43 protein-coding genes and 1 riboswitch (1 of these 44 running past the window's edge) are annotated in these 57,671 nt (G+C 51.6%); of the genes, 16 read left to right on the top strand and 27 right to left on the bottom strand.

What is annotated here, in order from left to right; genetic code table 11:
- Positions 1–272 carry the 3' end of an alkaline phosphatase family protein gene (locus OO017_RS13815; RefSeq protein ID WP_266053118.1) on the top strand. The gene continues 1,126 nt to the left of window position 1, outside the view, so only the last 272 of its 1,398 coding nucleotides appear in the window; its start codon lies off the left edge, out of view; the stop codon is at positions 270–272.
- 77 nt (positions 273–349) lie between these two features.
- Here OO017_RS13815 and OO017_RS13810 read toward each other — a convergent pair whose 3' ends face one another.
- The 7 genes from OO017_RS13810 to OO017_RS13780 form a co-directional block, all read right to left on the bottom strand.
- Positions 350–1,534 (bottom strand): DUF3570 domain-containing protein, encoded by a 1,185-nt coding sequence (locus OO017_RS13810; protein ID WP_266053117.1) that lies wholly within the window; start codon positions 1,532–1,534, stop codon positions 350–352.
- A 20-nt stretch (positions 1,535–1,554) separates the two neighbouring features.
- Complete coding sequence (locus OO017_RS13805; protein ID WP_266053116.1) at positions 1,555–1,773, bottom strand: DUF4266 domain-containing protein; 219 nt, start codon at positions 1,771–1,773, stop codon at positions 1,555–1,557.
- Positions 1,774–1,781: 8 nt separating this feature from the next.
- On the bottom strand, positions 1,782–2,837 hold the full coding sequence (locus tag OO017_RS13800) for an FAD:protein FMN transferase (protein WP_266053115.1): 1,056 nt from the start codon (positions 2,835–2,837) through the stop codon (positions 1,782–1,784).
- Between the two features lie 58 nt (positions 2,838–2,895).
- Positions 2,896–3,360, bottom strand: a complete 465-nt coding sequence (locus tag OO017_RS13795; protein ID WP_266053114.1) for a thioredoxin family protein — start codon at positions 3,358–3,360, stop codon at positions 2,896–2,898.
- A 297-nt stretch (positions 3,361–3,657) separates the two neighbouring features.
- Complete coding sequence (locus tag OO017_RS13790) at positions 3,658–4,455, bottom strand: carboxylesterase family protein (protein WP_266053113.1); 798 nt, start codon at positions 4,453–4,455, stop codon at positions 3,658–3,660.
- 37 nt (positions 4,456–4,492) lie between these two features.
- The gene (locus tag OO017_RS13785; RefSeq protein WP_266053112.1) at positions 4,493–6,259 is read right to left on the bottom strand and encodes a family 43 glycosylhydrolase; all 1,767 of its coding nucleotides are present in this window, start codon (positions 6,257–6,259) and stop codon (positions 4,493–4,495) included.
- A gap of 4 nt (positions 6,260–6,263) precedes the next feature.
- Positions 6,264–7,187, bottom strand: a complete 924-nt coding sequence (locus OO017_RS13780) for a formylglycine-generating enzyme family protein (protein ID WP_266053111.1) — start codon at positions 7,185–7,187, stop codon at positions 6,264–6,266.
- Between OO017_RS13780 and OO017_RS13775 the strand changes: the two genes are divergently transcribed.
- Positions 7,186–7,398 carry a hypothetical protein gene (locus tag OO017_RS13775; RefSeq protein ID WP_266053110.1) on the top strand — a complete coding sequence of 71 codons (213 nt, stop codon included), beginning with the start codon at positions 7,186–7,188 and terminating at the stop codon, positions 7,396–7,398. The two genes, OO017_RS13780 and OO017_RS13775, sit on opposite strands and share 2 nt — an antisense overlap.
- A gap of 18 nt (positions 7,399–7,416) precedes the next feature.
- On the opposite strand, the gene OO017_RS13770 is transcribed toward OO017_RS13775, so the two are convergent.
- The 10 genes from OO017_RS13770 to OO017_RS13725 all read right to left on the bottom strand — a co-directional run bounded on the left by OO017_RS13770 (position 7,417) and on the right by OO017_RS13725 (position 27,072).
- Positions 7,417–8,937, bottom strand: coding sequence for a sulfatase family protein (locus OO017_RS13770; RefSeq protein WP_266053109.1), 1,521 nt, complete (start codon positions 8,935–8,937; stop codon positions 7,417–7,419).
- An 82-nt stretch (positions 8,938–9,019) separates the two neighbouring features.
- The gene (bglX, locus tag OO017_RS13765; protein WP_266053108.1) at positions 9,020–11,371 is read right to left on the bottom strand and encodes a beta-glucosidase BglX; all 2,352 of its coding nucleotides are present in this window, start codon (positions 11,369–11,371) and stop codon (positions 9,020–9,022) included.
- 16 nt (positions 11,372–11,387) lie between these two features.
- On the bottom strand, positions 11,388–12,062 hold the full coding sequence (locus tag OO017_RS13760; protein WP_266053107.1) for an SGNH/GDSL hydrolase family protein: 675 nt from the start codon (positions 12,060–12,062) through the stop codon (positions 11,388–11,390).
- Positions 12,059–14,221 carry a glucoamylase family protein gene (locus tag OO017_RS13755; protein ID WP_266053106.1) on the bottom strand — a complete coding sequence of 721 codons (2,163 nt, stop codon included), beginning with the start codon at positions 14,219–14,221 and terminating at the stop codon, positions 12,059–12,061. Before OO017_RS13755 ends, OO017_RS13760 begins: the two co-directional genes overlap by 4 nt.
- 54 nt (positions 14,222–14,275) lie before the next feature.
- Positions 14,276–16,006, bottom strand: a complete 1,731-nt coding sequence (locus OO017_RS13750; protein WP_266053105.1) for a family 43 glycosylhydrolase — start codon at positions 16,004–16,006, stop codon at positions 14,276–14,278.
- A 262-nt stretch (positions 16,007–16,268) separates the two neighbouring features.
- Positions 16,269–17,660 carry a glucoamylase family protein gene (locus OO017_RS13745; protein WP_266053104.1) on the bottom strand — a complete coding sequence of 464 codons (1,392 nt, stop codon included), beginning with the start codon at positions 17,658–17,660 and terminating at the stop codon, positions 16,269–16,271.
- Positions 17,661–17,715: 55 nt separating this feature from the next.
- Positions 17,716–19,311: a glucoamylase family protein gene (locus OO017_RS13740; protein WP_266053103.1), complete on the bottom strand. Its 1,596-nt coding sequence runs from the start codon at positions 19,309–19,311 to the stop codon at positions 17,716–17,718.
- 132 nt (positions 19,312–19,443) lie between these two features.
- On the bottom strand, positions 19,444–20,922 hold the full coding sequence (locus OO017_RS13735) for a RagB/SusD family nutrient uptake outer membrane protein (protein WP_266053102.1): 1,479 nt from the start codon (positions 20,920–20,922) through the stop codon (positions 19,444–19,446).
- Between the two features lie 14 nt (positions 20,923–20,936).
- Entirely contained in the window at positions 20,937–23,918 is a 2,982-nt protein-coding gene (locus tag OO017_RS13730) for a SusC/RagA family TonB-linked outer membrane protein (RefSeq protein ID WP_266053101.1), read from the bottom strand.
- Between the two features lie 274 nt (positions 23,919–24,192).
- Positions 24,193–27,072, bottom strand: coding sequence for a triple tyrosine motif-containing protein (locus tag OO017_RS13725; RefSeq protein ID WP_266053100.1), 2,880 nt, complete (start codon positions 27,070–27,072; stop codon positions 24,193–24,195).
- Positions 27,073–27,348: 276 nt separating this feature from the next.
- Here OO017_RS13725 and OO017_RS13720 point away from each other — a divergent pair, with 276 nt between their 5' ends.
- The 10 genes from OO017_RS13720 (at position 27,349) to lysA (ending at position 42,918) form a co-directional block, all read left to right on the top strand.
- Positions 27,349–27,984, top strand: a complete 636-nt coding sequence (locus OO017_RS13720) for a hypothetical protein (protein WP_266053099.1) — start codon at positions 27,349–27,351, stop codon at positions 27,982–27,984.
- Positions 27,985–28,151: 167 nt separating this feature from the next.
- Positions 28,152–28,937: a DUF4349 domain-containing protein gene (locus tag OO017_RS13715; RefSeq protein ID WP_266053098.1), complete on the top strand. Its 786-nt coding sequence runs from the start codon at positions 28,152–28,154 to the stop codon at positions 28,935–28,937.
- Positions 28,938–29,174: 237 nt separating this feature from the next.
- The gene (gene bioB, locus OO017_RS13710) at positions 29,175–30,176 is read left to right on the top strand and encodes a biotin synthase BioB (RefSeq protein ID WP_266053097.1); all 1,002 of its coding nucleotides are present in this window, start codon (positions 29,175–29,177) and stop codon (positions 30,174–30,176) included.
- Positions 30,177–30,359: 183 nt separating this feature from the next.
- Positions 30,360–31,496 carry an aminotransferase class I/II-fold pyridoxal phosphate-dependent enzyme gene (locus OO017_RS13705; RefSeq protein ID WP_266053095.1) on the top strand — a complete coding sequence of 379 codons (1,137 nt, stop codon included), beginning with the start codon at positions 30,360–30,362 and terminating at the stop codon, positions 31,494–31,496.
- A complete protein-coding gene (gene bioD, locus OO017_RS13700) occupies positions 31,493–32,107 on the top strand; it encodes a dethiobiotin synthase (protein ID WP_266053094.1) in 615 nt (204 codons plus the stop codon). The genes OO017_RS13705 and bioD overlap by 4 nt, the downstream gene beginning before the upstream one ends.
- A gap of 59 nt (positions 32,108–32,166) precedes the next feature.
- The gene (gene bioA / locus OO017_RS13695) at positions 32,167–33,483 is read left to right on the top strand and encodes an adenosylmethionine--8-amino-7-oxononanoate transaminase (protein WP_266053093.1); all 1,317 of its coding nucleotides are present in this window, start codon (positions 32,167–32,169) and stop codon (positions 33,481–33,483) included.
- 783 nt (positions 33,484–34,266) lie between these two features.
- Positions 34,267–35,463 carry a beta-ketoacyl synthase N-terminal-like domain-containing protein gene (locus OO017_RS13690; protein WP_266053092.1) on the top strand — a complete coding sequence of 399 codons (1,197 nt, stop codon included), beginning with the start codon at positions 34,267–34,269 and terminating at the stop codon, positions 35,461–35,463.
- 509 nt (positions 35,464–35,972) lie between these two features.
- On the top strand, positions 35,973–40,295 hold the full coding sequence (locus OO017_RS13685; protein ID WP_266053090.1) for a T9SS type A sorting domain-containing protein: 4,323 nt from the start codon (positions 35,973–35,975) through the stop codon (positions 40,293–40,295).
- Between the two features lie 156 nt (positions 40,296–40,451).
- Entirely contained in the window at positions 40,452–41,783 is a 1,332-nt protein-coding gene (locus OO017_RS13680) for an aspartate kinase (RefSeq protein WP_266053089.1), read from the top strand.
- On the top strand, positions 41,749–42,918 hold the full coding sequence (gene lysA, locus OO017_RS13675; protein WP_266053087.1) for a diaminopimelate decarboxylase: 1,170 nt from the start codon (positions 41,749–41,751) through the stop codon (positions 42,916–42,918). Before OO017_RS13680 ends, lysA begins: the two co-directional genes overlap by 35 nt.
- 71 nt (positions 42,919–42,989) lie before the next feature.
- Here the strand turns inward: lysA and OO017_RS13670 are convergent, their stop codons facing one another.
- The 4 genes from OO017_RS13670 to OO017_RS13655 form a co-directional block, all read right to left on the bottom strand.
- Positions 42,990–43,706, bottom strand: coding sequence for a hypothetical protein (locus OO017_RS13670; protein WP_266053085.1), 717 nt, complete (start codon positions 43,704–43,706; stop codon positions 42,990–42,992).
- Positions 43,707–43,880: 174 nt separating this feature from the next.
- Positions 43,881–45,140 (bottom strand): homoserine dehydrogenase, encoded by a 1,260-nt coding sequence (locus OO017_RS13665; RefSeq protein ID WP_266053084.1) that lies wholly within the window; start codon positions 45,138–45,140, stop codon positions 43,881–43,883.
- Positions 45,121–46,185, bottom strand: a complete 1,065-nt coding sequence (locus OO017_RS13660) for a homoserine O-acetyltransferase family protein (protein WP_266053083.1) — start codon at positions 46,183–46,185, stop codon at positions 45,121–45,123. Before OO017_RS13660 ends, OO017_RS13665 begins: the two co-directional genes overlap by 20 nt.
- Before the next feature lie 7 nt (positions 46,186–46,192).
- Positions 46,193–47,515, bottom strand: a complete 1,323-nt coding sequence (locus OO017_RS13655; protein WP_266053082.1) for an O-acetylhomoserine aminocarboxypropyltransferase/cysteine synthase family protein — start codon at positions 47,513–47,515, stop codon at positions 46,193–46,195.
- Between the two features lie 298 nt (positions 47,516–47,813).
- A riboswitch (SAM riboswitch) is annotated at positions 47,814–47,923 on the bottom strand.
- A 1,012-nt stretch (positions 47,924–48,935) separates the two neighbouring features.
- Here OO017_RS13655 and xseA point away from each other — a divergent pair.
- Positions 48,936–50,492: an exodeoxyribonuclease VII large subunit gene (gene xseA, locus OO017_RS13650; protein ID WP_266053081.1), complete on the top strand. Its 1,557-nt coding sequence runs from the start codon at positions 48,936–48,938 to the stop codon at positions 50,490–50,492.
- Complete coding sequence (gene xseB, locus OO017_RS13645; protein ID WP_266053080.1) at positions 50,485–50,742, top strand: exodeoxyribonuclease VII small subunit; 258 nt, start codon at positions 50,485–50,487, stop codon at positions 50,740–50,742. The genes xseA and xseB overlap by 8 nt, the downstream gene beginning before the upstream one ends.
- Before the next feature lie 853 nt (positions 50,743–51,595).
- On the opposite strand, the gene OO017_RS13640 is transcribed toward xseB, so the two are convergent.
- A complete protein-coding gene (locus OO017_RS13640; protein WP_266053079.1) occupies positions 51,596–52,651 on the bottom strand; it encodes a DUF6687 family protein in 1,056 nt (351 codons plus the stop codon).
- 146 nt (positions 52,652–52,797) lie between these two features.
- Between OO017_RS13640 and OO017_RS13635 the strand changes: the two genes are divergently transcribed.
- A complete protein-coding gene (locus OO017_RS13635; RefSeq protein WP_266053077.1) occupies positions 52,798–54,258 on the top strand; it encodes a nicotinate phosphoribosyltransferase in 1,461 nt (486 codons plus the stop codon).
- Positions 54,259–54,307: 49 nt separating this feature from the next.
- Here the strand turns inward: OO017_RS13635 and OO017_RS13630 are convergent, their stop codons facing one another.
- From OO017_RS13630 to OO017_RS13610, 5 genes are all read right to left on the bottom strand, one after another.
- Entirely contained in the window at positions 54,308–54,598 is a 291-nt protein-coding gene (locus OO017_RS13630) for an HNH endonuclease (RefSeq protein WP_266053076.1), read from the bottom strand.
- A gap of 148 nt (positions 54,599–54,746) precedes the next feature.
- Positions 54,747–55,163 (bottom strand): response regulator, encoded by a 417-nt coding sequence (locus OO017_RS13625; protein ID WP_266053075.1) that lies wholly within the window; start codon positions 55,161–55,163, stop codon positions 54,747–54,749.
- Positions 55,164–55,177: 14 nt separating this feature from the next.
- Positions 55,178–56,002 (bottom strand): sensor histidine kinase, encoded by an 825-nt coding sequence (locus OO017_RS13620; RefSeq protein WP_266053074.1) that lies wholly within the window; start codon positions 56,000–56,002, stop codon positions 55,178–55,180.
- Between the two features lies 1 nt (position 56,003).
- Entirely contained in the window at positions 56,004–56,660 is a 657-nt protein-coding gene (locus tag OO017_RS13615; protein ID WP_266053073.1) for a hypothetical protein, read from the bottom strand.
- Complete coding sequence (locus OO017_RS13610; RefSeq protein ID WP_266053071.1) at positions 56,660–56,989, bottom strand: hypothetical protein; 330 nt, start codon at positions 56,987–56,989, stop codon at positions 56,660–56,662. The genes OO017_RS13615 and OO017_RS13610 overlap by 1 nt, the downstream gene beginning before the upstream one ends.
- A 209-nt stretch (positions 56,990–57,198) precedes the next feature.
- On the opposite strand from OO017_RS13610, the gene trxA reads away from it, so the two are divergent.
- Positions 57,199–57,504 carry a thioredoxin gene (gene trxA / locus OO017_RS13605; protein ID WP_266053070.1) on the top strand — a complete coding sequence of 102 codons (306 nt, stop codon included), beginning with the start codon at positions 57,199–57,201 and terminating at the stop codon, positions 57,502–57,504.
- The last annotated feature ends 167 nt before the right edge of the window (positions 57,505–57,671 follow it).

Genomic DNA, 57,671 nt, shown 5'->3' with positions numbered 1-57,671 from the left:
TCGACCCTAAAATTAAATTCCCACTGCCGCTGGTGGCCGGTAAGCTGCTTCGTAAAAAGCTGGGCTTCCGTACCGTGCTCGATATTATTCCGCTGGATGCCACACTGGTGAAAGGCTCGCATGGCCGCATTCCGGAAGATAAGAATGAGTGGCCACTGCTGCTCACAAAGTATAAAAAGGATATGCCACAGGAAGTACAGGCCGTGGATGTGTTCGACTTGATACTTGACCACCTGCAGGTGCCAAAGCCCGAGCCGGTGTTTATTGCATAGACGTAACGCAAATGAAAGTATAAAAAGAGCGAGTCCACTGCAAAACAGTGGACTCGCTCTTTTTATATGTTATGCTTTTATTCCGAAGGGATGGTAAAGCCAAGGTCCGTGCTGATCAGGAACGCCTTCAGGCCATCGCTGCGCCAGTATTGGGAGGCACGCAGTTCGATACTTTTCAGTTTCGTGTCGTTGCGGGTGAAGGGCAAGCCGAACTTAGCGACGCCAAACAAAGGCGAGTAGCGCACCCCGATGCCAACTTTATGGCTACTCAGGTCAGACAGGTCGTAGTCTGACGTATAAAACTCCTGGCTAAGCGCGTGTTCTTTATATGGAGCGAAGTAGTCTGCTGCCGTTTGGGTATGGAAGCGGTAGAACGGGTAGATGGAGAAAAACGGTCCCATCTTAAACGGCGTCTCCACCTCTAGGGTGTTGCCTACCATGCCCCAGTCATCCACATAAAACCTGTAAAACATACGCGCCGTCAGCAGGTCGCTGAGGTAGTAATTGGCGCGCAGGCCGACCGGGAACTTAAGGCGGCTGTCGGGCAACTGCTCCACCAGCGCCTCTTCTTGCTCCTGCACATACACCCGGTGGAACGGCGTGGAGAGCAGTCCCGTCTGGTACACCGCATCTGCCGTAAGCGATACCTGTAACCGTTTGTTGATCACCTGCGAAACGGTGGCTGACAGGTTAAAGGACTGGCGTTTGTTTGTATCTACCCAAGGGCCATTGCCCCGTAGTTCCTGCGGGTAAATCAGCGTCCAGGTATCATAGAAAACCTGCCCCGCAAAGCTCACTTCCCGGTTGCCGTCCCGCGACTCCTTCGCCCAGCTACCCGCCAGGGAAACCGACTGGTAATCATACTCAGTGGAACCCCCGATGGTAATGCTTTTGGTAACACGGCTCAGGCTATTGCGGCGGCTCAGGCCCACGTTTATGTGCGCGCGCATATCTGAGCTGGAGGCCGACGATACGTTAAAGTCTATCTTATCGGTTGAAGCTGAGGAGTAAAAATCCATGCCGAAATTCACCAGCAGGTTGGTAACCGTATCCAGGGGCACGTTCACGATAACGGTTGGGGTTACATCTGTCAGTTCCTCCGTGCCGACTCCGCCTGTTACCGGGGAGTGGTCGCCTGTCTGGCTGTAGTAGCTGGCCAGGATATTCACATCGGCTGGGGGAAGTTCCTGCACGCGTCTTCCGGATCGTGGGGCGGCATTCTGTGCGAAACCGCTTACGGAGGCCATGGCGAAGGCTGCCATAAATCCTAAGAATTTATACCCTAATTGCATCCGCAACCTCCTCCCACTTTTCCTCCGTTGGCCCCGGAGGCACCCTCGCGGTACGACTCAAAATTAACCTCAAAGCTCTCCAGTTTACGGGCACTCAGCTTCATTTCCTCTTCATTCAGGTAGGTTTTCTGATAGGGCTTTACCACCTCACAGCTGCTCATAAATGCCATGAGACAGCAGCCGGCCAGTAAGATTCTATACTTCTTCATAGTCTGATTTATTTATTTGTAGCTGTCTGGGCAGCTGCAGTTTTTTTCTTGTTCTGGTAATAATGAAGGCTCAGGCTTTCTGACGTCACGATCTCATCCTCGTCGGTTATCAGCAGGCACTCTACCCCTTTTAGCTGGTTCACCAGGTACAGCCCCTCCTCTTTGCCCAGCACCGACACGGTTGTTGCCAGGGCATCGGCCAGCTCACCGTTCGGGCAAACGATCGTCACGCTTTTCAGTCCTTTGGCAGGGTAACCGGTGCGCGGGTCGATGATGTGCGAGTAGCGTTGGCCACCCACCTCCGCAAATTTCTCGTAATTGCCCGAAGTCACCACGGCCGTGTTATCAGCCGTAAGCCACGAGAAAACCTTGTCCTTCTCCTCCGGGTCGGCAATGCCTACGTACCATGGCTGCCCATCAGGCTGTTTGCCCCAGGTTACCAGGTCGCCGGCAGCGTTCACTACGCCACCCTCAATACCCATTTCGCGCATCACGTCGCGGGCGCGGTTGGCGGCATAGCCTTTACCTATGGCCCCAAAGCCGATCTTCATCCCAGGTTCTTTCAGAAAGACGCTGTGGTTTTCGGGGTTCAGAATGATGTTCTTATAGTTGATTTTGGAAACGGATGCCTTGATCTGATCTGGTGTCGGGAGCGCTTTCATGCTACCGTCATACTTCCATACTTTGTCTATGGAGGCGAAAGAGATATCAAATGCGCCGCCTGTCATGCTGGAGATGCGGTTGCTGCGGCTGATGAGGTCGTAGAGTTCCTGGTTTACCACTACCGGTTTGATGCCGGCGTTGCGGTTTATCTCGCTGGTCTGGGAGGTTGGCTGCCATTCCGAGATCAGGGCCTCGATGCGCTGAATCTCTTTGATGCCGGCATCGATGGCTTCCCATGCTTTCTGCTCGTCCCGCGTAACGGCTGCCAACTCAAACCGCGTCCCCATCAGCAACTGTACTTTTTTATGGGTTTGAGGCTCCTTGGTTGGCAAGCGTTGTGCCTGCGCCTGCACCAGGGCCGTACAGCACAAGAGCAAGAGAATAAATAGGCGTTGCAGCATCGTTTTAAATTTGTTTGGATAAAGAAAAACCCACTCCTGGGCAGAGTGGGCGTGGTTCTTAATTCTTCTGAAGTTCTTTCAGGTGCTCGATGTATTTGGCAGGGCCTCCGGCTTTGTAGCCTGTCTTGGCGATTACGTTACCTTCTTCATCGGTTAACACCACCAGCGGGAACATGCCGTCTTTGTTATACTTGGCCGCCAGTTCCTCGTTTTGCTTTGTCTGGTCTGCGGGGAGCTGGTTCTTTTTCATTCTCGGGAAATCCAGTTCCAGCAGCACCAGGTTGTCTTTGGCATACTGCTTAAACTCCTCTGACTCCCATACTTCCTTGCTCAGCATGATACACGGTTTGCACCAGTCAGACCCGGCAAACACCATCAGGATCGGTTTATGTTCTGCCTTTGCTTCCGCAACGGCAGCCTCATACTTCACTTTCCATTCTTCGCTGGCAGTACTTTGGGCGAAGGCGGCATTCAGGCTCAGGGCCATTCCAAAAACTAAGGAAAAAAGGATTCGCTTCATCATAGGTTCAAATTTGTAAGGTTCTTCTGCAGCTGCAGCTATATCTCTTAAAAGAAAATATAGTGCCAATAAGTTTCACCAAAGAAGGTAAATATAGCTTAACGTCAAGGTTTTAAACAGCACAAATCATGGTTTTAACCGCACAAATGCAGCATCACCTCTTGCACTAAAAACCTATGTATAAAACGTGGCTGCTGCAGCTGCTGTTGTAGCTAAGGGTATAAAAAAAGGCGGAAGAAACTTCCACCTCTTTTCCGGAGATAAATCCTATGCTCACTGGGAGCACGCTAAAATGATTTCTTATTTCTCGTGTGAGAACAGCCACTGCAGCAGCTCCGGCTCTTTAAAGGCATAGTCCCAGCTGTTGTGGTTCACGCCCGGGTACACCGTCAGCTTCACGTTGCCTCCGGCCTTCTCTATCGCGCCGGCCATTATCCTGGAATGCTCTACCGGCACTACACTATCTTCCTCCCCATGGAAAACCCAGATGCTCTCTACCTTTCTGGCATACTTACGGGCTGTCTCGGGTGCCCCGCCACCACAGATCGGAAAAGCTGCGGCAAACACCCTGGGCTTGCGGCGCAGCAGTTCAAAGGTGCCCATCCCTCCCATCGAAAGGCCGCCCAGGTATACCCGGTCTTTGTCTACGTTGCCGCTTTTGCGCAGCTGCTTCAGCAGGCCCATCAGTGAGGCCATGGCTGCTGTCGGCTCCCCATTCTCCCGAAAGTTAAAGGTGCGCTTGCCGTTTTCATCTTTCTCAATATTCACGTTAGACCAATAACTGTCCTGGGGGCACTGCGGAAACACTACAATGGCCGGGTACTGCTCCTGCTCATCCAGAAAGCGTTTGGCCCCATACACCAACTGCGCCTCGTTGTTATCGCCGCGCTCGCCGGCGCCGTGCAGCACCAGCACCAGCGGGTATTTTTCGTCCGGGTTAAAATTTCTGGGGTAAAGTATGCGGTAGGGCAGCGTATCGTTACCCTGCACGTACATTTTGCGCTCGTAAGCGTCTAGTTCGCCTTGTGCCTGCGCGGTTATACTTGCCAGCAGCAACAGCAGCAGCAGCGCTAGTAAAGGGTGTTTATACTTTCTCATGTGGGTGATGTTATACTTTATACTTAGTATGCGGTGTTTACTCAGCTTTTAACACTTTTGATCTTTTGCTGATGCCGTTCTCGTTAAAAGCCTCTACCTGAAAATAGTAAGCAGGATCAACATTGAGCGCATTTAACTGATAGCTATTGTCTTTGTAGAGCATCACCGAATTGTAAAGCTTATCCGGCGCAATGCCAAAGTATAGCATATAACCCTGCGCTCCCTTTACAGGCTGCCACTCCAGCTTTGCCTGTCGTCTGTCGGTAGCTCTCTCGGCCTTAAACTTAGCCGGAGTTGCGGGCTTTTTACCAGGGCCATTGCCAAATACCCGCAGTCCTGAAATCGCCAGGTTAGGCGTAGGAACATACTTATTGGTAAAGCGGATATAGCGGGCTTTCTGCGGTTGAGGAAGCTCTACGTAATCGTGTGGCACATCATCCTTATTTTGTCGTTTATCCACCAGAACCTCCCACTTTTGCCCGTCCAGGGAATGCTCCAGCAAATACTGGTGATAAAGCGTGTCCGGTTTTCCGAAGATGTTGGACTTATGGTCGTGATAGTTCAGTTGTACGGCTCTTACTTCGCTTACCTGCTCCAGATCAACCTGCAACCACTCTTTGGGTCCGTTTGTTTTAGCCACCCAGAAAGATTTTATACTTTCATCCACCACGTTTTCGGGCTTGAACTCCTCTTGTGCCGAGGAGGCTTTCACGGGTTTGTTATAAGATAAGAGCATCCAGCCGGTGAATAAACTTTTGCGGTTTTTATTTTCCGGTGATGGTAAATAGTGCGGGTAGTCGCCGTAAGCAGTATTGGTGTAGAGTTGCCCGTCCTTATCAAAGCCGGCTGGAAACTGCCCGAGGCGCCGCTCAAAGTTAAAGTTTATACCTATCACCATCGTCCCGAAATGCCACCAGTTCTGCCAGGGGTCCTGTACGGTGCTGCCATGTCCTGCTCCTCTTATAAAGCCACCGGGCTTGTAAGAAAAGGGGCTGTATTCGGCATAAGTGAACGGCCCAAGCGGCGAATCAGAAGTATAAACTCCGTCGGCGTATACATTCCACTGCGTGCCAGGTGCGGCATACTGCAGGTAGTATTTGCCATTGTGCTTCGTCATCCAGGCTCCTTCCAGGTAACCGGCAGCTGTGTCCGTGTGGTTTTCCCCGAACCGTTCCCAGCCATGCTTCTCCGGGTGCAGCGTAATGAGCTTTTTATTCTCGCCGACAGGCAAAAAGTAATGCTTCGGGTTGAGTTGTATCCCCTGTAGCGGGTGTACATTTGACGACTCATGGTACAGATATACTTTGCCATTGTCATCCACAAAAAGGGCCGGGTCGTGCAGCGTGATCGGCAGAACTGAAGGAGCGCCCCGCCAGCTGCCAAGTTTCGGGTTATCAGTGTAAATAACGGATTGTGCGGCAGCCGGATTTCCCAGAGCGATCAGAACAGAATCTTTCATGGGCCAGGCCCCTGGCGCGTTGGAGGACTCGAAATACCAGCTTTGCGGCCTGATAAACTGCCATTTGCGCATGTCTTTGGAATGCCAGTAGCCCTGCGAGCGTGTCACGAACATGTAATACTCGCCCCGGAAAGGTACCACAGCAGGATCGGCACCGGAACGGAATGACCAGCCACGGCTGGCGTGCACCACACTGTAGGTATAATCTATGTTGATCGGGTTGCAATAAGTCTGCTGCTGCGCATTGCAGTGTAAAGGATTTGACCAAAGTATAAGGCAGGCAAGTATAGTATGCATCCATACTTTAATTTTTATACTTCTGATGCTGTTAGGGCTATACTTCATACATTTATTTTGATGACACACACCTGAATCCTGTGTTCTCCAGCCCTGTGTCTGCCGACGCCTTCATGCGCGAAGTGACGCGGTAGCCTTTGCAGTAGCTGCTATGGCACATGAACGAACCACCACGAACCACGCGTTTGGGTACCGATGGCTCCTGCGGATCTATACTTCTGGATGGCCCGGCAGGGTTATCAGAAACGCGTCCGCCTACAGTGCTGTAATAGTCAGCGGCATACCAGTCGGAGCACCACTCCCATACATTGCCGGCCATATCGTAGAGGCCATACTTGTTTGGGGCAAACCGTTTAACAGGTGCCAGCCCGCTATACTTATCCCAACCGGTATTCTTGTTAGGGAAGGTTCCCTGCCAGGTATTCGCTTTTGGCTTGCCTGCCTCCACATCCTCGTTGCCCCAGGGGTATAGCTGGTTATCTGCTCCCCCGCGCGCAGCATATTCCCACTCTGCTTCGGTTGGCAGGCGCTTGCCTACCCACTTTGCATAGGCGGCTGCGTCATCCCACGATACCTGCACCACTGGGTAATTCCCTTTGCCTTTGATGCTGCTGCCCGGCCCCTGCGGTTGTCGCCAGTTGGCTCCTTTTTTCCAGCTCCACCATTGCCCCGGATTGTGCAGGGAGATTTGCTGAACCGGGGGCGTAAATACCAGTGAGGCTGCTACCAACAAGCTGTCGTGTGGCTTTGGGGTGCCAGATGGCAACTGCTTTTTTAGTTCTTCCCAATCAGGGGCACGCTCGGCGGTAGTAACGTAGCCGGTAGCTTCTACAAATTCGGCAAACTGGTCGTTCGTCACTTCAGTGGCATCCATCCAGAAACCATCCACTTTTACCCGGTGCTGCGGATATTCGTCCGGTCTTCCCTCCTTGTCTTCAGCACCCATGGCAAAGGTGCCGCCTCCGATCCATACCATGCCCTCATGCGATACCTTCCTGCTCTCGTATGTAACATCGGAAGATGTGCTGGTAAAGCGTGCCGGCAAACCATCGCTGCATGTGGCTACAGTGGCTGTGTCAGTGGCGGCCTGCTCTATAGCCACTGTATCTGGTGTACCCGTGTTGCAGGCTGACAAGGCAAGTATGGCTGCCAATACAGCGTATGGTCCGGTATATCGCAAAGTATAAATAGTTACTTTTTTATGTTTAATAGGTACTCTTATACGGAAGGTCTATGCGTTTGTAAGGCACATTCTTGAGTGGTATCTGCAAGCCATTTGTAGACTCCAGCCAGTTCCACATGTCTGCCTTCAACTCTCCCGCAATCTTTTCATATTCAGGGTTTCGGATCAGGTTATTCATCTCCTGAGGATCTTTCTGGATATCGTAAAGCTCGTTGATGTCCCAAACGCCGTGGTTGTAAATATACTTATACTTGTCGGTGCGCACCCCGAAAATGGTCGGCGTCTGCGGGAAGGCCCACTCCCAGTAATACTCGTAGTACATCTTGTTGCGCCACGGGATCTTCTCCCCTTTCAGCAGCGGCAGGAACGAGTTGCCCTGCATATGTGCCGGCTTCTCCATACTTGCCAGTTCCATGATGGTTGGGGCAATGTCCACGTTCATCACCATCTGCTCTACTTTGGTACCCGGTTTGATCAGGCCTGGTGCGCGGGCCAGCAGCGGCACCCGAATGGAGGCTTCATACATGTCCCGTTTATCGATCAGGCCCAGCTCGCCGAACTGAAAACCATTGTCGCCCATGTATATCACGAGGGTATTCTTGTCAAGCCCCTCTTTTTTGAGCCAATCCAGCACGCGGCCTATGCTTTCGTCCACGCTCAGCAGCGTTTCGAGGTACTGCCGGTAAAAGTCGTCGAACTCAATGTCGCCGTCATACATGCCGTCCACGCCGTGCCAGCTGTTACGCTGCGCCTTTACCCAGTTAGGTATATCACGCACGTTTACCGGGCCTTTCGGCTCCTGTATCTTTCCCCAGCGTTTACTGGAGTCCGTGGCGGTAAGGTACATCGATGGCGGACTCACCACCTGAATGTCTTTGTACTTGCCTTCGTGGCGCTTGGCCGGCATAAACTCCGAGTGCACACCCTTGTGTGAGAGGTACGCAAAGAATGGCTTGTTCTTATCGCGTTTCTTCAGCCACTCCAACGTATAATCCGTCAGCAGGTCAGTCGTGTAGCTGCCCTCCGGCTGTTTCACCTCTTTCCCGTCGATGTTAAAGGTAGGATTGTAGTACACGCCCTGCCCTTTAAAGCTTACCCATTTATTAAACCCTGGCTGCGGCTTATCGTCGGTGTTGCCCATGTGCCATTTGCCGAAAAAGCCGGTCTGGTAGCCTTTCTCCTGCAAATACTGCGGAAAGAAGGTGAGCCCCTCTGGCAGCGGCGCGCTGTTATCCACTATCTCGTGGGTGTGGGCATACTGCCCGGTAAGTATAGAGGCCCGGCTGGGTGAGCAAAGCGATGTGGTAACAAAGGCATTCTGCAGGTGCGCGCCTTCTTTGGCCATACGGTCCATATTAGGGGTTTCCAGCCCGGGCACTTTGTTCATAAAGCCCATAAAATCATACCTGTGGTCATCACTAAGTATAAAAATTACGTTCATGGGCTTAGCCTGACTCTTTTTCTGGGCCTGTGCCTGCGGTAGCCACACCAACAAGGCCCCCAGGCAAATGAACCATTTTTTAAGGTTATAGAGCTTTTCCATAGCGGATCTTAAAAATATTTGAAATTATATGGAAGTGGCACCGCCAGCTTTTCAGGTCCGGCAGTACCAGCTCCCCTATCAATTATTGAGTTACGGTAAAACCAGCCTCCTGCACATCGCGGGAGTTGGTGCCCACATACACTTTAAACTCACCCGGCTCCAGCACATGCTCCAGGTCGTTGTTGTAGAACTTCAGGTCTTCAGGTTCGATAGTGAATGTCACCGTTTTGCTCTCGCCTTTTTTCAGGTTAATCTTCTGGAATCCTTTCAGCTCCTTTACCGGGCGCGTTATGCTTCCTACCACATCCTGCACATACAGCTGCACCACTTCCTCGCCATCGTAGTTACCAGTGTTCTGCACCTGCACCGTTACCTCCACGTTTTCATTCGGGCTGATGCTGTTTTTGCTCAGTTGTGGCGGCGAGTACTTAAAAGTAGTATAGCTCAGGCCATACCCAAACGGGTACAACGGCTCATTGGTCACGTCCATGTAGCGGGTAGTGTACTTGTTCAGCAGTTCGCCGTTAAATGGCCGGCCGGTGTTTTTGTGGTTATAGTACAACGGAATCTGGCCAACCACCTGCGGGAAGGTAGCCGTAAGCTTACCGGACGGGTTATAGCTACCGAAGAGCACATCAGCAATCGCGTTGCCCGCCTCGGTGCCTGCAAACCAGGTCTCCAGGATGGCATCGGCGTTCTCATCCTCCCATTTGAGGGCCAGCGGGCGGCCGTTCATCAGCACCACCACCATCGGCTTCCCTGTTTTCTTCAGTGCCTTCAGCAATTCGCGCTGCTGGCCCGGCAAAGTTATGTCGGCACGGCTGGCGGCTTCCCCGCTCATGCCCTGCGACTCGCCTACCACGGCCACAATTACGTCTGATTTCTGCGCCACCTTCACGGCCTCGGCAATCATTTGCTCAGCGTTACGCTTGTCGAGCTGCAGCTCGCCGCCGTGGGCGTTCAGGCGTTTGATCATCTGCTCGTCGTCGGTAATGTTAGCGCCTTTGGCATAGTTGATCTTCACGCTATTGCCCGCCACGTTCTTTATACCCTGCTCTACCGACACCGCCTGCTTCCAGTCGCCGGCGCCGCTCCAGTTACCGATCAGGTCGCGCTGGTTGTTGGCCAGTGGACCTATCAGGGCGATGGAGCCGGTTTTCTTCAGGGGCAGCACCTGCTTTTCGTTTTTCAGGAGTACCATACTTTTGCGGGCAATATCGCGGGCAGCCTCTCTGTACTCCGGCTTCATGATGGTATTTTTTGCCCGCGCTTCGTCTGCGTAGCGGTACGGGTCCTCGAACAGGCCTAGTTTATACTTTGCCTCCAGGATGCGGCGCACCGCTGTGTTGATGTCCTCCTCCGTCAGATTGCCCTTTTCTACAGATTGTCTCAGGTTATTGAGGTAAACCTCTCCTACCATGTCCATGTCAGAGCCGGCTTTCAGGGCCAGTTCGCCCACCTTGGCCTCATCGCCCACACCGTGCGCAATCATCTCGTTGATGGCGGTATAATCCGTCACCACAAAACCGTCGAAGCCCCACTGGTCGCGCAGCAGCTCCGTCATCAGCCAGCGATTGCCAGTGGCCGGTACGCCGTTTATCTCATTAAAGGAGGTCATCACACTACCCGCCCCAGCTTCGATGGCCGCTTTGTAAGGCGGCAGGTATTCATTAAACATGCGGTTCATGCTCATATCCACGGTGTTGTAGTCGCGGCCGGCCTCGGAGGCACCATACAGCGCGAAGTGCTTTACGGTGGCCATCACCGTGTTTTCTTTTGTCAGGTCATCGCCCTGATAGCCACGCACCATGGCCCTAGCAATCTCAGAACCCAGGTATGGGTCCTCGCCTGCACCTTCTGCTATGCGGCCCCAGCGGGCATCGCGGGCAATATCCACCATCGGCGAGTAAACCCAGTTCAGGCCGTCGGCAGAGGCCTCATCGGCGGCGATGCGGGCGCTGCGCTCTACGGTCTCCATATCCCAACTGGCCGAAAGACCGAGCGGAATCGGGAAAATGGTGCGGTGCCCGTGAATTACATCGTAGCCGAACAGGAGCGGAATTTTAAGGCGTGTGTTGTTTACGGCGAACTCCTGCAGTTTTTTGGCGGCAATCGGCGTATAGGTGTTAAACACGCCCCCCACGTTGCCCTTGCGGATATTCTCGTCCACGTTTTTGCTCACCACTGGGCCCGTCACGTCAAAACCTACCGACACCAGATTTAGCTGACCGATCTTCTCGTCCAGCGTCATTTTGCTGAGCAGGTCATCCACAAACTTCTTCATCTCCGGGTCTGCCACAGCAGCAGAGGCAGGGGCTGTAGTGCTCGCCACTGTTTGCGTTTCCTGTGCTGTGGATCCTGTTTGTGAGGTGCTGCATTGCGTGCTTGCCAGGCCTATCGACATGACCAGTGCTGTGCGTATGATTCGTTTCATGAATACTTTGTTTAGGTTATTTTATTAAGTAAGGAGTAATCTTTTTTTGCCATATCTGATAACCCTGCTGGTTCATGTGCAGGCTATCCTGAATAAAAATCTCGGGTTTGGGCTTGCCATTCGCGCGGAGCATGGGCGTATACACATCCGCATACTTTGTTTTGGGCTGCGTTTTCAGATACTGTTTTATCAGTTCGTTGGCCTCTACGATAATTGGATTATACTTTATGCGCGATGGACTTGGCTTGATGGACACAAACACTACCGGCACCTGTGGCATCTTTCCACGGATCTGCTGGAACACACTTTGGAAGCGTTCCAGCACCTCCTGCGCCTGCACCGTGTCGGAGGCGATGTCGTTTTCGCCGGAGTAGATCACGATCTGCTTTGGCTGGTACGGGAACACAATGTCATTCAGGTAGCGCTCTAGGTCCAGCAGATTGGAGCCGCCAAAGCCACGGTTAATCAACGTGTGCTTCGGAAACATCTCCTGCAGATTTTTCCACATCCGGATAGAGGAGCTGCCTACAAACAGGATTGCATTTTCAGGAGGCATCTGCACGCTGTCCTGCTGCTTAAATGCCTCAATCTCGTTCCAGAAAGGCGGTGCGGCCTGCTGCGACTGCGCCATGGATGGCATAGCCAGAAATGCTGCTATAAGTATGGCCAGGTGTAAACTCAGTTTTCTCATTTTGCTTTCTCTATTTTCTTAAGGGCTTCTTGTATCTCTTTGTTCTTCATGAACAGGTTCCAGATCAGGCCGCTGCGATAGTTTTCGATCATCACGGTGATGGGTGCCTGGTTCAGGCCCATATAAAGCGGCGACACCCAGTTCTCGTCCAGGTTAAAGGCATCCCGGAAGCCATAGCTGCCCCACAAAAAATGCCCGTAATCGCGGTAATAATGCTTCAGCGCCTGCATGGACTCTTCGGGGGTATACGGGAATGAAGCCAGGGCACCTGTTGGAGTCATTTTACCGTTGTCGGCGTGCGGCACAGGCTCGTTGGCCGAGTAGCCCCAAAGGCCGTCGGAGGCGGTAAGACCCCAGCTGCTTTCGCCATAGCCCTGGTGGTTCTCCGGGTTCTCCACGCAGTAGCGATAGTTGATGAGCGCGATGCTACGGTTGTTTTCGAAGTAGGTGGTATACTTATCGGTGATCTTATGCGGGTCGGGCCCCAGGAAGGAGTAATGCACAAAGAACAAGGGCCCGCCATTTGAAACGCCCACCGGCAGCTCCACCCCAAAGTATGATTTGCCGTTGCTGTACATGGCGCCATCCCTGGTCTGTCCCCAGTCCGATCTATACTTTTGCGCCCTCTCGCTCTGGCTGGCCCAGCCGCTGTAGTACATGCTGGCCGGTATACTATGTGTAGGCGATGCGATTCCGAGCAGGTACACGATCATGGTTTCGTTCCAGCCGATGAGCTGGTGGTTCAGCACCCATTCTTTGTCCGGCGACCAATGCCAGGTTAGGAAATCCGATTCTGGCTTTTTGCGGTACCAGTCCCACTCCACACCGCGCCAAAGTTTGGTGATGGTGTCGCGTATCTCTTTCTCCAGTGCGCTGTTGCCCGTAAAATACTCCCGTGCCGCCAGCAGCCCCTGCACCAGAAAAGCTGTCTCCACTAAATCGCCGCCGTTGTCGCGCTGCCCGAAGAAAGGCTCCACTTTGCCGGTTTCGCCGCTGATGAAATGGGAGAAGGCTCCGTGGAATTTCTCGGTTTTATCGAGAAAACGTACGATCTGCACAAACCTCTCTACTCCTTGCTGCCTCGTTATCCAGCCGCGCTCCATACCTACCAGCAAAGCCATCACACCAAACCCCGAAGCACCCGAAGCTACCATCGTTCTACGCCCCGGAATGTTCTCCAGAGCCAAGCCGCTGTTAGGCTCCGCTCCCTCCCAGTAGTAGCGGAAATTCGCTTCCTGCACCATGTCCAGTAGCTCTTTGTCCGTCATGGCTTTGGTGGCAGCGCTTATACTTGCTGAAGTTGCAGTTGCTTTGTAATCATCTCCCAGCAGGCTGATCTTATAATAAAAGGTCTGTCCAACGGTATCCACGTAATCGGCATAGCGACTGATGGAAGGCAACTGTATGGCAACCGGCTTAAAGCTTTTGTTATCGGTGGAGCGGTGTATCTGCACGTACCGCACAGCCGGGTCTGTGAGCTTTTCCCAGGTGAGGTCGATGTGCTTTTCGTAACCTTTGGCGCTGAGCAACTTGGGGCCTGATTTTATACTTGCTGCTGGTTGAGAGGGCATAAATTCCACCTGATCCAAGTATAATTCGTGCCATTTCCCGTCCTCTGCCTGCTGCTGGAAAGCCACCACGTCCACCTCCTTCGGATCTTTGTAACTGAGGTTATTGAAATTTTTCAGCGGCACTTCCACCGTCAGCCACTCCCCTGTTTTATATGTTTTGATGTAGTCCTGCATTGGCAGGAAAGCTGAAAGCTCCTTTGCCTCACGTTTGCCAATGGCTATAGCCGGAAGCTCTGCAGCAGCCGAGTTGGATTTTGCATAAAGCCTGAACACCAGCTTTTCCTGCGGCCTGAAAAAATCCATGCCCCGGATGGGATGATACAGCACCTGCGCCTGCCATTGGCCTCCCTTCCCGGATTTATACTTCAGTTCTAGCGCGTTGCCGGGCGTAAAGTATACTTCTTCGCTTACCGGCAACTTGCCAGTACTGTTCTTTACCCAGCTCGGCGAAGTATAACTGGCCGAAGTATAGAAATGGCTTTTCTCCATTAGACTGTTGTCGAAGAAAACCCGCGTGTACGGAGTTTCCTGCGCCATTAGGTTTGTAGCGCTCAACAAGAGTATGAAAAAAAGAAAATTATACTTCATAGTTTGCCTGTTACTGTTGTATCCCCCTTTGAAGGAGGACTTTTGGCCTGGTTCTTATTTCACTTTCACCACCTTCGTCCTACTGGAAACGCCGTTCTCATTAAAGGCCTCCACCGCGAAGTAATACTCCTGGTCCACGCCAAGGCTTTTCAGGTCTAGTTTGTTATCACCGTACACCATCCAGGAGCTGTAGAGTTTATCCGGGGCAATTCCCCATAGTACATTATAGCCCTGTGCATTCGCCTGCTTTTCCCAGGTAATCATGGCATCGCGGCGGTCTTTCTGGCGAACAACTTTGAAGTCTTTCACACGGGTAGGTGCCTTGCCCTGTCCTTTACCAAACACGCGCAGCCCCGAAATGGCCAGGTTAGTAGTTGGTGCATGGATGTTTTTAAAGCGGATGTAGCGCACCGTTTGCGGCTTGGTCAGCTCCACGTAATCGTTCGGCACGTCTTCCTTATTGTTCTTCTTATCCACCAGCATCTGCCAGTTTTTACCGTCTGTGGAGCCCTCCACTACATACTGATGGTATAGGCCCGGCTCCTTACTGTAAAGGTTAGATTTATAATCGTGGTAGTTCACCTGGATGGCGTATACTTCGCCCGGCTTCTGCAAATCGATTTCAAGCCATTGCTGGTCGTTGTTCTGCTCGGCCACCCAGAAGCTTTTCACGTTTTCGTCTGTGATGCTTTCCGGTTTAAAGTCTTGTAGCGATGAGGAGGCTTTTACAGGTTTGTTGTAAGAGAGCAGCATCCAGCCGGTAAACTCGCCCTCCTTGCCCTTGATGGTGGGTGCAAAGTGCGGGTAGTCTCCGAAGTATGCGTTCACGTACATCAGGCCTTCTTTATCAAAACCCGCTAGGAACATGCTGATGCGGCGCTCCCAGTTCATGTTTACCGACACCGTGGCAGAGCCAAAATGCCAATATTTTCCGTTCGGCCCTACAACCGTGCTGCCGTGGCCCGCCCCGTTCATAAAGCCCCCCGGTTTGTAAGAAACTGGGTTGTTTGGCGCATAAGTAAATGGCCCCAGCGGACTATCCCCGATGTATACGCCATCGCCATACACGTTAAATTCAGTGCCCGGAGCGGCATATTGCAGGTAGTACTTGCCATTGTGCTTCGTCATCCAAGCGCCCTCCATATAGCCGGCCAGTACCGTATCGGCATGGTTCTCGCCGAAGCGCTCCCACCCGTGCTCATCGCCGTGCAGGGTAAATAGCTCTACAGTTTCTTCAGACGGTTTAAAGCGATCTTTCATATCAAGCTTCTTCACCCGGACCGGGAATTTATTGGAGGAACCCCAATACATATAGGCCTGACCATCATCATCGATGAACAGAGCGGGGTCCTGCAGGTTATTCAATATGCCGGGCGTTGCTTTCCAATCGCCTTTTTTGGGATTATCAGTGTAAAGTATACTCATGGAGCCCGACGGATCACCGGCCACGTACAGCACCGAGTCTTTGTAGTTGAAGGCCGCCGGTGCATTGGAGCCCTGGAAATACCATTTATCGGGATAAATAAACTCCCAGTTATTCAGGTCTTTGGAGTGCCAGTAACCCATGGAGCGGGTCACGAACATGTAGTACTCATCCCGAAACTCCACCACGGCCGGATCGGCACCGGAGCGGTACGAGATATCCTTATAGGCATCATACACCGCATACGTATAGTCGATATTGACCGGGTTGCAGTAGGTGTTCGCTTGGTTGCGCTGCGCCAGAGTTGTGTTTAAACTGCCAAGTATAAGCAGCGCAAGTATGGCCTGTATGGATTTTTTCATTGCTGTATAGTTTACGGCTATATTGATTTCTGCAGAGTGATTATCATCCTCCTGCCCCCTTCAAGGCAGGGTCGTTTCATTTTCTTTTTTTCTTGTCATCCTGGAAGGGTCTTGGTAGCTAATAGCTGAGGCTTAACCTCCCATCAACCAAGTTTCTTAACAGAATGACAGCAGTTTTCATACTCATTTATCAGAATGAAACGCCCCTACTTTAAAAGAGAACATTCTTTAATTAGTATGATTGATTAGCTGGTGCTATACTTTACTTCTTCAACTGAGGACTCTCAAAGCCAAGCTTTTTCAGGCCAGCCTGTACTTCAGGTGCGCTCATGAACAGGTCCCACAGCAAACCGGTGCGGCCGTTTTCGATCATCACCGGGATAGGTCCCTGGTCAATGCCCAGGTAGCGCTGCGTATACCAGTTTTTTTCCTCAGAGAAGGCATCGTAGAAGCCATACTCACCCCATACTTTGTCCCTCATGTCCTCGTACATATGCCGCATCATGCGCAGCGATTCTTCTTTGGCATAGGGATAGGATGACAGTGCTGCCGTCGGAGCGATCACTCCCAAGTCGTTTTTAGGGCTATGTCCGGCGTAGCCGTTTGGCGAGTAGCTCGAGGTGAGTCCCCACATATCCTTGCCGTAGCCCTCGTAGTCTTTCGGGTTGTCCATGCAGTAGTCGTACTGTATCATGGTGTGGTTCTGGTTCAGTTTCCAGTAGTCGGCATACTTGTCCTTCAGTCCGCGCGGGTCTAAGCCTAAGTAGGAGTAGTGCGCCCAGAACATCGGTCCTACCGTACCTTCGTGCCCATTGTGGCCCAACACCACATCACGTCCGTAGGCCTTTGCATCGGATTTAATAGCCCCGTTCTTTGCCCATCCTTCGTGGTATACTTCGGCCGGCACACCGTGCGTAGGAGAAGAGGCCGCCAGCACGTACATGATCAGGCATTCGTTGTAGCCTGTTACCGGGAAGTTCATCTCCCAGTTATACTCCGGGCTCCAGTGCCAGTACAGTACGTTTTTGCCGTTGCGGTACCAGTTCCAGTCCACTTCTTTCCAGAGCTTGTCTATCTGTGCAACCAGCGCTTTCTCCTGCTCGTTGCCATCTTTCAGATACTCGCGCACCGTAAGCATACCCTGCACCAGAAAGGCCGTCTCTACCAGGTCTCCGCCGTTATCTTTCTTACCAAAAGGCTTTACTTTACCGGTCTCACCCTGAATCCAATGGCTCCAGGCACCGTGAAAGCGGTCAGCCTTCTCCAGGAAATTCATCATCTTCTGCAGGTGCTTCACCCCTTCTTCGCGGGTAATAAAACCGCGTTCCATGCCCACCACAATGGCCATCAATCCAAAGCCTGTGGCCCCGGTGGTTACCACGGTCTGGTCGTTCTGCGGGTAAACGCCATCCATGTGGATGCGCTCGGGGGCAAGTCCGGAGTTAGGCTCGGCGCCATCCCAGAAATACTGGAAGGTCTGCTTCTGCACCAGCGTCAGCAGTTCGTCATCTGAAAGTATTTGGTCGGCGCTGGCCGTCGTATCAGCCTGAGAATCTGAAGCATCCGTGGTAGACGTGGAAGTTTCGGAGCTTGTCTGGCACCCGTAGAACAGTTGGGCGGCCAACAGCGGTATGGCTAGTAAGGTTCTTTTCATCTTTATGCTCGTTTGTATTATGATTTCTTTTTCTGATGCTGTTTTATACTTGTGGCTAATGCAGGTAAAGTATGATTTCGTATGCTGCGCCCCAGCCTCCGGCAGCTGCACTAAGCGCCAGTTTATACTTGCCAGGTTCCAGTTCCTGCCCCAGCGCCACCTGCTCCAGACCAGTCGCTTTACTCTCGTTGCTCCAGATGGTTTTTACCTCTGTACCGTCTTCTTTCAGTAACTTTAAAGTATAAGTATCGGCCTCTTTGGTAGCCACATCTATCAAATAGTTGTCGTGGTCGGGGTGGCGCAGCAGGTCTACCTGACCGGTCATTACATCGGGTGTTACCAGCGGAAAGCCTGTTTCGTAAACCGGCTCCCGGAAGCCCAGTTTCGCCAGCCCCGCCTGCACCTCCGGTAGATCAGTGAACAAGCTCCAGAGCAAACCGCTGCGATAGTTTTCGATCATCGCCACAATCGGTCCCTGGTCAATAGCCAGATGGTCGGAAGCGGTCCAGTTGCGGGCTTTGTTGTGGGCATCATTCAGGCCATACTCTCCCACCATTCTGCTGCTTAGCCCTTTATACATGTTCCGGAGTACCTGCATGCTGTAGTAAGGCGTGTAGGGAAAAGAGCCAAGTGCCGCCGTAGGAGCCACGGTTCCGTTATCGTTGGTGGGTGCGTGGGCAGCGTAACCATCCGGATCATCCGAAGCGGTGAGGCCCCAGAAGCTCTCGGTGTAGCCATAGTTTTTGGGTGCCATGTTTAGGCTGTACGAGCGGTTCGCCATTGTGTGGTTGAGGTTCTGCTGCCAGTAATTGGTATAGCTGTCTTCCAGTTGTTTCGGGTCGAGGCTAAGGAAGGAATAATGGGCAAAGAACAGCGGACCGCCGTAGCCTGGTCCCATCTTCAATGTATAACCGGCGTAGTTTTGCGCTGCTCCAAAGTTGGCGCTCACCCAGGAGTTCTGGTATACATCCGGTGCGATTGGGTGTGTAGGCGAAGAGGCTGCCAGCACATAGGTGATCAGGGCTTCGTTCCAGCCACGGATCGGCATGTTCATCTCCCAGCCATAGTTGGGGCTCCAATGCCAATAGAGTTTGCCGTCGCCGCGCGAGGCGTACCAGTCCCACTCCACGGTTTCCCAGAGTAGGGTAATCTTTTGCCTGAGTTCTGCCTCAGCCCCGGCACCATTAAAGTATGCCCGTGCCGTCAGCAGGCCATTCATCAGAAAGGAAGTTTCTACCAAGTCGCCGCCGTTGTCTTTCGGGCTGAAAGGGATGGTAGCCCCGGAGTTGCCGTTCAGCCAGTGCGGCCATACGCCGTGATAGCGGTTGGCACTGGCCAGAAAATCGGTAAGTTTGTTTAGTCGTTCTACAGCCTGGTCGCGGGTAATCCAGCCGCGGTGCACGCCTACAAGTATAGCCTGCACACCAAAGCCTGTACCGCCTGTGGTTACCACATCGCCGGAACTGCTGCGCTCGCGGGCCATGCCGCTGGCAGGGTGGGCAAAATCCCAGAAGTAGCGGAAGGTGTTCTCCTGCACTTTGTCCAGTAGGGCTCTGTCTTCGGCAGCGGTAACTGCAGGAGGTGTAATAGGATCAGTCGGTTCTGGTGCAGGCTGTGCTTCTTCCGTCTCGCCTTTGCAAGACAGCAGCATACATAGCAGTAGCAGGCAACAGTACCAAAGCTGTTTTTTGATCATCCTTTGTGGTAAGGGTGGGGTTAGTTTGATAGAAAAGAAAGTATGGAGCCATACTTTGCAGCGGCTCCATACTTTAATGTTTAAAGATTAATATCCCGGGTTCTGGGTTAGAGTACCGCCACTGAGAATGATCTGCTGTTGCGGGATTGGCATTGCCTCATTCACACCTTCTGTGAACTGCTTACCCTGCGCCTGCAGTACCTCGGCAGCCCTGCCCTGGCGCACCAGGTCAAAGAAGCGGTCACCATTCTCCAGGGCCAGTTCTACACGGCGCTCGTGCCATATAATCTGGCGAAGCTCCTCCTGTGAGGCTGACTCAATAGGATCCAACCCGGCTCTTACTCGGACGCGGTTCAGGTCTGCTAAGGCTTGCTGAGTATCGCCCAACTCATTGGCAGCCTCAGCACGCATTAATAGTACCTCTGCAAAGCGTAAAATACGGACGTTCTGATCTTTGGCATACCCACATTCATTTGTAATGAAGCTTGGCACATATGCCTTTTGGTTATACCTCGGGTTCGGCGCATTTGGGTTAATCACATCACCTTCCGGAGTTGTCTCGCCTCTGAACAGGATAGTTGCCTCCAGGCGCTCATCACCTTCCTCATAGGCATTTACCAGATCCTCGGTAGGCTCTACAAAGCCCCAACCAAACTGAGCTCTTACACCCTGGACCTCTGCCCACTGGCTGTTGGAAGCGCCGCAGTTACCGGGTATAGTTTGCGCTTCTATCTCAAAGAGAGATTCGTTGTTGTGCTCCCCGGCGATCCGGAAAATGCTGTAATAATCCTCCACCAAGCCATAGCCTAAGCCTTCAATCTGATTAGCCAGATTAATTACCTCCTGCCAATTGCGTTGATAGAGCTGCACTTTGGCCAGCATGCCTAAGGCAGCTCCCTGGGTGGCACGACCTCTTTCGGCAGCTCCTCTGTTTGGTAAATCCGCTGCAGCTTCTGTCAGGTCCTGTATGATTTGCGTGTATACTTCCTCTGCACTTGATCGTGGAATGTTTAGGGTAGCAGGATCCTCCTGCTCACCAGGCACTGGTACAGATAAGCGAAGAGGCACGCCTCCGAAGGCTCTTACCAGATTAAAGTAATGATAGGCACGGAAGAATTTCGCTTCTGCCAGAATACGCTCCTTTTCAGTCGCGTCCATTGTTATTTGAGGCACATTGGTAAGCACCTGGTTTGTCAGGTTTATAGCCTGATACTGGCCGTTCCAGTATCCGTTCAACTGCCCCTCTGTAGCTGTAAGAGTAAAGTTATCGAAGTCATCCAGAAAACCAGCGTCACCTGGCACGCTGCCTTTGGCAGCATTATCAGAGGTGATGGTGGTGATGGCCAGATGGGCGAAGGCAATGTTGTTCCACTCCCTCAAGTTGCCGTACACGGAGTTGATAGCAAGCCTGGCATGCTCTGCAGTTGTAAAGAAGTCCTCCCCTACGCCTACTCCTTCAGGTTCCACATCCAGGAAATCTTCTGAACAGGATGCCAAACCTCCGATGGCCAGGGCGCTGATAAGTATAAACGAGTTGCGCTTAACGCTGTAAAGTATATTTTTCATGAGTTGTTCCTGTTTTAGAATGTAGCATTAACACCAAAGTTGTAGGTAGCAGAAAGTGGATACACATTTCGGTCTATGCCCTGGCTTATCGGGGCACCGCCTACCTCCGGAGAGAAGCCATTGTAGTCGAACCAGGTTACCGGGTTCTGCGCATTTACATACACGCGAAGGTTGCGCATCTTTAGGGTATTCACCACACCTTCTGGCAGGTTATAACCTAACTGCAGGTTTCGGATTCTGATGTAACTACCGCTTTCTACATAGTAATCGCTTGGATCAAGGTTTTTACCAGTCAACTTAGCAGAAGGGTATGAGTTTGATGTACCCGGACCACTCCAGCGGTTATCATAGAAATCCTTATCGTAGTTTTCATTGCCGAAGCGCACGTTACGGTTACCGTTGTAAATGTCTACATCAGCCACACCTTGTATATCCAGCTGCAAATCGAAGCTTTTATAGCGGAAGCCTGTGTTGATGCCATAGATCAGGCCTGGGTTTGGATTACCGATGATAGTTTTATCTCTTTGGTCTATCACATTATTTCCATCAAGGTCTCTGTATCTGAAGTCGCCTGGAACGGCGCTAGGCTGAGCGGAGCCTTCAATCTCCTGTTCATTTTGGAAGATACCTGCTACTTCATAGCCAAAGAAAGAACCGATTGGGTCGCCTACACGGGTTATGCTTACCTGATAGCCGCCTACAGGCAGGTTACCATTGAAAAGGGCCGCATTCTCCGTAGCAATGTTGGTTACCTCGTTTTGGTTGCGAGAGAAATTCACACCAACGTTGTAGCTGATATCACTTGATATATCATCGCTCCAGTTGGCTATAAACTCTATACCACGGTTGCGGAAATCAGCAAAGTTACCTCTGATCTGGCCTCCCAAACCCAAAAACCCAAGTGGGGTAAGACCAAAGATGGCATCCTTAGTTTGCTTATTGTACCAGTCGGCTTCTACCGTCAGCCTGTTGTTCAGGAAGCCCATCTCAACACCTAAGTCAACTTCTTCTACTATCTCCCAGAAAAGTGTAGAAGGTACAACGTCTGTTATGTTCGCTCCGGGTAAAAGTACTCCATTATATATTGAGCCATATCGTGCGGCTCTGTTTACCGGCAGTCTGAATATATTAGCCGGGATGTTGTTATTACCTAGCCTTCCCCAGCTTGCTCTTAGCTTCAGGTTATCAAAAATGTTTTGGCTTTGCATAAAACCTTCCTCAGTTACACGCCAGCCTAAGCCGATAGAAGGAAAGTATTCCCATCTATCATCTCGCGGATAGTTAGAAGAAGCATCATAGCGTAAAGTGGCGGTAAGCAGGTAACGATCCAGGAAAGAATAATTCACCCTGCCAAAATAAGAAACGAAGGTACCTCTTTCACCTCCAGCATTAATGTTAAATGTCTCTGGGTCACCTAAGTCCAGGTAAAGGTTTGCTTCTGTATTGAATTCGACATCGTTTACGGATCCTGTAAAGAACTCAGACTGATCCTCCTGAGCTGAAGTACCCAACAGAGCCGTAATCTCATGGTCTCCGAAAGACTTGTCATAAGTCAGGGTATTTTCCCAGAGCCACATGTTTGTTTTACTTCTGTGCTGGGTTAAAAGACTTCTGGAGGCGAACTGCACGCTGGTAAGCGAGTCTTGTGATCTATAGTTCCAGAATTCGTCTATACCATAGTTCAGGCCAAGACTTGTGCGGAAGGTGAACCCATCCAGAAATGTTACTTCACCGAAGGCATTACCTGTTAAGCGCTGGCCATTCGACTCTTGGTTGAACCAATCCAGAGAGGCCTGTGGGTTAGCAAAGTTACCTACGGGATAATTTGCCGGGTCACCGTACCGGCCATTTGGCTCAAATACAGGTATGATAGGCGGCGCCACAAAGGCTTGGTAGAAAATATCGCCTGGTATGTTTTCTGACTGATAATCATAGAAAATACCATTGTAGCCTACTTTGATATTTTCGCTGATCTGGAAGTCGGTTTGTAATCGGGCTGTAAGGCGACGGTATTCGTCCCCCTCTACGATACCTTCCTGGTTCAGGTAACCAGCGCTGGCCATGTAAGTCACCTTCTCAGATCCACCAGAGGCAGATACCTGGTGGTTATGAATCATGGCAGTACGCAGAATCTGGTCATACCAGTCAGTACTTGGCAGGCCGGTTGGCAGAAGGCTGGCATCCGGGTTTTCAATGCGGAGTTTCTCGTTCACTAAAGTTGTGTATTCCTGCGCATTGGTCATTTCGAGTTGATTCGTAACCCGCTGCACTCCTACAAAACCGTTATAGTTAACAGTGGCCTCTCCTGCCTTACCGCGCTTGGTTGTAACAAGTACTACACCGTTTGCAGCACGAACACCGTAAATCGCAGCACTGGAGGCATCTTTCAAAATTTCCATCGACTCAATATCAGCCGGGTTCAGGAAGCTAAGGTCATCTACAAAAGTACCATCCACTACATAAAGCGGATCTGTACTACCCAAAGCAGAGCCCGCACCACGAATCCTGATCTGTGGTGACGCACCAGGTGCGCCGGAGTTTGTGATGGTAACGCCGGCCACTTTACCTTGCAGCGAACTCACCGGGTTCTGTGAAGCCTGTCTAACAAGTTCCTCACTTTTAACCGAGGCAATCGAACCAGTTACATCGCGCTTCTCCTGCACACCATAGCCTGTTACCACTACCTCCTGCAGTGTTTCGGTGTCTGTCTGCAACTGTGCGTTAATGGTGTTCTGGTTGTTAACAGGCACCTGCGCATTCTGGTAGCCCAGGTAACTGAATGTAAGCGTACCGTTTGCCGGGGCATTGATGGTATAGTTACCTTCGGCATCGGTTTGGGTGCCGGTGCTGGTTCCCTGTACCGCCACACCCGCTCCAATAAGCGGTTGTCCGGTAGAGGCATCGGTCACCTTACCCTGCACCGAAATTGTATTCTGCGCAAATGAGAGGTGAACCGTCAGCAGGCACATGACGAGTAGTAAAATTTTTCTCTTCATACGTTTTACTCAAAGATTGATTTTAGATTAGGTTGATGCTATAAATGTCTGGGTTATCATTTCGGCACCCAAAAATTCCACCACTACAATACCACATCACAGTGCAAAATAGTGAGTGCTTACCTTAAGGGGCTTGCACAAGGTCCAGTTCCGGTGAGTACATACTTTTGTATACGTTGAGCAGATGTTATGGATAGATGATACACATAAAAAAATGCCCCCTGAGCGATTTTTCAGGGGGCATGAGAGGTAATGATGTGGTAATAATGTGGTGTCAGATCTCCATCACGAACTCCACCAGGTTCTTTTCGGGGTCCATGTTCAGCTTTTTGCGGAGGCGGTAGCGGCGCAGTTCTACTCCGCGAACGGTGATATTGAGCAGTGCGGCGATCTCCTTGCTTGACATATTCATCCGCAGGTAGGCACACAGCTTCATATCATTGGGTGTAAGCTCCGGATAGCCCTCCTTCAGCTTTTTAAAGTAGTTGGCGTTGGTCTCGTTAAAGCTCTTCTCAAACAGCTCCCAATCATTTTGAGAACTCATACCCTCCAGTATAATTTTTTGTATTTTCTTTAGCTGCCGCTCCGGCAGCCTGTTGCCCTCTGCATCCTGCAGCTTGTTCACCTCATGGCTGATGTTCTGCAACAGCTCGTTCTTATTCACGATGTTCAGGGCAGTGCTGGCCAGTTCGCGGCTCTTGTTAGATAGCTCTGATTTCAGCTGCTCGTTACGTATCTTCACCAATTTCTGCTCGTGTAGGATAGCCTCCTGCCGCAACTGCTCCTGCTTTTCCTGCTCCAGCTGCTGCTGTATGCGTTGCTGGTCCCGCTGCAGCTTTTTAAAGTATAGCCTGCGGCCTACCCAAAGTATAAGTACCGCCACCACGGCATACAACGTATAAGCCCACCAGGTGGCATACCATGGCGGCAGCACCACAAAGCGGTATTCTGTGGCTGTTGTTATAACCTCCCCGCTTACGCGTGCGCGCACCTTAAAGCTATACTCTCCCTGCCCCAGGTTCGTAAACTCCTTTTGGGTAGCACTGCTCCACGGCGACCATTTGCCGGAGTAACCCTCCAGCAAGTACTGAAACTCTACCTCCGACTGCTTAAAGTATGGTAAGGCAAAAGACAGGCGCAGGTTGTTCTGGCTGTAAGGCAGCTGCAGCATGTCGGCACGCTCTCCGGTTTCGGTTAGCAGTTGAAGTTTATCCGTGGTGTTCTCCACCTTACGGATGAGCACATGGGGCAGTGCTATACTTTGCGACGGCATGGTGTCAGTGTTATAAATGACGAAACCGTCGTCTATACTTATCAGGTAAATAAAGTCGCTTATCTTGCTGATGCTCTCATACTCCTGTACCATGCGGCCGTCCAGAATGTTAAACTGGTTGGTGTTGATGCGCGGCTGCTGCGGGTTAGCCATATCCACCAAAGCCACTTTGCCGTGGTTTATAAACCAGTACTTTTTGCCTGTGGCAGGAAGTATGCGCTTTGATGTAGCCAGAGAACCGATTTTGCTGTTGAGCTCCTGATACGGTGTAAACTTGTTGCTTATCTCATTGTAATGGTAGAACCCTTTGCCGGTAGAGAACAGCAGACGGCTAAAGAGACGCGAGATGGTAACTTTATAAGCCCCTGGCAAGCCTTGCCTTTCGTCGAAGCTTCTGGTTTCGGTAACCTGGCGCAGGTCGGGGCTAAGCTTTAGTCTATAGAGTCCTTTGTAAGCGTGGCCTACCCAGATGTGGCCGGTTTGGTTCTGTTCCACATTCCTGGCCGGCTCCCCAAATCCTTCTACCCGATGCGAAAAAGCCCAATGGCCGTCTTTTTTCCGGTATACAGCCAGGCCTGTATAAGTACCTTGTATCAGTACAGCCGGGTCGGACTGTAGTTTTTTGATGGTCCAGCCGCCTTTTACATCCGAGATCTTTACCAGCCCACTTCCCTCTACTCTAAATGTGCCCTCGTTGTGGCCGCACAGAAGCTCACCGTCTACCACGGCCAGTTCCCACACCTGCCCCTGCGAGTTCTCGATCATCCGGAAATCCAAGTTTTGTGCAGCGTTAGGGTTTCCTGGTCGCCAATGGCTGTAGTATAACCCCTGGTTGGTGCCCAGGTATATTTTATCACCATGGATGATGCTGCTGTACACGGTGCCGAAATTGCCAACCTTATCGAAGTAAAAGTATAGCGGGGAGTTCACCTCCACCCGATCTATGCCATTATCAAGCCCTGCCCACAGGTTCTGATTTCGGTCGGCGAAGAGGTTCAGCACGGTATTGTTTTGGAGGCCGTTGCTTTTGTTGAGGCGGTGCACCAGCTTTCCCTGCTCATTTAGCACCACTACCCCATTCAGGATAGTGCCGAAGGCGTAGTAGCTGCCATTAATCCGGGTGCCGTTATTCAGTTGGTAGGTTTTGAGGTACTCATTCGCCTCGTTCTGCCAGGGTGAAAAGTCCTGGCCGTCATATATAAAAAGCCCGTCTTTAGCGGTACCTATTACAAACCGGTTTCCCGAGAACGGCAGCACGCTCAGCACCCCTGAATTGCCCAGTTTACGGCTGTTAGGTATAAAGTGCAGGCTGTCGTCTTTCAGCTCATAAAGCCCCTTCGAAATAACCTCCGCAAAATAGCGCCCGCCGGCTTGGTGCAGGAACAGGAAGGGGTGCCGCGCCTTTACGACCGTTATTTTCCCATCCTGGTATTTAAAGATACTCGCAAACGACTGAAAGTATACTTTGTCACCATCCACATAGATTTTCCATACTTCGTCGTTGAGTTGGTGCTGATGTGGCACCAGGTCCACTAAAGAAGTATAGCGGAAGCGGCCATGTTTGTCGTGGCTCCAGTAACCTATTTCGCCAAAGCCTCCGGCATAAACACGGCCCTTTTCATCTGCAGCCACGGCACGCACAATCAGCTTGTTAGGCATTTGGTACAATTGCCAGTTGTTTCCATCAAAAGCCAGCAACCCACTGGAGTTGCCATAGTACATCACCCCATCCGGTCCGCGGGCAACCGACCAGTTCTGGTTGCCCGCTCTGTACTGCTGTTTCGTGTAGTTCTGGATATAAGGATAACCCAGCTTGTCGGCTGCCCCAGCCTGCGCCTCAACAGCCAGAAACAACATCAACAGCGCAGGGATCAGCCACACTCTTGCTCCTCTTTTAATCACCCTCTCTACTTCTCTCTTAATAAAAGGTAACATGTAGCTTCTGTATGATTATTTGCTTTGGTGTGCTAAGATAAGAATTAAATAGCAGTATAAAGATTTACAGACATGCATCTAGTGTTAAGTTATACTTCAAAAACCGGATGCAGTATTCTCAGCTCTTATGCCACAAAGTGCGATTTGGTTTTCCAACATCCGGCCGCGCGGCGCGTACTTTCTCTGAGGAAACTTATTTCCGCACTATAAAATGATAAAGCTATGTCGATAAAAGATATATTCAATAAGATAAAGAAAGAGGCGAAGGTGCTGCAGGGCGAGGAAACCAAGGACAAGCTCTTCCAGAACGAGAACACCTACCCTACCGAGCAGGAGGCGATTGCGGCCTTTGAACTCTCGAAGCAGAAGCTGTTTAACGTAAACAACTGGACCAAGCTCACCGGCGTTAGCTCCACCTTTGAACTGTACGACAACCGTGGCCGTCGCACCACCGCGCTGAAACCCGAGGTTGGCTACTACCTCAAGATCGTGCTGCCAGCCTCCACGATGGATAACTGGGTGAGGATAACTGAAGTGCGGGAAGAGGAGAACCTAGCCGAGTTTGTGGTGCACCCCAGTGAGCAACCACAGGAGTTAGGTGAGGGTGAGGCCGAAGTGGAGCACTTCTTTACAAAGGAAGCCAGCAGTACGTTCCGCGTTACGCGTGAGGGCAACACTATCCACGGGTATGAGATTGGCCGCAACGAGGGCATTAACAACCAGGGCGAAGAGGCCGGCGACCGGGCCGTGCTGAACACTTTTGTGGCAGAAGGCGGCTGGGCCATTTTCCAGGAGATGCAGTGGAACAAGCTAACCCGCTACCTGGTGCACCTGGAGGAGGCGAAGGAGGAGGAATAGCATAAAGTATAAATATCTTATTTGGGGAGCACCTGTTGGCGGGTGCTCTTTTTGTTTTGAGGGTTTTACTATATTTAGAGGATAGTATATTGCTGTCTGTATCATGAAGCAGGCTGAAACTTAAATTAGCACCTGGTTTAAGCCCTGTTGCCTTAACCTATACACAAATGAGACATTTGTTAAAGTATGCATTGTTATTACTCCTGTTTGCAGTGTGCGGCTGCAGCGACCAAGTGGAGCATGCAGGAGTAGAAAGGTATGAAATGGTTCTTCCTCCTCCGCCACCCGAAAGAAGCGTTGAAACAACTGAAAGAAAGCTAATCAAAGAGGGCACTATAGAGTTCGAAACAGATGACCTGAACTCTACCCGACAAACTATAATAAAGGCTGTCGAAAAGTATAAAGGCTATATTTCCTCAGACCAGGAGTTTAACTCTCCGGAGCGGGAGAGTAATACAATTATCGCCCGGGTGCCGGCAGATAGCTTTGACAGTTTCCTGAAAGACGCGACCAAAGGAGTAGAGAGGTTCAATAGCAAAGAAATCAAAGTTATTGACGTCACGACTGAGTTCCTTGACGTTCAGGCGAGGCTTAAAACTAAAAAAGAACTTGAAAACAGATTCTTGGACTTACTGAAACAGGCTAAAAGTGTGACAGAGATGCTTGAAATTGAAAAGCAGCTTGGAGAGTTACGTTCAGATATTGAATCTATGGAAGGTCGCTTAAAGTACCTTCAGAACCAGGTTTCATACTCTACATTAACCATAACTTTTTACAAGAGCATACCTTATCAGACTGAATTTAACCACAATTACAAGAATGGTTTTAGAAACGGCTGGAATAACCTGATTTGGTTCTTTGTTGCCCTTATCAACGTCTGGCCGTTTATACTTATTGGAGTTGCACTACTTGTTGCACTTAGAGTTTATAGGAGAAAAAGGCTGAAAAGTTAAGGCTTCAGTCTTTCACAACCCTTAATGTGCCCCCGCCCCTGCCCACCAGCAGGGGCTTTTTGTTTTCCACATTCTGATCAGTAGACATTTTTTCTCAACAAATCAACAAAGTAATTTATCCACAGCAAACCTACACAAGCTGAATAACTTAACTATTTATCCACCAAAACTGCCCATACTTTTGATTTTTAATTCCTAAATCTTCAAATTACCTTCGTAACCCTAAACACGAGTACCATGACGCAGAACGGACAAAACACAGCTCTCCGCAACGACTGGAGTCTGGAAGAGATAGAGGCGATTTATAACAAGCCAGTACTGGAACTGATCGTAGAGGCAGCCAATGTGCACAAGCAGTACCAGGCCACCGGCGAGGTGCAGGTATGTACTTTGTTATCCGTGAAGACTGGCGGATGCCCGGAGGATTGCTCTTACTGCCCACAGGCGGCGCGCTACCACACCGATGTGGATGTGCACAAGCTGATGAGCCAGGAGCAGGTGCTGACGGCAGCGCAGCGCGCAAAGGATGGCGGCTCTACCCGCTTTTGCATGGGCGCAGCCTGGCGCGAGGTGCGCGATAACCGCGACTTCGACAAGGTGCTGGACATGGTGAAAGGCGTGAATGAGATGGGCCTGGAAGTATGCTGTACCCTGGGTATGGTAAACGAGTACCAGGCCGAGAAGCTGAAAGAAGCCGGCCTGTATGCCTACAACCACAACCTGGATACTTCTGAAGATAATTACGCCAGCATCATCACCACCCGTACGTATGACGACCGCCTGAACACGATCGACAACGTGCGTAAGGCCGGTATCTCGGTTTGCTCGGGTGGCATCATCGGGCTCGGCGAGACGGACGAAGACCGCATTAAGATGCTTTATACGTTGTCTACCATGGCGGAGCACCCGGAATCAGTGCCGGTAAACGCGCTGGTACCAGTTAAAGGTACGCCGCTGGAGCACCAGCCGCTGGTTTCGGTTTGGGAGATGGTGCGCATGATCGCCACGGCCCGTATCCTGATGCCAAAATCGATGGTGCGATTGTCGGCTGGCCGCGAGCGCATGAGCGTGACGGACCAGGCACTTTGCTTCCTGGCCGGAGCCAACTCCATCTTTACCGGAGAAAAGCTTTTAACTACGCCAAACCCGGACTTTGATGCGGACAAGGCTATGTTCAACCTGCTGGGCCTGACACCAAGAAAATCATTCAAAGAAGAGAAGCAACACGTTTGCTCATAGTATAAAAAGCTGGTTGATAAGAGAAACCTGATTTATTATCTACTAGAATATCATCACCCTACCCCCTTCAAAGGGGGACTTTTCAATTAGTGTAATAATTACAGTATTTTACACCTTTGTGTGTCCCCCTCTGATGGGGGCAAGGGGATGACAAACTACATTGAGATTTTAAATCCAGCTCCTTTGTCAAATAGCCAATTAATACATAAACTGCAGCAGAAGCTGGCAGAGCGTGCGGCACAGGGCAACCTGCGCGTGCTCAAAACGACCAGCGGCTTGACAGACTTTTGCTCTAACGACTACCTCGGCCTTGCTCGCTCAGAAAAACTGCGGGCACTTATCCACAAGGAGGAGGAAAAGTATAAACAGCTACCACTGGGCGCAACCGGCTCCCGACTGCTATCAGGAAACCACCCGCTGTTTGAGGAGTTGGAGGGGATCATTGCGCGCTTCCACCACGCGGAGGCGGCCTTACTGTTCAACTCCGGCTACACGGCTAACGTGGGTTTACTGTCGGCACTGCCCCAGCGCGGAGATACTGTTTTGTACGATGAGGCCAGTCATGCCTCTATGAAAGACGGCCTGCGCCTGAGCTTTGCCAAAACCTATGCCTTCCGCCATAACAATGTGGAGGACCTGAAGCAAAAGCTGGAGCGAACGACCGGCCAGGTATATGTGCTGGTCGAGTCGGTATACTCGATGGATGGAGACCAGGCCCCCTTGAGGGAACTGGCACAACTATGTAACGCACATGATGCAGCACTTATTGTGGATGAGGCACATGCCGTGGGCCTTTATGGTGAGAAAGGAGAAGGACTTGTTTCGGCCCTGGGGCTGGAGCAGGAGGTGTTTGCCCGGGTACTAACCTACGGCAAGGCCATGGGCTTGCACGGGGCCGCCGTGGTAGGCCCGCAGGTGCTCCGCGATTTCCTCATCAACTACAGCCGCGCCTTTATTTATACCACCGGGCTGCCGACGCACGCGCTGGTGTCCCTGAAATGCACCTATACTTTACTGACCGAGATGAATCAGGAGCGGGAAAAGGTAAAGCGACTGGCGCAGCTATTGTACCGGAAACTGAACAACATAAGCGGCATCAGCTGCACCCCGGAAGGCAGTGTTATACTTTCTGTTTTCCTGCAACAGCCGCAGCAACTAAAGGTGCTGGCGGCTGCGCTGCAACAAGATGGTTTTGACGTGCGCCCCGTGCTGCCGCCTACCGTGCCCCAAGGTACCGAACGGCTCCGCGTGATCGTGCATGCTTTTAATACAGAAGAAGAAATTGAGGGCCTCGCGCAGGCCATAGCCAAAGGTACATGAAAAGATATTTTGTAACAGGAATCGGAACGGACGTAGGCAAAACAGTTGCCGCTGCCATACTTACCGAAGCCCTGCAGGCCGACTACTGGAAACCTGTGCAAGCAGGCGGCCTGGACTTCACCGATACAGACACTGTAAAAAGCCTGGTTTCTAATGAGCTATCTGTTTTTCACCCGGAAGCCTACAGCCTTAAGATGGCCGCGTCGCCGCATAAGGCTGCCGCGGCAGAGGGCGTGGAGATCGACGTGAAAGGCATGAAACTGCCCGACACCCAAAACAACCTAATTGTGGAGGGAGCCGGCGGCCTGATGGTGCCCCTGAACAAGCGCTACCTCGTGCTGGACCTGGTGCAGCAGTTGGGCCTGGAGGTTATACTTGTCTCCAGAAACTACCTCGGAAGTATAAACCATACCCTTCTCACCGCCGAGGTGCTGCGTTACCGCAAGATTCCGGTGGCCGGCATCATTTTTAACGGTGAGGAAAACGCAACTTCTGAGGATTTCATCGTGAAATACACAGGGCTGCGCCGCCTTCCGTCCATCCGCCAGGAAGCCGACTTCTGCAAAGACACCGTGGCCGAGTACGCGAAAACATTTGAAGGATATTTATAATTGTCGCCTATAGCAGAAACTCTACTAAACTAAACGTGCTTTACCGCACACCTTTAAGTATGAATTTAGCCGAACGTGACCATAACGTAATCTGGCATCCTTATACCCAAATGAAAACGGCAGCGCTTCCTATCCCGATTGTTCGGGGCGAGGGGGCGCTTTTGTTTTCGGAGGATGGCCAGACGTACATTGATGCCGTGGCTTCGTGGTGGGTGAACCTGCACGGGCACGCACATCCCTACATTGCCCAAAAAGTAGCCGAGCAGCTGCAGACGCTGGAGCATGTGATCTTCGCAGGCTTCACGCACCCTGCCGCCGTTACCTTTGCCGAGCGGCTGTTGCAGATCTTGCCGCAGGGCCAGAGCCGCATTTTTTACTCCGACAACGGCTCAACAGCTGTAGAGGTGGCCATGAAAATGGCTATCCAATACTGGAACAACCTCGGTACACCCAAAAAGAAGATCATCGCCTTTCGCGACAGCTATCACGGCGATACCTTCGGGGCCATGGCAGTGAGCGCCCGCAGTGCCTTTACCGCTCCGTTCTGGCCCTACTTATTCGAGGTGGATTTTGTAGATGTACCTACTGCCGGCAACGAGGAGGAAAGTATAAAACAGCTGGAGGCCTTTGCCTTGCGTGGGGATGTAGCAGCTTTCATTTTCGAGCCGCTGGTATTGGGCACAGCAGGTATGGTGATGTATACCCCGGAGGTGCTGGACAGGCTGCTGGAAATTTGCCAAAAGTATGAGATCCTGACCATCGCCGATGAGGTGATGACCGGCTTCGGCCGCACCGGCCGCCACTTCGCCACAGATTACCTCAAGCAGAAACCCGACATGGTGTGCCTCTCCAAAGGACTGACTGGCGGCACGATGGCTTTGGGTGCCACCTCCTGTAACGAAAAGATCTATGAGGCTTTCCTGCACGACGACAAGAGCAAAACACTTTTTCACGGCCACAGCTATACGGCTAACCCTGTTGCCTGCGCCGCCGGCCTCGCAAGTATGGATTTGTTGCTGCAGCCGGAGACACAGGAAAGTATAAACCGCATCGCCCAGCGCCACGCGGCCTTTGCCGAAAGTATAAAAGAGCTGCCACAGGTACTGCAGGTGCGTCAGCGGGGCACCATCCTTGCCGTAGAGTTTGAGGACGGAGGCACCTCCTACTTCAGCAACCTCCGCGATACACTTTATAGTTTTGGTATAGACAACGGTGTTATACTTCGTCCGCTGGGTAATATCATCTATGTGATTCCGCCCTACTGCATCACCGACCAGCAACTGGAGCAAATCTACAAAACCATTAGAGGGATGCAGGAAATCGTGGCTGGCAAGCGCCACCACCCCCGTCCGGACCGGGACATGCTGCATGATTAGATGAAAACCTCGTTTCAAGCCCTCCCCAGTTTTGGGGAGGGCTTTTGAATCGGGATTTACAGGATTTTCAAGAGGGTTCCCACCCCCGGGATGGACTGGATTGTTCGTACAACACGCAGTTTATTTCTGGCGCGAGTCTCCAGACTCGTGTCCTACAAATGATGTGAAGTCTCCGACTTCACTGAGGCCTCAGGCATCAGGTTGGGTTCTGTAAACGTTTATCATCCCCCTACCCCCTTCCAAGGGGGACTTTCACCTCTTTATAATATCGCTGTCATCTCGACCTTCAGGGAGAGATCTGAATCAGGATTTACAGGATTAGTGGATGCGCAGGATTTTTCACCGTCGTACAGCTCCAGATTTCTCGCGGAGTTCGAAGTGACAGGGAAGCAGCGGCTATGGATAAGTATGCGGATTGGAAAATCCGCGGCAGAGAGGTTCCGGACAAGGATGTCCGGAACAGCAACAACAAGAAAGTATAGCCAAAGTATAAAGTATGGCTACAGTCGAGTTACAAACCCGATACTATAAAAGGACACGGGTTACAAACTCGCGCCAGCAGTAGGCCAGCAATAGGAGACATCATTTCAGAACACCCGACAGCCTTCGGGGTGCCAGAAAGGAGCGAATAAACGCTCGTACAAGTATAGCCGGAACAGCGGAACTGAACCCAAGCTATTGAAATATAATACCAACTATTACCCCATCTAAAATACTCCCAAAACACAAAATCCCTCTTTACACCACTAAATTCCCATATTCCTCCTTACCTTTGCAGCCGGTTTGAGCGAGGAGAAGAAACATATCGTTATCCGTGGCTGCGGAGCTATTTCGCCTTTGGGCTTTGATGCAGAAAGTATGGCCGGGGCATACTTTGCAGGCAAGCCAGCTTTCACTTCCATACTTCATCAGGGCCAGCAGACACCTGTGGCAGCCCTGCCAGCAATGGCGGAAGAACAACTGCAGCAGCTTCTCTTATCCAATCCGGTCTATAAGCAGCTTGACCGTTCTGTAATGATGGCGGTGTTTGCCGCCAGGCAGGCTGCGCAGCAAGCTGGCTGGTTACACCCTATCACTGCCACCGATGATGACCTGGCTGTGAACATGGGCTCCTCGCGCGGAGCCACCGGCCTGTTTGAGCAACACTTTGAGGCCTTCCAGCAGGAGAATTTGTCCTCCGCCGCCTCCCCTACCACCACCTTAGGCAACCTCTCCAGCTGGGTAGCCCATGCAGTGAATGCCGGGGGCGGGCAGATCAGTCACTCCATTACCTGCAGTACCGCCCTGATGGCAATTGCCAATGGCGTGGCCTGGCTGAAGGCAGGGATGGCCAAACGCTTTCTGGCCGGAGGCACCGAGGCGCCGCTTACCGATTTTACCATTGCTCAGATGAAGGCGGTGGGTATTTACTCTAAGTTTTGTGATCACCCATACCCTTGCCAGCCTTACGCTCAGGAAAAACAAAATACCTTTACCTTAGGCGAGGGAGCAGCTGTTTTTGCCCTGGAGCAGGTGCAAAACCCTGAAAAAGGCACTCCCATTATAGAAGCTGTCGGACTGGGCTTTGAAAAGCTGGTAAGTAAGACGGGCATCACGGCAGAGGGTATAAATTTCCAGAAGTCTATGCGGCAGGCACTGGAGCAGCTGCCGGAGAAAGACCGCGAAGTGGATCTCATCATCACGCACACGCCCGGCACCCGCGCCGGCGACAAAGCGGAGTTGGCCGCCATACAGGCTGTTTTTGGTGAAAAAGCACCCGCCATCACCACCAATAAGTGGCTTATTGGCCATACGTTGGGAGCCTCCGGGGCACTCAGCTTACAATATGCCCTGCACATCCTGCAGCACCAGCAGTATACTTTTATACCTTACCCAAATCTGCTTGACCAAAGCAAACCGCAAAGTATAAAACGGGTTATGGTAAACGCTGCCGGCTTTGGCGGCAATGCGGCCAGTGTTATCCTTCACGTTATCGGCTAGTTTACTTCCAGCTTTCTCATTCTGGCCTGTGCCAGTATGCTTTGATTTTAACCCAAATCCAATATCCTAAACCCTGCTCCCGGGAAAACCTTTCTGCAAGACTGTCTGCGTAACATCCCACTCATTCACTTTCTAGTTTCAATTTTGATTGAATTATGGCCCATTCAAGTCAAGGATTGTTTCACGCAAAAATAAGTGCAATTTTTCATGATTTCCACTGGACTCAAACAGAGTATAATGAAAATAATAGATCGCATAATTATTCTTCTTATTGTTCTGAGATAAACTTTTCGGCAATAAAAAATTTCATCCAGACACACCCCAAGTAAAATATTTATAAAAAACAAACTAAAAATACAGGGTTATCTAGTGCAATTATTCAGTTCTGTCACTACATATTGCAAGCATACTTAACAAACCCAATGAAAAAAATATTCTACCACAGAATAGTCTTACTTCTTGTGTTTTGCCTTCTCAGCTCACTGCCAGTTGTTGCACAAACACCAGGATTGATCTACAAACCAGCAACTGGCACCGGTGCCAAAGTGATGGACCCTAACAGCGACGGCTACTTGTCCATGACCAGGTCGGGCTTTAGCGGCACAAGCGATGAGGGTGTGGGCATCAGCGAGATCCCTTACCGTCCTTTTCCGGCCCTCACCACGGAGCCTATCTCAGACCTTAACACAGGGTCCAGCGGTGGCCACACAGATTTAGCCACTCCTACTGAGGGAGATGCGTTTACGGGTTCACCGGTAGCGGCTTATTTTGATGGCGCCAATCTGATGTTCCGACTCAGGCTGGGAAGTTCTTCTACTGCCTCAAAGGGATATAGCGTGCTGATCGACAGTGATGGCAAGTTTGACAGCCCCGGCAACAACCCAGGCTTTGAATACGAGGTTCTCCTTGCCTCTAACTTTGCTGTGCAGGTTATCAAGCACACTCCCACAGGCAGTACTGCTATTTTCACAGGCTCTGTAGACCAGTATTCCCAACGTGCGGTAGCGGCCTCCACAAGTGGTAGTAACGCGGACTACTTCTACGATTTCTATGTGCCACTTTCAGCATTCAATGGCGGCATTACAGCTAGCACCCCGTTGCGCATGAGCGGTATAACTGTTACAAGTGCGCAAAGCGGCCTTACCGGCACGGTATCAGATGTAGGGGGCGTTAACTTCCTGTCCTATAACTATGACGCGCCAGCTGCCTGGCGTGCGCTGATCGGTGTTTTCCCGGCAACCAGCCTCACCACGTTGCAAACTTCCGCTTTTCCAAAGGTAGCCGCCACGGCACCGGTTGTAAACAGCCCAATTCAGGCTAACAGCACTTCTATATCAGGATCTTCAGTAGAGGCCGCGGGTTCTACCATTACGGTGTATAGGACGGTGGGAACGGGATCCCCGGTAGCCATAGGCACTACTACGGTCAGCTCGAATGGCAGCTGGACGCTTTCCGGCCTTTCCAGCTCACTATTGGCTGCAGGCAATGTGATAACCGCCACAGTAACAGTGAGCGGCAAGAGTTTATCAGCCTCCTCGAATGCGGTTACTGTATCTGCAGGTATCTGTACTGCTACACCTGCCCCAAAACTTACGGGTATCACAGGCACCACTGGTAACAGAGCGTTGGTTTTAACCCCTAGCTTCAGCGGAAACCAGGTTATCACAGTCTATAACTTAACATCAGGCACTTCACAGGCATCAGTTGTTCTGAACCTTACTGCTGGCACCCCTTACCCTTCATCATCCACCACTGCTCCTGCTTCATTTGTGGTTGCGCAGAATAACAACTATGTCGTTACAGCTACCCCAACAGACGCTGCCGGCAATCCAATTGGGTGCACGTCGTTGCGGTCAAATCAGTTGTGTTATACTACAGGAGGTAACTTCTCGTCCAACCCCCATACTGTCACGATTACTGGCGTCACCTATAACAGTGTCAGCAACACGACTAGCGCACCAAACAATACAGAGGTGCCTACCAACCTTAGCGCGGTAACTGTTTCGATAAACTTTAACGGGAGTTTAGATGCAGGTAACCTTGTTCTGTTCAGGAATGGCGTGCAAACCAACATCTCTGCGCCTTATACGATTGGTACTACCACACAAACACTCAGCCTGGCCGGGCTTTCTCCTGCCCTGACTGTTGGGGATGTCCTGAGTGTCAGAACTATTCAGACAGCGGGGTGCGCCGGTCAATCAACACCTTCCAATTTCTTGACGGTACTGCCTACTTCTGCGGCCCCTGTAATCAACACTCCAAACTGTGGCCTGGTCACTACACTGTCAGGCACGTCATCAGAGGCGGTAGGCACCGTGATCCAGTTTTATACAGGTGGCGTGGCAGGCGACCGCTCGGGCACCCTGGTGGTTCAGAACGGCACCACTACCCCGATCACGGCCTCTGTTAACAGCAACGGCACCTGGGAGGCATACTTCACCACTGCCAGTGGTGGCGGAATCCCAGCCGGGACAGCCATTACAGCCAGGGCAAAAGCATCCGGGAAAGTGCGAAGCGTAAATTCGAACGTGGTTTCAGCTGTTGCCGGCCCAACAGGAGTGCTGACTATCAACAGGCCTATTATCGAGGGATCGACCAGCATTTCCGGTACAGGTCCGGCGAGTTCGATCGGCGCCAAAGTAACCTTGTATTTAGAAGGCACCCCTTTCACGACAACAGTATTGGTAGCAAGTGATGGCACCTGGAAAGTTGAGGGCATTTCAGCCCAGGAGCTTTTCGCTGGCGCTAATGTCTCTGCTACCTACACACCAACCAGCCAGTGCGAAAGTATGAAATCGGCCATCGTAACTGTTTCGTGCAGCGCACCGGCTGTAACCTATACCATGACGCCTTCTGAAACGCAGACCTGCGGCGGCAATACTGTAAACTTCACACTGTCAGGCTCCACCTATGGCATCTCGTACAGGTTGCTGGCAAATGGAGTAGAATCAGGGGCCTCTGTGATAGGAACAGGCGGACCGATTACCCTTACCTCGGCTGTACTCACTAACCTCACGGCCTCAAACCAAACCGTTACCTTCACATACCGCGCGCGAAAGGTTGGAGGTTCTGCCTGCGATGCCACTTCTACTGGTACCGTAGCCATAACAGTGCGTCCGCAACCGATAACCTCTGGCTTAGCCTTTACGAGCACCACAGGCAGCACATGTGCCAACTCTAGTGCCAGTATCCTGCTAAACGGAACCAGCACAACCTATACGTACCAACTGATGAATCAAACCACCAATACCCTGGTAGGATCTCCGGTGACAGGGGTAGCTTCTGGCTCTATAACATTGAGCACGGGTATCGTTACGGCTAACACCACTTATGGGCTGGCCATCACGTTTGCATCCGGTACAACCCCTTGCTCCACTACCCTGGCTAACCAGGTTTCTGTTACGGTAACGGGTGCACCAACCAACACGGCCGTATATGCGGCCTATGACCAGGTATGTGCCAATGGCTCGACCCCTATCTATGTGGCTACATTAAACAATGCTGGTTACCAGTATAAAGTATACCGCAAAAAAACAGCAGCCAATGGTTTGGGAGCTGATGCCCTGTTAGGCACCCTGACCGGAAACGGTGCCACCCAATCCGTTTCCAGCGGCAGCCTGGCAACAGCAGGCACGGAGGAGTTCTATGTTACGGTGACCTCTGCCAGTTGCGGCACCGTAACCCTGACAATGACAGCGCAGGTGCAGGTATCGAGCACGCCGGAGCTGGCCGACGCCGGAGCTGACAAGACTTTTTGCGGCAGCTCAACAGTACTGAATGGCAACAGCATCGCCGCCAGCACGGGCATGTGGACACAGATCAGCGGCCCATCCGTTGCTACCTTCAGCTCAGCTTCTGACACGGATGCTACGGTTGGCGGCTTAGTATCGGGCGCCTATGTGTTCCGCTGGACGGTGCAGACAACCTGCGGCGGTTCATACAGCCAAAGTGCCGATGACGTAAAAATAACCATCAACTGTGATGCCAGCTATACGTTGGCAATTCCTAAGTATAAGGATGAGTATGCCGGAGGTGAGATTCTCGCGCGGGCAACAGACCCGGATGGCCCTATAACCACAGCGTCAATCACACAAGGCGCGCTTCCTGCGGGCATCTTCTTTAACGCTGCAAACGGCAACCTAAGCGTTGCAAACCCTGGTGGGTTGATCGAAGGAATTTATCCATTGACGATCAGACTCGTAGATGCCGCCGGGGGAACAACAGTTACGGACATCGTGCTCCGCATTTATGGAAACTCCCCTTCCATTGTGCCATTACCAGTAGAGTTGGTCTACTTCAGGGCAACAGCACAACAGTACTCGGTGGAGTTAAAATGGCTTACGGCCTCTGAAGAGAACAACCAGGAATTTGTAATTGAGCGTAGCGTTGACGGAAAAAACTATATTCCTATCGGCACTGTGACAGGTGCCGGGTCAACCACGCTGTCGCAACTTTACACTTTCACCGATAGTGAGGTGCCTGCCGGAATAGTTTATTACCGCCTGAAACAAATTGATTATGACGGGCAATTCAACTACAGCAAAGTAGTTTCTATCAGGCTCAAGGAAACCATCGCACAAGGCAAGCAGCTTAACGTATGGCCGAACCCGTTTGAGGAAGAACTCCATGTGGAGGTGTATGCGCCGGTTGCCAATGAGGTGAGTTTAGTTGTTTCCGACCTGAAAGGGCGCATCATATATCAAAGATCCGTCCAGCTGAAAATGGGGACGAACAAACTTAACCTATCCCTTCAGGAGCTTTCAACCGGCGTGTACTTATTGCATCTTCAGGGAACAGACATAACAGGAAAAGCAAAAGTGATAAAGCACTAAACAGCTTGTAAGTATAAGATATACAGGAACGGCCGGATGAACTATCCGGCCGTTCTTTTTTTACCCTGAAAAGTAAGCCTTGGCAAGTTATTCGAACTTATTCCGCTGATTTTTTGCTACTTTTGTGGTATAACATCACTCATTTTTTTCATCTGAATGAAAATACTCAAGTTCGGCGGTACCTCGGTGGGGTCAGCTGAGAGAATGAAGGCGGTAGCCTCGCTCATCCGGAATGGTGAGCCTAAAATTGTGGTGCTTTCGGCAATGTCAGGCACTACCAATGCATTGGTGCAGATAGGAGAAAACCTGTACCAGAATAAAAACCACGAAGCAAAGGCGCTGATAAAGGCCTTACACGATAAGTATAAACAGGTGGTAGAGGAACTCTACACCTCCGAAGATAAAAAGAAACAGGCAAACGAGCTGCTGAACCAGCACTTCGACTACCTCACTGCGTTTACACTCGACCTCTTTACCATACACGAGGAGCGCGCTGTACTGGCGCAGGGCGAGTTATTGAGCACGGCACTTTTCCAGTTTTACCTGGAGGAGCAAGGTGTGAACGCTGTGTTGCTGCAAGCCCTTAACTTCATGAAGATCGATGAGAACGAGGAGCCGGACAACGAGTACATCGCCACGCAACTGAAAAAAGAGCTGGAGAAACACCCGAACGTTGAGCTGTTCATCACGCAGGGTTATATTTGCCGCAACGCTTTCGGGGAGATAGATAACCTGAAGCGCGGTGGCTCTGACTATTCTGCCTCCCTGATAGGCGCTGCCGCAGACGCAGAGGAAATCCAGATATGGACCGACATAGACGGCATGCACAACAATGACCCGCGCATCGTGAAGAACACCTACCCGATTGCGGAGCTGTCGTTTGATGAGGCGGCGGAGCTGGCATACTTTGGTGCCAAAATCCTGCACCCGAGCAGCGTGCAGCCGGCCAAGCAGAAGAACATCCCGGTAAAGCTGCTGAACACCATGGAGCCGGAGGCAAAAGGCACCACCATTAGTACCAACACAGAAGGTGGCAAGATTAAAGCGGTGGCAGCCAAAGATGGTATCACGGCGATTAAAATAAAGTCCGGGCGAATGCTTTTGGCCTACGGTTTCCTGCGCAGCGTGTTTGAGGTATTCGAAAGGTATAAAACACCGATCGACATGGTAACCACATCCGAGGTGGCCGTGTCGCTCACGATCGATAACGACAAGCATATAAACGAGATACTGGCAGAGCTGAAGGAGTTTGGCCAGGTGGAGGTAGACAGAGATCAGACGATCATTTGCGTAGTGGGTGATTTTATAGCGGAGCGGAGCGGCTCCGGGCTGGCCATATTTGAGTCGCTGCAGCACATCCCGCTGCGCATGATCTCCTATGGCGGAAGCAAGAACAACATCAGCCTCCTGATTAATGAAGCTGATAAAGTAGAGGCTTTAACAAAACTGAACGATGGCATCTTTAATAGAAACGGCGCCCATGCTTAACCTGAACCCGGAGCAGCTGCAGCAACACGCTACTCCGTTTTATGCATACGACCTGAACCTGCTGCGCCAAACGCTGCAAAGCGCGCAGCAGGAAGCCGAGAAGTATAACTTCCATGTGCATTACGCCCTGAAGGCCAATGCCAACACCCCTGTGCTGGATGAGATGCGGAAGCATGGCTTCGGGGCCGACTGCGTAAGCGGCAACGAGGTGAAGGCTGCCATAGAGAACGGCTTCTCGCCAAAGGAGGTGGTTTTTGCCGGTGTGGGCAAATCTGATGACGAGATAAATTTTGCGCTGGACCAGGAGATATTCTGCTTTAACTGCGAGTCGAAGCATGAGCTGGAGGTGCTGAACGAACTGGCCGAGAAGAAAGACACGACGGCCCGCGTGGCGCTGCGCATCAACCCGAACGTGAATGCCAACACGCACAAGTATATTACTACCGGCCTGGAGGAGAACAAGTTCGGGATTAACGCCTGGGAACTGGAAAGCGTGCTTGAGCTGCTGCAGCAACTGAAGCATGTGCAGCTGATCGGCATCCACTTCCACATCGGCTCCCAGATAACGGACCTGACGGTGTTCAAAAACCTTTGCACCCGCGTGAATGAGTTCCAGGAGTGGTTCCTGGCGCATAACATTCAGCTGGAGCACGTGAACGTGGGCGGTGGACTGGGTGTGGACTATTACCACCCTGACGAAAACCTGATTCCTGATTTTGCCGCCTACTTCGGGCTGTTTAACCAATTTCTGGAGTTGAGGCCCGGGCAGCAGGTGCACTTTGAATTGGGCCGCTCGTTGGTAGCGCAGTGCGGCACCCTTGTCTCTAAAGTGCTTTACATCAAAAACGGGATATCCACTAACTTCGCCATACTAGATGCAGGCATGACGGAACTGATCCGTCCGGCGCTTTACCAGTCGTACCACAAGATCGAAAACCTGACGAGCCAGAAACCGGAGGTGCGTTACGATGTAGTAGGCCCGATCTGTGAGTCGAGCGATTGCTTTGGCAAGGCCGTGATGCTGCCTGAGACTAACCGCGGCGATTTGATCGCCATTCGTACAGCCGGTGCCTACGGCGAGGTAATGGCCTCCGCCTATAACCTGCGCGATAGGGCAAAGGCCGTTTACGTGTAGAAAATAAAATCTTTAAGTATAAAAAAAGCCGCCCTTGCAGTGCAAGGGCGGCTTTTTTTATACGATGCGGTTTAGCGGGCGTTATTGCCGGAGCCTTTCTTACTACTAGCCACCGGCACTTCCGTTGATACGATGAAATCCGGTTCGGCATGTGCAATTCCTTCCTTACCCTTCAGGTAGTTTGCCAGCTCCAGGGCGTTTCCGGATGAGTTTTTATCAACCTGCACAAGGTATGTTTGTCCGCTTAGCGGCATCAGCACCTCTGCGTTATACTCTGCGGCGTAGGCGGCCAGTGCTTCCTGGCTCCCCTCCTGCACCGTCACAATGGCTTCGTTGCTAATCCCCAGCAGGCCATCGCCGTTCATAAAGTAGGGCGCCACATAGGTGATAGCAGGATCTTCAGCCAGTAACTCCATCGCCTTTTCTACCTGCTTGCAGTTCAGTCCATCAACCAGTTCAATGTTGTGCAGCAAGGCCGAGTTAGAGCTGATCTGGCCGTTTTTGCCCTGTACAAATCCATAGGCGGTCACTGCTGCTTCCTCTTCCTCAGCACTCAGGCCACTCGCAAAAGCCACCAGTACCTGTTTTGTGAACACGTTGCCCAGGTTTTTCTGCTCGTTGTTATAGAAATAAGTATAATTCTCACAGGAGCCGTTGCCAGCCTGTGCCCTTAGTAAGGTTGGGCCGGCCTTTATGTTTCGGATGGGAGTAGCCCCATCATGCCTACAAGATGACAGTACAAGCACTACCATCAGGAAGGTGAATAAATGTATAGAAATTTTCCTCATCTTGGTACAAATTTTAATCGATAACAGATTGATTATTTGTACGAAGAGACTTTGACAATAGCTACATTTTCAGTAAATTAAAAATAAGCATAGTATAATTTATATATACCTATTTATTGTTTAATTGCTTATTGCAGACACCAGCATAAAATAAAGTACAAAACAAGCCTCAAATCAGGCGGCTTCTTCCAGCACCAGTCCAGAGGCATTTATCACTTGCTCAGCGGTAACATGGACCGGAAGTTGTGCTATAAATGCGATGGTTTGTTTTAGGGCTGGCAGGTGCAACAGCAGGTCTTTCCGGCGGATGGTGCCCACCAGCTGCCCAGCTCTGGCATCCACACCAAACGAGGTTAGCTCAAGCCAGGGCAGCTCCGGCAACAGCTCTGGCATGGTGGTGCGCAGGTAAATTTTCAGCTCATCGTCCTCCTCCAGTACCACCGGCTTTAGTTGTTCCTCATCATTATACTTGAATTTAGGATAGTTATACTTGTAGCCGGCCAGCGCCGCCGACACATCGGCCCACACAGCAGATCCGGTTGGGTGGCTTCCAGCGCCACGGCCCTTCAGAAACTGGTCGCCGGCGTAGCGGGCCTGCAGCTGCACCCCGTTGAACTCCGCCTCCACATAGTAAAGCTCCGAACTTGGAAAGACCAGTGTGGGCAGTACCTGCAGCTGCAGTTTATTGCTTTTATTGAGCCTGGCCGAAGCCACCAAACGGATGCGCGCGCCCAGCGCCTGTGCCAGTGTCACATCGCGACTTGCTATGTGCTGAATGCCGGCCCGCAGCACTTGTTCCGGCTTTATAACGGCCCCAAAAGCGTGCGCCGCAATCAGGCTGATCTTGTGCAGGGCATCGTAGCCCCCCACATCCAGCGTCGGGTCGGCCTCGGCAAACCCAAGCGCCTGCGCCTGTGCCAGCGCCTCGTTATAGGACAGCCCCTCTGCATCCAGCTTAGTGAGGATGTAATTAGAAGAACCGTTCAAAATACCGCTTACCTCCTGCAGGGGCTCATTCCCATAGTATGCCTCCAGCGTGCGCAGAATCGGGATGCTGCCGCAGACGGCCGCCTCGTACAGCAGGGTGCCGCCAAACTCCTGCTGCAACGCCACCAGCTCCGTCAGGTTTTCTGAGATCATCTTCTTGTTAGCTGATATGATGGTTTTGCCTGCCTCCAGCGCCTGCCGCACAATCTGCAGCGCCTCTTTCGGGTCGCTGATCAGCTCGGCGAACAAATCTATACTTTCATCCTGCAACAGCTCCTGCGGGTTATAAGTAAAGCTGTGGCTGGGGAGCGTGCGCAGTTTTTCCCTGTCGCGCACGCAGATACGGGCCACCTCCAGGTGCGGGTTGTCCTGCAGTACATCGTGCAGCCCCTGGCCCACGCAGCCGAAGCCAAAGATCCCGATTCGTTTACCGCTCTTGCTTTTCATAGTTAAGTTCTTCTTCAGTTAGTATTTCACTTTTATAAAATTGCTGAATGGCGTTCTCCAGTTGGTCCACCTCCACCAAAAAGCCATCGTGCCCGTAGTTAGAGCGAATAAGGTGAAAGGCTGAACCCGACACCTGGGCGTGCAGGAAATACTGCTCCTCCACCGGAAAAAGCAGATCGGTATCTACGCCCACAAACAGGCAACGGGCTTTCACGTGCGCCAGCGCCCGCTCCAGGCCTCCCCTTCCACGCCCCACGTTATGCGAGTCCATGGCTTTGGAGAGTAGCCAGTACGTATAGGCATTGAATCGCTGCGCCAGCTTCTCGCCCTGGTATACCTGGTAGCTGGAGGCCCGGAAGTTGTCGGTGATGCTGTGCCCCGGCTCCTGCTGCGCCTCGTTGTAGGTATTGTAGTGGCGGTAAGACAGCATGGCGATGGAGCGCGCCGTCTTCAGCCCCTCCCTGCCTGCCTCGGGGGTGCTGCTGGCCCAGGTCGGGTCCTGCCGGATGGCCATGCGCTGGCTCTCGTTAAAGGCGATGCCCCACGGAGAGTGGCGCGCGTTGCTGGCCACGTGCACCAGCCGCTCAAATACCGCGGGTTTCTGCAGCACCCACTCCAGCGCCTGCTGCCCACCCAAAGAGCCACCCAGCAGCGTGTGCACCTGCTTCAGCCCCAGTTCCTCGCGCAACAGGTCAAAGGCCCTTACGATGTCGTGGTTGGTGAGCTGCGGGAAAGTATGGAAGTATGGCTGCAGCGTTCTGGGATTCACCGAAAGCGGCCCTGTGGATCCGTAGCACCCGCCCAAGGTGTTGGCAGATACTACAAACCACTCGCGCGGATCGTAAAGTTTGCCCTCCCCAAACAGGTCGCACCACCAGTCGGTAAAGTCGGAGCTGCCGGTGAGGGCATGGCACACCCACACCACATTGCTGCGCTGCTGGTTTAAGGTACCGTAGGTAGTATAAGTCAGTTGGAAGCCCGGCAGCACTGCCCCGGACTCCAGTTGAAACTCTTGCTGATAATGGAAAACGTGATGTTCTGGCATTTTATACTTAGGCTATAGCCGGCTCCGCCTCCAATACTTTGGCAAAGGCCTGCTCAAAATCTGCTTTTATGTCTTCTATATGCTCGATACCCGCGGATACGCGCAGCAAGGTTGGGTCTACGCCGGCACTTAGCTGCTCAGCGTCGCTTAACTGTTGGTGCGTGGTGGAAGCGGGGTGGATGATCAGCGTTTTAGCGTCGCCCACATTGGCCAGGTGACTCACCAGTTGAAGGCTATTCACAAACTTCTCCGCCTGCTGCTTGTCGCCTTTCAGCTTAAAGGACAGCACCCCGCCAAAGCCTCGATTCAGGTATTTTTTAGCCAAAGTATGATAAGGACTGCTCTCCAGGCCAGGGTAATTCACGCTTTCCACCAGCTCGTGCTGCTCCAGCCACTTGGCCAGCGCCAGGGCATTTTGCACCGTCCTGTCCACACGCAGCGAGAGCGTCTCCAGGCCCTGCAGCAGCAGGAACGAGTTAAACGGACTCAGCGCCGGACCAAAATCCCGTAGACCTTCCACACGGGCACGAATGGCGAAGGCAATGTTACCGAAAGGTCCGTTCTCCCCGAAAACCTCCCAGAAGTTAAGGCCGTGGTAGCCTTCGGATGGCTCCGAGAACTGCGGGAATTTGCCGTTGCCCCAGTTAAAGTTGCCGCCATCCACAATTACACCGCCTATACTTGTGCCATGGCCGCCAATCCACTTCGTGGCAGATTCCACCACCACGTTCGCTCCATGCTCCAGCGGGCGGAACAGGTAGCCGCCGGCGCCAAAGGTATTATCCACCACCAGGGGAATATCATACTTGCGGGCAACCGCGGCAATAGCCTCAAAATCAGGAATGTTAAAGCGCGGGTTACCGATTGTCTCCACGTAAATAGCCTTGGTCTTCTCATCGATCAGCTTTTCGTAGCTCGTTACCTCGTCATTCTCCGCAAAACGTGCCTCAATGCCCAGGCGCTTGAACGATACCTTAAACTGATTGTAAGTGCCGCCATACAAATAGCTGGTTGTCACGAAATTATCCCCTGCCTCCAAAATATTGTTGAGGGTTATGAACTGGGCTGCCTGTCCCGATGCGACGGCCACAGCCGCAGCTCCTCCCTCCAACGCGGCAATGCGCTTCTCAAACACATCGGTTGTCGGGTTCATGATACGGGTATAGATGTTCCCGAACTCCTTCAGTGCAAACAGGTTGGCTCCGTGCTCAGCGTTCTTGAAGGCGTAGGAAGTGGTTTGGTAGATAGGTACGGCACGCGATTGTGTGGTTGGATCTATTTCCTGGCCGGCGTGCAGCTGAAGTGTATCGAAGTGCAATGATTTAGACATGGTTATACTGGTATAATGATGATTAAAGGAAGTTAAATATGATATTTTACAGAAAGGAAAGGCTGCTCAGGTATACATTGGCCATAGCAGCAGATGCAGGATCTGCCACTAAGCCAAATATGAAAACAGGAATTTTATACCTTGATTAGCAACAACAGCCACGCATGACGCACATGGTCGTGCGCATGACTAAAGTTTTAGCAGGAGCTAAATAGAAGTTATTCGACGGCAGATCTGCTGTCGATGGTACTGATACTACGTGCTGTGTTGAGTTGATTCCCTTGTTCATGGCCGTATCAATTTATATTCGTCCGGCACCCTGCCGAACTCAGGAATTAGCACCTTAACTCCGTTGGTTAGGTTGCTAGCGCTTCACAGAGCCTGTCTCTCCACGCTTCTTTATAAATCAATGCGCTAAGGGCGTATTGACTTGATGTTGCAAGTATACGGGGCGTTTTTTAAAAAAGCCAAATGTTTTTTCGATTTTTTTGGAAATAGTTGTCCTGATAGGGAGTTTTCAAAGAGTGTTTTCAATTTCTTAAATACCCGACAGTCTTAACCATACATGCATCCCGCGTATTTTACCATTCTAAATTTTGTTTAGTCAGATGGCGTGACTGTGGCTTTTGTCCCCCTTTTCTGGCGCAAGGCTTTAGACTTATGTCTTTTTATGGTGTTGAGTTTGTAACGCAACTGTAGCCATACTTTATACTTCCATAGCCGCTGCTTCCCGCAGCTTGACACAAGCTATCCTTTCTAGCCGCCGTTCATCCTTAGTCTTACATAGCTATCGTTGCACCTCTGGCTTTGGCTCCCTCCAGCCCGGGAGGGCTCGTCTTTGGGCATCGCGCTGGGACCTTTTCCTTTGCTCCTGCGTCGCAATGCCCTCACGGGCACCGGATCTCACAAGGCACTCAACCCAAAGACTGGGATAAGTTCGATAGCCACTGCTCACGGAGCTTGAACCAGGTCCCCCTTTGAAGGGGGTTGGGGGATGACAATCGTCTGCCAAAAACTCCCTCTCCTGTTTTTAGGGGAGGGCCGAGGTGGGTAAAAACCCCTTCGAAGTCGCAGATCCCGGACTTGATTCGGGTGGGGGCTGGGGAATGATAATCGGTTATAGAAAATTCCCCTCCTCTAGACTAGCCAAAACGAGAGTTTTGAGCTAGCGAGCGTAGCTCAAGGGCTGGGTTCATCATTCCCTAGCTCTAAACTTTTAACTTCCAGTAAGGGGGCAGGGCGGTTGGACCCGGTGCTGCAGAAAATCCTGTTTATTCCATAATCTTGTAAATCCTGATTCAGGCAAAAAATATTTTCTACCTATCCTTACTAATTATCTTAGCCAAAAAAATCCTATCTTCGAAGCATAGGAACCGGCGCTCTGCCGGTAGTGCAGGAGAGAATTAACGTAGTTGAACCCATGTCCCAGATGTTTTTTCGCCAGACGGTAGTGTACGAGGAACAGACCCCGCTCTCGCTGTATGAGCTGCACCAGCAGATACGTGAGGAGCTGGAGGTGGCGTTTCCGGACAGCTATTGGGTGGTGGCGGAGGTGGCACAGGTAAACGTGGATCGCCGGAAAGGCCATTGCTACCTTACCTTGGTGGACAAAGGCGACGACGCACGGCAGATGCTGGCGCAGGCCCGGGCCACGATCTGGGGTTCGCGTTACCAGATGCTGGGGCGCTACTTTGAGGAGAAAACCGGGCAGCCCCTGAAAGCCGGCTTAAAAGTGCTGCTGCAGGCTACGGTTCGCTTTCATGAACTCTACGGCCTTAGCCTTGACATCACCAACATTGACCCAAATTATACCATCGGCGACCTGGCCCGCCAACGCCTCGAAACACTGAAGCGGCTGGAAGCCGAAGGCCTGCTGGAGGCGAACAAGGAACTGGAGCTGCCATTGGTACCGCAACGCCTGGCGGTCATCTCTTCGGCAACGGCTGCCGGTTTCCAGGACTTTATACATCAGCTGGAAAGCAATAGCTACGGTTATACTTTCCAGACCACCCTCTTCCCGGCAACGGTGCAGGGCAATGATGCCCCTGCTTCCGTGGCGCAGGCTTTTGCACAGGTTGCACGGAACAGCGAGGAGTTTGACGCCATTGTGCTGATTAGAGGCGGTGGCTCCCAAACGGATTTGAGCTGCTTCGACGACTATAAAATAGCTGCGGCCATCGGGAATTCCCCGCTGCCGGTACTCACGGGCATCGGCCACGAGCGCGACGAAAGTATAGCCGATCTGGTGGCGCACACACGCCTGAAGACGCCCACGGCGGTTGCCGGTTTCCTAATCGATAGGTTCCGGGAGGCGGAGGAGCAAGCAGAGAATCTGTTCGACAGCATCCGGATGTTCGCAGCGCAGCAGCTGAAGCTGACCGATGATAAACTGGAGCGCATCAGCCTGCGCTTTCAAAACATTACTCGCCAACTGCTGCAGGGCAATAAAGACAAACTGGAAAGCCTGTCGCGGGGACTTCTACTAAAACCCAAGGCATACCTGGAAACCCAGCGGCATTGGATAAGTGATCTGGATAAGGACATCAACTCCGGTACTAAGGACCTGCTGCACGAACGGCAGCGATACCTGCAGGAGCTGTCGGTATGCGTGGAGGGACGGAGCCAGCGCTACCTGCACATGAAGGAACATGAGCTTAACCACTTGGTACACTGCGTGGAAACCGAGGCAAAAGACAAGCTAAAAAACGAGCAACTGACCTTTGCAAAGTATAGGGACAGGCTGGAATACAGGTCTAAGGGCAAACTGCAGGGCGAAAATCACCGCCTGAAACTGCTGGAGATGAGCATTGAAGCAAACAACCCCGAGAAGCTATTGCTACGCGGCTACACGCTTACGCTCGTTAACGGCAAGATCATTAAAAGTATAAAAGAAGTAAAAACCGACGATGTGGTGGAAACCAGGATGCAGGACGGCACCCTCCACAGCATGGTCGTAAATATTGATACAGATGAATAAAGATTTAAAGGATATGACGTACCGCGAGGCAACGCAGGAGCTGGAGGAGATTTTACGCGCCATCGAAAATGACGCTGTGGATGTGGATGAGCTGACCCAGAAAGTACAACGCTCCTCGCAGCTGATAAAGCTGTGCAAAGAGAAGCTCCGCAAAGCCGAAAAAGCCATCGACCAAGTGTTTAACGAGGAAAACTGCGACACGCCAGCCCCTGCCAAGCCGCAGGAAGGTAGTGCGGGGAGTTTGTTTTAGCATCACCCAGCCTGTAGCTATGTGCAGTAAAAAGCCGCGAGCTTTCAGCTCGTGGCTTTTTATTGCACAGTTTTCAACTGATACGGCTCTAAGCAAGTATAAAACCCGCTTACGACAGCTGAAAGCTTGCCCATAAACGCCACAAAATGTAATCTTGCGGCAGGGAACCTACTTTTATACTTGCTGTTCTTATCAGCAGAAGTGTATACCCACCCCTAACCCCTCCCGAGAGGGGAATTATACCTCTCCCCAGCCCTCTCCTTTTCTCGAGGGCCCCTACCCCCAAAACAGGAGAGGGAGTCCGGTTCAAGTAGTATAGCGGAGGCTATCGAACAGATCTCAGTCTTTCCGTTGAGCGCCTTTGGAGTTTTTCCGGTGACGAGCGGCAGCGAGGCATTGCGACGCAGGAGCAAAGGAAAAGCTCCCAGCGCGATGCGGGAAGACGAGCCCTCCCGGGCTGGAGGGAGCCAAAGCCAGAGATGCAACTGTAGGTATGTAAGACTGAGGATGAACGGCGGCTAGTAAGGATAGCTTGTTTCAAGCTACAGAAAGAAGCAGTTATTAAGGTAAAGGTATAAAGTATGGCTCACGCGGATTAGGAAATCCGCGGCAGGAAGGTTCCGGACAAGGATGTCCGGAACAGCGGGAAAGGCAAGTATAAAAGTATAGCCAAAGTGTAAGGTATGGTTGAAGTTGCGTTACAAACTCACAACCATAAAAGGACACACGTCTGAAGACTTGCGCCAGAGGGATAAACCTGTTGATCAAAGTACCTTTTTAAAAGTAGAAAGCCACAAGGTATTGCGACTCTACATCAGGTAAAATCACTCAAATCAAGCTTAAGTTACACACATCACCGGTGAAGTTCCTTCACCTCTTTCCACGTCCAGTTATACTTTGGCTGGATGTTTTGGTAAGCCTGTCGGTAATAAGCGACCACCTCCTCTTTCAGCTGCTCTACAGATAGGGACGAAGTGTAAATCTCGCGCTCGGTGGGGTTGGCATAGGTTTCGGAGCGGGTAAGTTTATCGCCGTCCAGGCGGAGCAGCGGGCCAGTTTCCGTGATGGCCTCGTAGGTCCAGCGACGCCCGGAGGATTCCAGTTCGTTCAGGCGTGCGGCGAGCGGCGCCATACTCAGGCGCGGCAGGGTTGGCCGGGAGGCGATATCGACCCAGGTAGTATACTTATACTCCAACTCATACTTGTTGCCCTGGTAGCAGGCCAGCACCATATCAAAGCCCTGCGTGCGGCTGAAAAGCGCGTAATAGTGCAGCGGGTGCGGCGTTTCGATAATGATCAGTCCGATCTCGGGATGGCGCGTGATTTTCGTTTCGGGCTTATACATGTCGCGGTAGCCGAGCAACACACTAGCCACCTCGTCCTCCCAAGCTCCTCGTTCCCAGTCAGGGTCCTGCAGCACACGACCGAACTCACGCAGAAAATATCGAAACTTCTGCACACACTGCGCCGCTTCCTTCTCCTTCATCTCATCTGCCTCAAAAGGTTTGTAGAACAGCTCCCGCTCCTTGGCATTCAGCCAGCAGACCAGCTTCAGCGCCTCCCCGGCAAGCGGGTGGTTCAGGTCCAGCTCCCGGAAATCTCCAATCAGGGCCATCTGCCGCAGCAGCTCCTCGTGCTCCAGGGCCATTTCCGGGTTCAGCAAAGCCCATACGCCCACAAACCCATCAATGTCAAAATGGTTGGCGGTTACGTAAGGCAGGTCCAGTTCGGGCAGGTTCTGGCGCATGGCGTTCAGCACAATAGCGGCGCTGGAATCGTCTTTCACTGATTCAGGTGTAGGCGCACCCTTCCAGTGCGAGAGCATAAAGCCATTGGAGTGGGTGCTGTCCACCACAATGGCTTTTTTATCCTTAACCTCCGAGAAAGGTATAAACTGTCGTTTCTGCATGGCCTAAAATTGCAGATACACAGGCCAACCTGCAAGTTTTTTTATACTAATCTGAGTGTAATCATACTACCATCATCAACACAAATCATACAACACTTTTAAGCTATACTTGCTAACTTACCGGCAGAAACAACAAGCATACGCCCATGGCACTTCAGAAAACCTACCGCACCTCCCTCACCCTCCTCACCGACCTCTACCAACTGACTATGGCCTACGGCTACTGGAAAAAAGGCATGGCCGAGCGCGAGGCGGTGTTCCATTTATACTTTAGAAAGCACCCGTTTGGCGGCGGCTATACTGTTGCGGCTGGTTTGGAGCATGTGGTGGAGTACCTGCAGGCGCTGAAGTTCACGGAAGATGACCTGACCTACCTCAGCAGCCTGAAGGGCAGCCAGGGACAGCCGCTTTTTGAGCAGGAATTCATAGAATACCTAGGCCAGATGGAGTTTACCTGCGATGTGGATGCTGTGCCCGAAGGCACTGTAGTGTTCCCGAGCGAGCCAATGGTGCGCATAAAAGGACCTTTGCTGCAAGCGCAGCTTATCGAAACGCCATTGCTCACCATCATCAACTTCCAGACACTTATTGCCACCAAAGCCGCCCGAATTAAAGAGGCTGCCAAAGGTGATACCGTGATCGAGTTTGGTATGCGTAGGGCACAAGGCATAGATGGTTCCCTTTCGGCGGCCCGGGCAGCCTATATTGGCGGGGCCGATGCCACCTCTAACCTACTGGCGGGGCAGCTGTACAATATTCCGGTGAAGGGCACACACGCCCACAGCTGGGTACAGGCCTTTGATACCGAAGAGGAGGCTTTTGAGGCTTATGGTGATGCCTTCCCGAAGGACTCTGTTTTCCTGGTAGATACTTACGATACCTTGGAAGGAGTGCAGAAAGCCATCGCCGTGACGAAGAAGCTACAACCAAAAGGCTTCATTTTCGGTGGCATCCGCCTCGACTCCGGTGACCTGACTTACCTGAGCAAGGAAGCACGCAAGCTGCTGGACGAAGCTGGTTTTCAGGATGCCAGCATTGTGGCCAGCAACGATTTGGATGAGCGCCTGATTACACACTTAAAGCAGGAAGGCGCCAAGATAAACGTATGGGGTGTGGGCACCAAAATGGTAACAGCTTACGACCAGCCTGCACTGGGTGGCGTGTACAAACTGGCCGCCATCAGGAATGGAGAATGGGAATATAAGATCAAACTGTCGGAGCAACTGGCAAAAACCTCGAATCCGGGCATCTTGCAGGTGCGGCGATTCTACAACCAGGAGCGCTACCTTGCCGACATGATCTATAATGTGCAGGAGCCGCTGCCAAAGTATCCGCAGATCGTGGACCCGCTTGACCCAACCCGCCGCAAAAATGTGGAAGAAAACACGCAGTACAAAGACCTGCTGGTGCCAATTTTTGAGCAAGGTAAGCTTGTTTATACTTTGCCTGACCTACCAAGTATAAAAGCCTATACCTTGGAAGAGGTTGGCCAACTGCACGAAAGTATACGCCGCTACCTAAACCCGCACAGCTACCCGGCAGGCCTTGAGAGTGGTTTGCACCAGTACAAAACCGACCTGATCCTGAAATTGAGGGAGATGGAATAAACAGGAAATCAGCCAGCAGAAAAGGTATTATTGATGGGCGATTTATACTTTATCTGCGTTTACCGCGCCTGTTTGATATTTTCTCGATTCGCTTGCTGCGTACCCACTTTAGGTATTTCTGCAGCGGCTCCGCCTGCTGCAGGGCGGGTATGGTATTGTAAACCTGCGCCAGCTCGCGGTTGTTGAAGGTGAGATGCAATGTGCTGTGGCAGGGCTGGCACAACTCAGCAGTGGCCCCGTAACGGCCTCCTTCCTCGCGGGGCACCAGGTGGTGCCGCGACAGGTTCAGTACCTCCCTGCCACAAAGCTCACACACCTGATCTGTCTGTTTCTTGGCCATCTGGGTTATACTTTGTTTATAAACAGCATCCTGACTAAGATGGTTTATAACATCTAAATGCACAAAGTATAGCAGAACAACAGCAAAAAAACACCCGGCTCTTTCAGAACCGGGCTTTCATTTCATAAGTATGGGAACAGGGCTCCTTTCAGAAAGAATCTATCTTGATGCCGGATGAGAAATACCCTTTGCCGGCACGCAAGGCCTGCAGCGCCTGCCGCAACTCATCGGGTTCTGAATTTTTAAGCAGATACCCTTTTACGCCTTCCTCCAGAAGACTCTCTACCAGCGCCTCGTCGCCATAGGTAGACATTACCAGGATGCGCACATCCGGATACTTGGACAGCAGGTAGCGGGATGTGGCCACGCCGTCCATTTCGGGCATTTCCAGGTCCAACATCACCACATCGGGTAGGTTAGATTCAATTTTCTCGAGTAGCTCGGCGCCATTGCTGGCGTCTGCTACTAATGTGATTTCGTCGAAGGCTTTTAACAGTTCCAGAACCCCCTTCCGGAACAGGTTATGATCATCGGCGATTGCCAAAGTAAGCGGCTGGTACTCCATAGGCAGTAACAGATTTAAAGATTATTGGTTGGTTGTGTAAGCTCGGGTGATGTTGCCGGTATTGTAATAATGGCGGTTGTACCGCTCCCAGGTCTAGAAGTGATGGCAATGCTTCCGTTCAGGAGTGCCGCGCGGCTCTGCAGACTCATGATACCAAGCCCCCCGCTCAGTGCCTGCTCCTGCTGCACAGTTACCATATCAAAGCCCACGCCGTTATCCTTATACGTCAGTTTGGTTTCGGCTGGCGTAAACTGCAGATCTATACTTATTTGCGTAGCATTTGCGTGCTTAATGGTATTGTTAAGCAACTCCTGCACCATACGATACAGCAACAATTCGTGTTGCGGTTTCAGGCGTATACTTTTATCGTTATAACTGATTATCAACTCTATATGTCCGGTTGTAGCGAAGGTCCGCCGTAGCGCATCCAGGGCCTGCGCCAGGCCCAGCTTCTCCAGTATCACCGGCATCAGGTCATGGGAGATGCGGCGCACGCTGTTCAGCACCTCGTCTAGCTGCTGCTTCATATTTTGCGCGTTGGCCAACAGCTGTTCATCCTTCACCTCAGTATTACTCACCATTTGGTGCAGGTTCAGGCGGATCAGGGCCAGCATGGCGCCCACCTCGTCGTGCAGATCGCGGGCTACGCGGCGGCGCTCCTCCTCCTGCGCGTGCAGGGTGGCCTCCAGCAGTTGCTGTTGCTTTACCGACTGCAGTTGCCGAAGCTGTTCCTGGTGCTGCAACATGCGCCGCTGGTAGAGCACCACGAACACGATAATGCCTACCGCCAGCATCAGCATAACGGGTGTAATCAGTATAAGCGGGTCAAGCGTTTTCATGTTACGGAGCCCGTTTAAGGGCTAGCATCAGGATAATCCTAAACAAAATATTAAGCACCACGATAATGGACAGACAGATTCTGGCTGCATCGTAAGACTCTGCCAGCGCTGCGTTAAACATACTGAATGCCATGGCTGTACCAGCCTGGTAAAAAATAATGCCGCTGCTTAGTATAAACATCGGGTCGCGGTCCAGGTAAGTGAAACGGGGCTTATTGGCGGTCCGGTAAAAGTACAGCACAGCCAAGGCAATGAGCAGTGCCCCGGCCACCATGCGTGGCATGGAGTTCATTTGTGTGATGTCTTGCCCCCACACCACACTTGAAACACTAAACACACTGATGCCAGCGATGCCTAGCAGGATCGCAAACCTAATGGGCCTACTTCTAAAGCTGTAATAATAAACCATAGATAGCAGCACATACTCAATAGGAGTATATAAATGCTGAATCCAATGGTTATTCCCGGTGCCTAGGTACACCGTTAGCTGCCCCGTAATCTCTATCAGGCCAATAAAGCTTGTGTAGAGCAACAGCAAACTGAAAATCAAACTACTCCGCTTGTTAATCAGAAGAATTCCAACCAGGAGCGGTATACTAAAGCTGAAGGAAGACAGGTTAATTAACCAGGGGTAAATGTGCTTGATGTAAAATTCCATTAGCCATTTAACGCACTCTGCACGCAGTCAGGAGGGCAAACTTTGGCTCCATCTACCACTGTTCCCTCTACCATGTCCTCCCCATCTGCGTTGGCGCCTACCAGTACCATCTGGCGCTGCCCTCTCTCATCAACGGCGTGGTACATCCGGATGCCCATACAGCCTTCCTGGCTCAGGATCTGCTCCAGCACCTGGCGGCCGAAGAAGTGGCCTTTTACCACCATTCCCCTCGCAGGGTCAGGTTTGGCGTGTTCACGGTAATTTTTCGTCCATTGTGAGGCTGTGGCTAGCTCTATAACTACGCCTTCTGATCCGTCGAATTTTGGCATAAAATATTGGCTTATAGTTGAAAGACTAAATATATGCATTTCCTAATTTAAATTGAGAAGTTATTTAAAGTTAAAGTTTCAGACTATACCCCACTCCATCATATTTACCTTCGGAAAACCATACTTCGTGACAATGTGTATACTTAGCCGTAAATTGCACTACCACGTAGGTGTAGTAAATTATCTTTCATTTTTTTTTGAATACAGCAATGGCAAAGAAATCTTTTCAGGAATTGATCAATAGCCCGGGCATGCCGGTACTCGTGGACTTTTACGCCGATTGGTGTGGCCCCTGCAAAGCCATGAGCCCGGTGGTACAGCAGGTTGCCAGCCAGTTTAACGGCAAACTAAAGGTGGTAAAAGTGAACATCGACAGCAACCAGGCTGCCGCCTCGCAGTTCAGGGTGCAGGGAGTGCCTACGTTTATACTTTTCCATAAAGGCCAGCAAGTATGGCGGCAGTCAGGGGCCATGCCGGCGCAGCAGCTTACGCAGGTAATACAGCAGTATGTGTAGTTATAGGTTGCTAGTTGTTGGTTATTGGCTAAAGATTAAACACCCGATAACGAAATGGTCTAGCAGACGCTTTGGCTTGTCAGGCTTGCGAGGGTGTCTGCTAGGGTGTGTTGGGCGGGGTTGTTTTTCCCTTTTTCCCCCCGGCACTGCGTTGTAAAAACAAGGGA

The sequence above is a fragment of the Pontibacter anaerobius genome (assembly GCF_026241195.1).
GTDB lineage: Bacteria > Bacteroidota > Bacteroidia > Cytophagales > Hymenobacteraceae > Pontibacter > Pontibacter anaerobius.
The sequence above is the reverse complement of the archived record's forward strand: the minus strand, read 5'-3'. Positions and strand labels throughout refer to the sequence as shown.

Coding starts and splice junctions, on each gene's coding strand:
- OO017_RS13810 (WP_266053117.1), bottom strand. CDS start 1,534: ATGGCAGCCTTCGCCATGGCCTCCGTAAGCGGTTTCGCACAGAATGCC.
- OO017_RS13805 (WP_266053116.1), bottom strand. CDS start 1,773: ATGAAGAAGTATAGAATCTTACTGGCCGGCTGCTGTCTCATGGCATTT.
- OO017_RS13800 (WP_266053115.1), bottom strand. CDS start 2,837: ATGCTGCAACGCCTATTTATTCTCTTGCTCTTGTGCTGTACGGCCCTG.
- OO017_RS13795 (WP_266053114.1), bottom strand. CDS start 3,360: ATGATGAAGCGAATCCTTTTTTCCTTAGTTTTTGGAATGGCCCTGAGC.
- OO017_RS13790 (WP_266053113.1), bottom strand. CDS start 4,455: ATGAGAAAGTATAAACACCCTTTACTAGCGCTGCTGCTGCTGTTGCTG.
- OO017_RS13785 (WP_266053112.1), bottom strand. CDS start 6,259: ATGAAGTATAGCCCTAACAGCATCAGAAGTATAAAAATTAAAGTATGG.
- OO017_RS13775 (WP_266053110.1), top strand. CDS start 7,186: ATGCCCTCATGCGATACCTTCCTGCTCTCGTATGTAACATCGGAAGAT.
- OO017_RS13780 (WP_266053111.1), bottom strand. CDS start 7,187: ATGGTATGGATCGGAGGCGGCACCTTTGCCATGGGTGCTGAAGACAAG.
- OO017_RS13770 (WP_266053109.1), bottom strand. CDS start 8,937: ATGGAAAAGCTCTATAACCTTAAAAAATGGTTCATTTGCCTGGGGGCC.
- bglX (WP_266053108.1), bottom strand. CDS start 11,371: ATGAAACGAATCATACGCACAGCACTGGTCATGTCGATAGGCCTGGCA.
- OO017_RS13760 (WP_266053107.1), bottom strand. CDS start 12,062: ATGAGAAAACTGAGTTTACACCTGGCCATACTTATAGCAGCATTTCTG.
- OO017_RS13755 (WP_266053106.1), bottom strand. CDS start 14,221: ATGAAGTATAATTTTCTTTTTTTCATACTCTTGTTGAGCGCTACAAAC.
- OO017_RS13750 (WP_266053105.1), bottom strand. CDS start 16,006: ATGAAAAAATCCATACAGGCCATACTTGCGCTGCTTATACTTGGCAGT.
- OO017_RS13745 (WP_266053104.1), bottom strand. CDS start 17,660: ATGAAAAGAACCTTACTAGCCATACCGCTGTTGGCCGCCCAACTGTTC.
- OO017_RS13740 (WP_266053103.1), bottom strand. CDS start 19,311: ATGCTGCTGTCTTGCAAAGGCGAGACGGAAGAAGCACAGCCTGCACCA.
- OO017_RS13735 (WP_266053102.1), bottom strand. CDS start 20,922: ATGAAAAATATACTTTACAGCGTTAAGCGCAACTCGTTTATACTTATC.
- OO017_RS13730 (WP_266053101.1), bottom strand. CDS start 23,918: ATGAAGAGAAAAATTTTACTACTCGTCATGTGCCTGCTGACGGTTCAC.
- OO017_RS13720 (WP_266053099.1), top strand. CDS start 27,349: ATGTCGATAAAAGATATATTCAATAAGATAAAGAAAGAGGCGAAGGTG.
- OO017_RS13715 (WP_266053098.1), top strand. CDS start 28,152: ATGAGACATTTGTTAAAGTATGCATTGTTATTACTCCTGTTTGCAGTG.
- bioB (WP_266053097.1), top strand. CDS start 29,175: ATGACGCAGAACGGACAAAACACAGCTCTCCGCAACGACTGGAGTCTG.
- bioD (WP_266053094.1), top strand. CDS start 31,493: ATGAAAAGATATTTTGTAACAGGAATCGGAACGGACGTAGGCAAAACA.
- bioA (WP_266053093.1), top strand. CDS start 32,167: ATGAATTTAGCCGAACGTGACCATAACGTAATCTGGCATCCTTATACC.
- OO017_RS13680 (WP_266053089.1), top strand. CDS start 40,452: ATGAAAATACTCAAGTTCGGCGGTACCTCGGTGGGGTCAGCTGAGAGA.
- lysA (WP_266053087.1), top strand. CDS start 41,749: ATGGCATCTTTAATAGAAACGGCGCCCATGCTTAACCTGAACCCGGAG.
- OO017_RS13670 (WP_266053085.1), bottom strand. CDS start 43,706: ATGAGGAAAATTTCTATACATTTATTCACCTTCCTGATGGTAGTGCTT.
- OO017_RS13665 (WP_266053084.1), bottom strand. CDS start 45,140: ATGAAAAGCAAGAGCGGTAAACGAATCGGGATCTTTGGCTTCGGCTGC.
- OO017_RS13660 (WP_266053083.1), bottom strand. CDS start 46,185: ATGCCAGAACATCACGTTTTCCATTATCAGCAAGAGTTTCAACTGGAG.
- OO017_RS13655 (WP_266053082.1), bottom strand. CDS start 47,515: ATGTCTAAATCATTGCACTTCGATACACTTCAGCTGCACGCCGGCCAG.
- xseA (WP_266053081.1), top strand. CDS start 48,936: ATGTCCCAGATGTTTTTTCGCCAGACGGTAGTGTACGAGGAACAGACC.
- xseB (WP_266053080.1), top strand. CDS start 50,485: ATGAATAAAGATTTAAAGGATATGACGTACCGCGAGGCAACGCAGGAG.
- OO017_RS13640 (WP_266053079.1), bottom strand. CDS start 52,651: ATGCAGAAACGACAGTTTATACCTTTCTCGGAGGTTAAGGATAAAAAA.
- OO017_RS13635 (WP_266053077.1), top strand. CDS start 52,798: ATGGCACTTCAGAAAACCTACCGCACCTCCCTCACCCTCCTCACCGAC.
- OO017_RS13630 (WP_266053076.1), bottom strand. CDS start 54,598: ATGGCCAAGAAACAGACAGATCAGGTGTGTGAGCTTTGTGGCAGGGAG.
- OO017_RS13625 (WP_266053075.1), bottom strand. CDS start 55,163: ATGGAGTACCAGCCGCTTACTTTGGCAATCGCCGATGATCATAACCTG.
- OO017_RS13620 (WP_266053074.1), bottom strand. CDS start 56,002: ATGAAAACGCTTGACCCGCTTATACTGATTACACCCGTTATGCTGATG.
- OO017_RS13615 (WP_266053073.1), bottom strand. CDS start 56,660: ATGGAATTTTACATCAAGCACATTTACCCCTGGTTAATTAACCTGTCT.
- OO017_RS13610 (WP_266053071.1), bottom strand. CDS start 56,989: ATGCCAAAATTCGACGGATCAGAAGGCGTAGTTATAGAGCTAGCCACA.
- trxA (WP_266053070.1), top strand. CDS start 57,199: ATGGCAAAGAAATCTTTTCAGGAATTGATCAATAGCCCGGGCATGCCG.